The sequence below is a fragment of the Winogradskyella psychrotolerans RS-3 genome, assembly GCF_000427335.1.
In the GTDB taxonomy this organism is placed as follows: domain Bacteria; phylum Bacteroidota; class Bacteroidia; order Flavobacteriales; family Flavobacteriaceae; genus Winogradskyella; species Winogradskyella psychrotolerans.
The window spans coordinates 1-57,671 of the sequence record NZ_ATMR01000060.1; the positions used below are offsets into that span (position 1 = coordinate 1).

The following is a 57,671-nucleotide window of genomic DNA, read 5'->3' on the forward strand; positions in this document are numbered from 1 at the left end:
GGTGGTAGTTTTCGGGTGGTCTTTAGTGATCTACTTTCCAGTGTATTATTTACTTAGATTAAAGAGGTAGAATACCGAAGTAAATTAAAAGTTTAGAATTAACAATAATAAAAAAGCGTACTAAATAATATTAGACGCTTTTTTTATACTATAATTTGAAATTTAAAACCAAAGATTCCATGGAATCATATATAAGACACAAGCTAAAGCCAATGTGTAATAAATAGCCAATAGCTTAAATTTTGGCTTAGAAGTCAATTTCTTTTTGTGTTTAGAATAGCCTATTGTAACTAAAGCAACAGCAATAATCATGGCGAAAGGATGCTCTATAATTAATTTTCTCAATCCTGAATTTTTCATCACTTCTCCCATACCCCCAACTTGCTCAATCACTGAGAAATAATCCTTGGTGAAATACAATATAATACCAATGAGTAATTGAATATGCATTGTAATTAATGCGAATAATGAAATTCTAAAATCTTTTGCATCGAATTCCTTGTCTCCAAAAAACTTAATTAATGCGTTAAATGTAGCAAGTACTAATACTAAAAGTACTAGATAGGCCCATTTTGAATGTATAAACTGTACGGTTTCCATAATTAAAAATAATTTTAAGATTGTAAAAATACACATTAGAATTTTACATGGAGAATAATTTAATTATTTAGTAAAAAAAGAACAGGTTTAATTTTGAATTTTATAATGTGAATATCGTTTTAATGGAGGTTATCCGGAAATGTTACTTAATGGCAAGCTTATTATTTTTTCTGTTTTGTACTTAGTAGTCATTTTATAGTTTTAGAACTCAAGAGCACTTTAGATTTTAATATAATGTTTGCATTTTTCTGTTTATTCTAAGGATTCATAAAATTAAAAACCGGTCATAATACTACACTCTCTAATTTTACTTCGACTATGATATAATTACTTTATGAAATCTATTTCTAAACTTTTCTCAATTTTATACACGTTTTTTTATTTAACCCGTAAAATTTATGATAATAATAGCATCAAAAACAGATGACCTCATTAATATCTTGTGAACATTTGAATAAGTTTACAGTCGTTTTTTTTAAAATAACAAATTTAACGTTGTGTTAACTATACATGAACTATACATTGGGTGATTTTGCTGTTCTTTTTGCAATAAAACTATAATTATTGCACAATGTTATATATATATTTGAGCGTGTTAGACAGTTTCTAATTAACCTGTTAATCAATTTTTATGAACATACTAAACAAATTTTTGGGTCTTAAAGTAATTATAACTTTATGTGTTTTTCTTTTTCAAATGGAGTAAATGCACAATTAGGTTTCTGTTCAGGGAATTCTGGGGATCCTATTTTTTCCGAAGACTTTGGGACGGGTACAATTAATTCAGTCTTACCAGAAGGTACAACAACTTATTATTATACAGATGGATTTCCAGATGATGGGTTTTATACGCTAGGGAATGGTTCTTTTGGAAATGGGTTTGATTGGCATCAGGTAGAAGATCATACACCTAATGATACTGACGGGAAATTTTTAATGGTAAATGCTGGCTTCAGTGCCGGTGAATTTTATAGAACAACAATTTCAGGATTGTGTGAAGCTACGACTTATGAGTTTTCAGCATGGTTACTTAATTTAGTTAAAATACCAGGCTTCTGTCATGATTTAGGTATAGAGATTCCTTTTGATGTTCGTTTTCAAATTTGGGATAGTACAGATACTAATTTGTTAGCAAGTGGAGATACAGGTGATGTTTATGGTGCAGCGGATCCAACTTGGGAACAGTATGGTTTAGTATTTCAAACATTAGCCGGTCAAGATGAGGTAATTCTTAAAATGATTAATAATGGTGATGGTGGTTGTGGTAACGATTTAGCTATCGATGATATTGAGCTTAAAACGTGTGGAGATATCGTAGTTGTTACTGATGACGTAGATGATACGTCGGCAGACATTTGTAATAGTGACACACCTTTTTCATTAACCTTAACGGCTACACCAGACTATGCTGTATTTACTTCTCATTTTTATCAATGGCAAGAAAGTAACGATGGCATTACATGGATAGATATTGCAGGTGAAACAAATCAAACGCTTGTCGCTTTAGTAACAGCGTCCTCATTTTATAGAACGAAGATTGCTGAAATAGCAACGAATTTAGATAATGACCAATGTTTATTATTCTCTGATGCTTTTGAGATAACAGTCAATGCAAATCCAAATGCACCTATAGGTAATGGAGATATGCCATTTATTTGTAATATAAGCGAAACGCAATTATCTGTTACAGTGCCATCAAATATAGAAGTGAATTGGTATGACAACGCTGTTGGAGGTAACCTTTTACAAGCTAGTAGTCTTACTTATACAACAACAGCATTGGGTACATATTACGCTGAAGCTCTAGATACTATAACGGGTTGTGTCTCTACATCTAGAACAGCGGTAATTGCGATAAGTGCTGTACCTGAATCACCTATTAGTGATGGTGATGTAGATTTTAATTGTAATTTTAATGAAGCTACTCTATACGTTTCTGTTCCAGCAGGAGTGACTGTAAATTGGTATGATAATGCTGTAGGAGGAAACCTGTTATTAGGTAATAGTCTTAGTTATACTGCTGCTATAGAAGGCACCTATTATGCGGAAGCCGTAGATGATATTACGGGTTGTATTTCTAATGCCAGAACAGCAGTTAATACAAGTATATTTGCGCCAAATGAACCAATGAGCGATGGTGATGTTGATTACGATTGCGTAACTCAAGGAGCTGTATTGTCGGTTAGCGTACCATCAGGGATTACTGTAAATTGGTACGATTCAGAAGTAGGAGGAACTTTAGTACTTGCCAATAGCACAACATATTCGATGAGCGATCAAGAAATATATTATGCTGAAGCAGTTAATGATCTTACAGGATGTATTTCAGGTTTTAGAACTTCGGTAAGTATTTCTGTAGACTCAGGACCTCAAGATTGTTTTATACCTCAAGGGATATCTCCAGGTGTTTCTCCAGGTCAAAACGATAACTTTGACCTAAGTAATTTTGATGTTTCTAAAATAGAAATCTACAATAGGTATGGTACTTTAGTATATTCACAAAAGAACTACAGCGACGAATGGGAAGGTCAAAGTAATAAAGGAGATGAATTACCTGTAGGTACATATTTCTATACCATGGTTTATGATGGAGGCACAAAAACTCATAGCAGTTGGATCTATATTAACAGATAATGATATAACCTTCTTTGCTGGTACATATTTTATTCTGAAATTGTAATATGATGTTTTAGTTCATTTCCTAATTCATCTACAATGGTAATAACATGCTTACCAGGTTGAGGTAAAACAGCTAAATCATGTATATCTTTAGTGCTGCCAATATATTGGCTATCTATATACCAATGTATTTCTAGTTCTGGTTTAGAGTGTGCGACTTTTAATATTAATTCATTGGTTTTTCCATCAAAACCTTTAGGAAGATAAATAGTACTTTGTTGGTTGGGGTAAATGAATTCCATGTTAACCCCAGAAGATTCAGTACAATCTATTCTAAACGGTGGTAATGGTTTGTAAAATGGATTTTTATTCTTGTAATAATAAGCTTGAAGCGGAGGTAATACAAACCAAGATTTGTTAGTAATATTTGAAATGTCTTCGCAAGATGAATTTACCTGATAGTGTTCTGAAGCATTCAAGTGTACTAATTTATGAAACGGGCAAGGTTCTGTTTTCTTACCACTGGCTTGTATGTATTTCATTTCTGTAACATCACAAACTGAAGACGCTCTATAACCACTTTTTTTACAGATGCTAACCTCAAGCATCTCATCATAGGGTTTGGCAAACCAATCACTTTTAGGCAACAAATCAAAAACATCAAACATAATAGGTGCAGCCGTTTGTACACCAACCAAACCTGGCCGGCCTTCACCATCGGCATTACCAACCCAAACACCAACCACATAATCCTTTGTTGTACCAATTGCCCAAGCATCTCTAAATCCAAAACTTGTTCCTGTTTTCCATGCGATTTCTTGTGAAGAATCATAGTAATTCCAACTTTCATCGCTTTCTGGTCGGTTCACTTGTTTCATGCTTTCAAAGGTTAAAAAGATGGAAGCGGCATCAAAAACTCCTTTCTCGGATGTTAGCTTTCCGAAGTCAACAGTTTGATTAGAATTATAAATAGGTTGAGAAAACTCATTTGTAAAATACTGACTAGAGTTGCTGTTAAAATGATTTAATGTCGATGCCATTGCAGCATAACTTTTACACAAATCCCATAGGTTACTTTCTGCACCACCCAATATTAAAGATAACCCGTAATGATTGGCATTATATTTTAAGTCTTTAAGTTGAAGTGCTTTGAGATAATGATAAAATCGGTCGAGCCCAAACTCTTGAAGCATTCTTACCATAGGAACATTCAGCGACCGTGATAACGCCTCATTGGCTTTTACAGCTCCATCATAACTTTGATTGTAATTTTCGGGTTGGTAACTTCCAAATTGTGTAGGCACATCTGCCACCAAAGTGTTGGGTAATAAATCTCCAGCATCAAGCATGGCAGCATATAAAAAGGGTTTCAAGATACTACCTGTACTTCTGGGTTTATCAATAATATCTACACTGTTTTGATGCGTTTTGTCTGTTGGGGAATTTCCAATATAGGTGAGTACCTCTCTTGTTTTTACATCTAACACTAAAACGGAAAGATTATGAATTTCATTCTGCTTTAAGAGATTGTAATGTTGCTTTACAATCGCATTCGTTTGTTCTTGAAGTTCTATGTTAATCGTTGTTTTAATACGTTCTCCTCTGTTTTTCTTGGCTACTTTTTGAAGTAAATGTGGAGCGATTTGTGGTAGGGGATAAGGTTTTTGTGGTAAATTTTCTGCTATAGATAATTCATAGGTCAATTCATCTATGGTTCCATTTTCAAACAATTTTTTAATAATCGATTTCGTTTTTTAACAACCGTTTTTGATTCTTTCCGGGATAAATTAAGCTTGGAGCATTTGGTAATACAGCTAAAGTGGCACTTTCTGCCCAAGATAGGTTAGAGGCATTTCTGTTAAAATAACGCCAAGATGCAGCGTCGATGCCAACAACATTTCCACCAAATGGCGCATGACTGGCGTAGAGGTTTAAGATAGAGTCTTTAGACGATCTGAATTCTAATCGTGTTGCTAAAATAAGTTCTTTTAGTTTTTCAAAATAAGTCCGAGATTGTCCTTTTCTAGAAAGTCGAATGACTTGTTGTGTCAATGTGCTTCCTCCTCGTTTGACGCTACCAGAACTTAAATTGTCTTTTAAGGCTTTAACTATTGAAACCGGATTAAATCCAGGGTGTTGGTAAAAATATTCGTCTTCAAACTGAAGAATACACGTTTTAAATTTTTCTGGAACAGTATTATTTGCCGGAAATCTCCATTGCCCATCATCTGCAATTAAGGCTCCTAACAGTTCATTTGATTGACTTGTAATAATTGTTGCCGTAGGATCTTTGAATAATTTCTTTGGTAAACAGAAATAATATACAATTAGAAGCACAAAGAGCACTACCAACGTTATTTTATTTTTCTTAAAGTACTTATTTAAACTATACATGACCTATACATATCTGGTTTTTGGGCCTTTTTCGGCTAAAAGTCAAAATTAATATACAAACTTATCTATATATTTGAACGTGAGAAACAATTTATTAAATCTTAAAATAATCATAATTTTTTGTATTTCTTTTTTCTCAAAAGAAGTGCATGCGCAATTAGGATTTTGTCAAGGAAATTCTGGTGATCCAATATTTGTAGAAGATTTTGGAGCAGGAACCAGTTATATTCCACAATTGCCAGTTGGCACAACTACTTATACTTTTGTCGGATACCCAGGACCTCAAGATGGCCAATATACAATTGGACCAGAAACATTTCATTATGGTTGGAGTATGCCTAGTGACCATACAGGTGATGTTAATGGAAAAGCATTAATTGTAAACGCAAGTTTTACTACAGGAGAATTTTACACAGCACCTATAAATGGTTTATGTGAAAATACAACATACGAATTTTCATCATGGTTATTAAATATATTACCGCTTTCAGGATGTGGAGGAAATGGTATACCTGTAAATGTACAGTTCGAAATTTGGGATAATACTAATACTAATTTATTAGCTTCTGGTGATACAGGTAATATATATAGTGAAGTTACACCAACATGGGAACAGTATGGATTAGTTTTTCAGACCTTACCAAATCAGACTTCTGTAATACTTAAAATGATTAATAACGGAGCTGGTGGCTGTGGTAATGATTTAGCTATTGATGATATTGTGTTTAAAAGTTGTGGAGATTTAATCGCGGTAGAAGACAGTAGTACTAATAATTCGGCTTCTATTTGTAATTCGCAAGCACCATATTCAGATGTTATTACAGCAATACCCGATTTTACCGTATTTAGTAATCATTTTTACCAATGGCAGGTAAGTACTGATGGTGTTAATTGGACTGATGTTGCTGGTGAGACAAATGCCTCTATTTCTATCTCAGGAATTACAACGAGAACCTATTACAGAACTAAAGTTGCAGAATATGCTACCAATATAAATAATTTAGATTGTAATACATTTTCAGATATATATGAAGTATTTATTAATCCAAATCCTGTGGCTCCTACTAGTAATGGAGATATTGATTTCGACTGTATTAGTAACCAGGCAACGCTATCTGTAGCGGCTGTAAGTGGAATAATTATCAATTGGTATGATGCAGCTGTTGGTGGTACTTTAGTACAATCAAATTCTGAATCTTATACAGCAACAGCTCCAGGAATTTACTATGCGGAGTCTGTTGATGCCATTACAGGATGTGTGTCTATAACAAGAGCTTCTATTAATGCTTCTGGCGCTACTTTTCCAGAGACTCCAGTTAGTGATGGTGATGTTAATTTTAGTTGCATAACGAATGACGCAACGCTTTCAGTTACAGTTCCAAGTGGGATTGTTGTAAATTGGTATGATGCGCCAACGGGTGGTGCTTTATTACAATCAGATAGTATTTCGTATCTCACTGCAATGGAAGGAACATATTACGCCGAGGCTGTAAATACAGTAACAGGTTGTGTATCGTTAACAAGAGTTGGTGTGACGACATCTACTGTTTTACCAGATGCACCGATTAGTGATGGTGATGCTAATTCAGGTTGTAATTCAGATGAAGCTACATTATCTGTGACAGTCCCAAGTGGAATTATTGTAGATTGGTTTGATGCGGCAACTGCAGGAAACTTATTAGTATCTAACAGCACAACTTTGGTTGTGGATACATCAGGAACTTATTATGCACAAGCAACAGATCTAATTACAGGTTGTATTTCTGCAACGAGAACAGCTGTGAACGGAGATATTTTGACTCAAGATGTTGCTTCTTTTAATATTACGGCCACTTGTGATGGCGCTACAGTTATTATTAATGATACGTTAGGTGGAACTTTTAGTTTTAATCCTTCGCCTACAGATGGAGCAATCATAGATTCTAATACAGGAACAGTTACTAACGGAACATCAGGAGCGAGTTATACTATCGAATATGTAACATCTGGATTGTGTTCGGATACCAAAACGGAAACATTTAATGTATTAGTTGCGGATGATGCTTCATTTACAATCAATCCAACATGTGATGGTGGAGTATCAACAATAACAGGAGATACAGGGGGTAGTTTCTCCTTTAGTCCAATGCCAACGGATGGAGCTTCAATCGATACGAATACTGGACTTATTACTGGAGGTGCCTCAGATGCAACTTATACTCTAGAATATACAACAAGTGGTATTTGTCCTTCAACAAGTACACAATCAGTTACAGTGTATTCTGCTGTAACACCTATCGCGCCAACTCCACTAGAAGTTTGTGACGATGGTACGCCGGATGGACTTACAGTAATAGATTTAAGTTTAAAAAATGCAGAAATCACAGGAAGTAATCCTAACTATTCTATAAGTTATTACGAGACGTTAGCAGAAGCTGAAGCTGAAACAAATGTATTGCCAATGCTTTATACCAATACTAGCAACGGTCAAATTATCTTTGCGAAAGTTAAGGATGTCAATACAGGTTGCTATGCAATTACAACTTTAGAATTATTAGTGCAACAAGCACCAATTGCTAATACTCCACAAGCTTTAATATATTGTGATCCAGATAATGATGGTTATGGTTTGTTTACGCTTACGGATGTCAATGATGAAATAACGGGAGGTGTTACTTCAGGTCTCACGGTAACGTATCACGAGACACAAACCAATGCTGATATTGGTGTGGATGCTATAGACACTACGGTAAGCTATAATAATATTGTGCAAAATGCTCAAATCCTTTATGTAAGAGTAGAAAGTTCAACTATAGCTACAGACTGTGCGACTATAATTTTGTTAGAGTTAATCGTTGAGCCAACACCACAGCTCGTTGATCCCACACCATTACAGGAATGTGACGATATATCTGCTGACGGTTATGCTACTTTTGATTTAACGAGCAAAGCATCAGAATTATTGAATGGCCAAGATCCAGCACAATATATCGTTAGCTATTATGAAACAGAGGCCAATGCAGAAATAGCGAATAGTGCAATTACAAATCCATTAGCTTATGTGAATACAGACGATTTTAATCAAATTATCTGGATACGCGTTGAAGATAATACAACGGTAGAAGGCTGTTATAAAATAACAAGTTTAGAGTTAATCGCTAACGCATTGCCTGTATTAGTAACACTAGCACCATTAGAATTATGTGATGTTAATAATTCAGGTGATGAACAAGAAGGTTTTATTTTAGAGAATGTAAATGACGATATACTTAATGGTCAAACAGGTATAACACTAACGCATTATGAGACACAATTGGATGCAGACAATGCGACCAACCCAATTGTAAGTCCGTATGTTAACACAAGCAATCCACAAACCATTTTTGTAAGAGCACAAAATGATATTACAGGTTGTTACAATACCGTTACATTAACCCTTAGAGTTAACCCAATACCAACACCAGAGCCAAATCCAGATTCAATAGAAATATGTGATGTTGACAATGACGGTTTTGGTCAGTTTGATTTAGAAATCCGTACTGTAGAAATTACAAATGGTGAATCTGATGTTGTAATTACGTACCACGAAACACAGAATGATGCAGAGACGGGAAGTAATGCTATTGTGGGCTTGTATAATAATATTGTTGCTCATAATCAATTGATTTATGTGCGTTCAGAGAATACATTAACAGGTTGTTATAGTCTCACTCAGAATGCGCTAGAGCTTATTGTAAATCCAGCACCAGAAGTGCCCATAAATTTAGAAGCATATACAATCTGTGATAGCAATAATGATGGTTTAGCTCAATTTGATCTTACGACTAAAGATGAAGAAATCCTTAATGGTCAAGATCCGCTAAATGTGATTTTAACCTATCATATAAGTGCTGTCAATGCTGAAACGGGAACTAATCCAATCATCAATATTGTAAACTATACGAATACAGGTAATCCTCAAAATATTTACGTGCGTTTATACGACCCAATTACAGGGTGTTATGATACAGGGCAATTTGAATTGATTGTCGCATTACCACCAGAAGCGATACAGCCGACGCAATTAAGTGAATGTGATGACTTAGGTGAGGTGCCTGGTGATGAAATAACAGCGTTTGACCTTACGGTAAAAAACGTAGAAATTACAGGTGGGAATACCAGTTGGTCAGTGGCTTATTATGAAACCAATACAGATGCGCAAGCTCAAGAGAATGCGATACCAGACCCAACAAATTATAATAATACGTCTGTAAATGGACAAGTAGCAAATCCACAGACACTTTATGCAGTGGTTACCGATACTAATACGGGTTGTGTAGATTTTGTAACTTTAACAATAAGAGTATTACCTAATCCAACTCCTACAGAAAGCAGTTTGTTACCAAATATAGAATTGTGTGATGACATCAATACGGGAGATGGCGTAGAGGTATTTGATCTCACGGAAAACGAAATCCTAATCCGTAACGGAGAAGCTGGAGTTACTGTAACATATTATGAGAGTGCAGACGATGCTAATTCCGGAACAAATGAAATACCAGACCCAACACAGTACACAAATATAGAAGCTTCAGAGCAAGAAATTTATGTTAGGGTGACTAAGGATGCTACCGGTTGCTATGCCTTAGTAGATTTTACTATTGTAGTACATCCTCTACCAACAGTGGTTGCGGTAACAGATTTTATACAATGTGAATTAAATACCGATGGCTTTGATAATTTTGACTTAACGACTAAAGACGAAGACGTATTGAACGGTCAAGACCCAACGCAGTTTATAGTGAGTTATCATGAAAATCTAGCGGATGCCGAGGCAGGAATTAACGGAATTGCCGGTTCATATACCAATCTTAGTAATCCACAACAAATCTTTGTAACCATCACCAACACTATTACGGGTTGTTCAATTAGCACACAAAGTTTTAATATCGAAGTACAAGAAGCAGCTCAGGCCAATTCAAATATGGAACCTATTGTTTACGAAACATGTGATGACAATATGGAAACCGACGGTAATCCAGCTAATGATAGTGCTCAATTTAATTTAACCACAAGAGATGCTGAAGTCTTAGATGGCCAAGACCCACTGAATTATATCGTGACGTATTTCGCGACACAAGAAGAGGCGGATTTAAATGTAAACCCTTTACCAACATTGTATGAAAATAGCATTAATCCACAAGTGATTTATGCGAGGGTAGATAATGACACATTAGATACAACAGGAAATGACACATCAATCTGTTATGAAGTGGCCGCATTGACGTTACAGGTAAATCCATTACCAGAATTTAATTTAGAAGATAATTATACATTGTGTTTAAATACGAATGGAACAGAAATATTAGAACCATTAGTAATTGACACAGGTTTGTCTACAGCAGATTATACTTTTATATGGACTTATGAAGGTGCACTTATAAGCCACACAGGATCTAGTATTATGCCAACTGAAGGAGGAACTTATGCTGTATATATAACGAATATAGTCACAGGTTGTGAAAATGAAGATTCAACATTAGTGATAGAAAGTGAACCACCAAGTTTAACTATAGAACTAGTAACACAAGCTTTTGCCGATAATCATGTTTTAGAAGCTTTAGCTATAGGAATTGGTGTTTATGAATACAGTTTAGACGGAGGGCCTTGGCAAGATGAAGGAACATTTACGAACGTATCAGCTGGAGACCATGAAATCACAGCAAGAGACAAGAATGGCTGTGGCTTAACGGTTACATCAAAGTTTATTATCGATTACCCGCTGTATTTTACTCCAAATGGAGATGGTAATAATGAGACTTGGAATATTGAAGGAATTGGTAGTAATGCTATAATTTACATATTTGACCGTTACGGCAAGTTATTAAAGCAACTAAGTCCGGATGGAGAAGGTTGGAACGGAACATTCAACGGTAATGCGATGCCAACAAGCGACTATTGGTTTACAGTAGAATATGACGAGCCTAGTAGTGGTGTTCGTAAAGAGTTTAGAGCTCATTTTTCTTTAAAACGATAAATTGATTTTTTAATTAAACCTAACAGGTTTTTGAAACCTGTTAGGTTTTGTTATTTTTGGTTAACAGCCCTTAGGCATATCAAACTCAATAATTTTTTCAGTGATATTATCTTCAAAATCGGTCAAGATGATTTTAAGAAAAACACGATTTGTTGAAACTCCAATAGGATAGTCCTTCACGTTTTTTATCGTCTTAAAATAGTCTAACCAGTCTGCTCCACATTGGTCAATAACTTCAGTTTTTAAATCCTCTACAGAAGTGTCAATAAATTGTTTCCAATCATTTTCAGTATACGCTAACGTTTCAAAAGTGTTAGATCTCGTTTGTTTTAATGGCTTCCATTTCGAATCAAAATGTTTCCAGTCATTGGCATCACATTTCTTATCGACGCTCATAAACGAAATGCTGTTTTCGTAACGCTGAAAAATACTCACATGCTTATAGTCATTATCAACTAAAACAATTTGTTTTTTTTCAGGTGACTCTCCTAAATCGACATGGATTGTTGTAGAGTCGGTTTGTTTTAAGTTATAAAGTCTTTTAGAATCACTTGTCGCTAAATTCTTTATTTCAACATTCAATTGGTCTAAATCTAATCGAATGGTTTTAGAAATTTTTGTTGAAGATAAGTAGCCATTAAATACATAGCCAATATGGTTTCGAGTTTCAACTTTTACCCATTCTCCACTTACTTTTTTTCCGCCATCGAGCACGACTAATTTTTTATCTGTTTTTTCAAGGACTCCAATGGCCTCGCCATAGGCTAATTTGCTTAGCATTTTGCCGCTTACATCGGGCTGGTCTCTAAGGGATAATCCGCTTTCTGCTGCTACATAAGCATTTTGTTGTGCTGTTACTAATGCGACAGTGAAGAGCATTCCGATCGCTAAAATCTGCTTTAAATTTCTCATAATTTTGTGATTTAAGGTTAAACATTTTTAGCGGTTTTGTTTCTAGGATTCTTGCCTTCCGGACGGCGAGTATTTAGTTTATTTACTCATCCTGCAAGGTCTTTTTTTTGACCATGTAGGTATTAATTTTCTAGGTTAATTAGACCTACAAGGTTTTTGAAACCTTGCAGGTCTGGAATGAGATTCCTGCCTGCGCAGGAATTTGTTGTGCTACTTCTCAACAGTGATCCATTCTCCTTTGTTTCTTACCAAATAGTCATTATCATACATAGCTTCAGCTTGTGAGCCTGGTAAATAATAGGTGCCTAGGTAAGAGGCATTCAGCAACACGGTAAACGTTTTGGTACCATGTTTGCCTTTAGGATTCATATCGAAATAGAAATTTACTCTGTCATCTCTAATGTCTGTGTATCTCGCTTGACTTACTGTGGTATCTCCAAAGGCTGTAAATCTTGTATTGACAATATCCCAACCCGAAGGGAAAATTTGCGTTAAGGCCACATCATGTACATAGTCATTAGTTAAGTTGGAAATACTTACTGTGGCTACAAAATCTTGCCCTTGTAGTAGTGTTTTAACATCAATTTTGTTGCCTTGTAAATCTTTATAAATTGTTGAAATACTAAAGCCACGTTGTTCCGCTAATTCTTCGCCTAATTTTAATTTACCAGAGTTTAAAATGCGTACATAAACCAAATTGTCTTTGGCGTTGTTGATCGTAATTTGATTACTGCCATCAGTAATAGGAATACTGCGTTGTGCAATGGCATTTTTAGTGTCTATAGTTTCTGATTTGCCATTAATACTATAAGTCAGTTTTAAATCTTTACCTCCATTTTTAACGACCATTTTTCCCATGGCTAATAAGCTATAAGCCGTCGTTTGTGTGCTCATCCAATTATTGATTGATAAATCTTTAGCAATGGTTTTCGCTAAATCTCTCGCTTTGGGGTTGCCCGTAATAATCATCGTTTCTAAAGCCATGGCTCTATTTCGATCTACTGAACCATAGGTGTAATAATTAGATTTAGACGGTTGGAAATTGATATTTGCTGTTTTAGAAATCGCATCACTCGCTTCTTGTTGTCCTGCTAAAGCATAAGCTGCTGCTAATCTCCATTTGGCTTCGTTAGATAGTTCTTCAAACTCACGCAATCTATTCATGCTTGCTAAATCTGGACTACCAGCTAATGCTAAGGTGTATAAACGATAGGCTTGTGCCAAATCGGAATGATAAACACGATAACTAGGTCTCCAATTTCTAGAGGCTTGTTGTTGGTAAGCAATCCAGTTGCTCTTAAACGTTAATGGCAATACAAAGCCTTTTTTCTCAGCTTCAATCATAAAGTGACCAGCATAACTTGTACTCCAATCATTGGCTGTACTTTCTCCCATCCAATAACTCATGCCTCCATTGGCTTGTTGGAAATTACCCAAACGTTTAATACCACTTTCAATATTACTTTGCACTTCTTTTTTCTTCTGAGCCGTTAAATCAAATATATCAGCTAAAAATAGTTGCGGGAACACACCAGATGTGGTTTGTTCTAAACAACCGTGTGGATAGCGGATTAAATATTGTAATCTACCCGTAAAGTCCATTGGTGGTAAGGTTGAAAATTCTACCGTTGCTGAATTTGTTCCTACAACACCAAAGGTTGTGATATCTATTGTTTGTTTGGCATTCGCCTCTAATTCATTATCAATAACACGCGATGTAAACGGATTAGGATTCTCTACGTCAATTTCAACTTTGTAGGTTGATTTTTCTCCATTTCCTGTAGCGATGACTTCAATGGTATTGATGCCTTTTGCTTTGGTAACATCCAATTCAAAATAGACCATTTTTTCATCTGGTTTATTGAATTTTAGCGATTGTGAAGCGTCGCCTTTTACGACAATACCATCACTTAATTTTAAGATTAGATTGACATTTTTCACTTTGTCTTCCATGGCAAAAACTGTCACAGGAAGTGTTACTTTTTCGCCAGGACTCAATTTACGTGGTAAAGTCGCTAACACCATTAATGGTTTTTTAACCTGAACCGATTTCTCAGCACTTCCATAAGCTTCCGTCGCATTATTACCTGCTACAACCATGGCTCTAACCGCACCAATATAATTTGGCATTTTAAGTTGATGCGTTTTGGTTTGACCTTTATCTAAAAGGAAAGGGCCTAAATAGGTCACCACAGGTTTAAAACGGTTGGCTTTCTTGTTTTTTCCAGCAGCAGCACTGCCATCTCCACCAATAGCGAAGACTTGGTCAATACTTCCTGAATACGCTCCAATAACATCATCAAAAATATCCCAAGTTTTTACGCCTAAAGCTTCACGTGCATAGAAACTATCCCAAGCATTTGGTGTTTTAAAACGCGTTAAATCTAACAAGCCTTCTTCTACAACGGCAATGGTATAGGTCATAGATTTGTTATTCTTTTCAGATACTTTTATCTCGTAAGATTGCTCAGGTCTAATAACATCTGGCATCTTAATTTGAGGTTCTAATTTAGTTGCAGGATCTTCTACCATCATCGGAATGACTCCATATAGACGAATTGGTAAATCGTTAGACGTTATCGCATGCGGTTGCAATAATGAAATGTTGATAAAGACGTTTGGTGCCATTTCGGAAGTTACAGGAATATCAATGGTGGTTTCGCCTGGCTTGGTTTTTACCCATTGATGTTGTAGCACTTCTGAACCATTTTCTATACTTACTAAAGCCCGACCTTCAGATCCTGAAGGGAAGGTTAATTTTGCCGTATCGCCAACATTATAATTTTCTTTATCGGTTGAAAACACTAACATTTTAGCCGCTTCCTTATCGATTGAAGGATTTGATGACCACCAGTTTTTATAGAAATAAGCCGTTCTTCCTGTGGCATGACCACTTACAGGATCTACAACTCTAATTAAGTAGCGTCCGCGTTCGTCTTCTGGGATTTTTAGTTTGAAATTTGCTTTTCCATTGGCATCTGTATTCACAGAAAACGTCTGAACAGGTCTGTGGTAATCACTCGATACGTAACTCGATAAGTTATCGTAAGACGAATTCCACCACCAACGCCATTCCACTTTATAAACCTTGACTTCTAGTTTCTCTCTTTTAATAGGTTTGCCTTCAGCCGTTACGGTTGCGATATTGAACGTGTGGTTTTCATCTGTAAAGAATGAACCATAATTGTTGCCTTTTGGTGATTGTAACCCAACAAAACTTTCGTAAGGTGCATAGGGCATGGTAAAAGCATCTAGTGAAAAATCACCTCCGTTTTCAAACGCTCGCACTAAAAATTGAGCTGTTAACATACCAGGAGCATTTTTACCGATATTTAATTTCGCGTCAATTGTAGCATGGCCTTCTTCATCTAAATTACCTTCAAAAACATTGGTTTCTTCAGAATTGAATGTTCGTGTAGGATCGTTGAAAACGTAATCTTTATAGCCTTTAAAACTTGTATAAGTTGATGTGAATTTTGCTTTTATTTCCGCTTTTAAGTTCTTTGCTGGTGCGCCGTGTAACCAGGTCACATTTAAATCTCCTTGAAGTGGCTTGTCGTTGGTTAAAATATCATTTTCAAAATCGATTTTAATTTTTAATCGGTTTGGTTTTACCGTTTCAATTTTTAAACCTTTAGAAAAGGTTGCTCCTCCAACAGAAACCTTCGCATTATAATTTCCGGTTTTGTAATCGGTTGAGGTTGGTACAGTGAAATCATAGAAATTATTAAGGTTGTCTATAGAGATTTTTCTGTATACCAATTTTCCAACAGGATCTGTGATTTCTAATTTTACAGGATGACGCTTTGGTAGTTTATTCGCAACGTCATTCAACATAAACGTTAAAACAAACTGTCTCCGGGTCTCCAAACACCACGTTCTGCATAGATATAACCTTTAAGTCCACGTTGTAGTCGGTTACCAGACACATCAAATTTACTCAGCGATAAGGACATACCATCGTGTAATTTAATATAACTCACATTACTACCTTTAGTAGCAATCGCAAAAGCGGCTCTGTGTTTAGCATCGATTTTTATAATACCGTCTTTATTGGTAATTCCATTTGCTAATTCTTGTTGTTGGTAATTGTATAGTGTGACTTTTGCAGCACTTTCTGGACTAGTTGATAGAATATTCGTTATCGCAAATAAATAATTGTTATCCGCACCTTGTTTCGCAATAATTCCAAGATCTGAACTAATTAAATTCTGAGACACCACGCGATTGCCGTAATTGTAATAAGAGTCCGTACAAGGATTGTCTCTATCTCTCCAACGATAATTGGTGTTTCTGTAGCTATAGGTTAAATTGTCCCAGTAGCGTTCTTCGCGCAAGTTTTCTTCTTCTTCAGAAAGCTCCTCAGAAGCGTAGTAATCTTCCTCATAATAATCGTCGTAATAATCATCTTCGTCAATGGTTGTTGTTTCAGCGTTTGACGTACAATCGTAAAGCGAATACTCCTTTTTAAAGCTCAGTTCTACTCTGTAAATCGCACCAGGATCTGCTTTAAGGTATTTTGATAAATCAATACTGTAAGCTTTCCATTTTCCGGTATTTTGATTCTCTTCTTGAATTAAAGTGATGGTCTCCTTTGCAATACGTCGTCCTACTTTTTTAATAGCATATTGGTCGCCACTATTAAGGTCGTAATCTTGTAAAAATTGAAGGACGTTATCTTCAAATATTTTAATGATTCTGACATCGACTTTACTCAAATTAACTGCTTCAAAATTGAATTTTAATTCTTTTGAATTTGGAAGAATACTTCCGTTGCTAATAAGTCGGACTTCAGGTTTTAATTCTTCAAAAGTTAGCAGTTCTGAAAACGGTTTCTTTAATTTGAAACCATCGGTATTTTTAATGCCTTTAAAGACATCGACTTGAATATCTCCAACCAATTTAGTATCTGGATACACTCTTAGTACATTACCATCGACAATATATTTTGGGTTTTTAACGCCTTGAAGCGATACCAATCCAGCGAAATTTTGCTGCTTCACTAAAGGATCTGAAAAGTTTAGCGATAAGAATTGTTCCGGACTTTGAACAACTTCTGTATTAACAATGGTGAAATTATTTTTTCCAGGAATAGTGATAAAGTTCTCTCCTTTATTGTCCGCTTTTATGGCAGATCCATCCCATGTGACATCAATTTTACTGTCTTCAACTAAACGGTTAATACTATCTATTTTAAACTCGAAGAATTTTGAAGTTTCATTAGCTTCATTCCATACTAAATGTAAAGATTTTGAGTTCTGAGTAGCAGCGACTAATTTTTTAGCCTCATTAAGTGAAATCACATCAGCCGATCGTAATTGCGCAAACATATACTGCCATTCCTTACTATACGATTGTAGGTTTTGGGTGGTGATATTAAAGCTTGGTGTGATGGTTTTAAATTGAAACGTATAATCTTCAAAATCCTTTGGTATAGTGTTATAAATTTCACCCAATTTAACGTTTACGGTGTATTCTGTAGCAGGTTCTAGATTTTCGTCTGGTGTAAACAAAAGTGTATGATTGTTCATGGCTTTTAATTGTCCTTGAACGTGAGGTGTTAATTTAATAAGGTCAGCAGGTAATGTTTTATCTATTTCCCAACCACTAACAGTATCTGAAAGCGTAATTTTTATAGGATCTGCAACAGACACCAATCCTGAAGTAGTGTAACTGATATAGTCTCTAAATTTAAAAATGTTATCCGTTTCAACAGGCTTCTTTTTACAAGAACATACAAATGCTAGAATTAGGAGTAGGAGGAGGTGCTTTTTGATGTTCATGTTGCTGATGGATTTAATTGAATGTTTCGACTAAGAAGCAAAGGTAGGCGCTTTCTTGTTAAATAAGTACGCTTAGATTTTTAGTTTTAGACGTAGGTGAATTGTTAAATTGGTCTTAAAGTTAATAATTATACACAAATGAGTTAATGAAGTTGGGAAATATTGTTTATGCAAATTTGGTTTTATTTTGTCATTCCTGCGAAGGCAGGAATCCACCTGATTAGTTCATTCGTTATTATTTAGAGATGAAGTCAATCTTTAAATCAGTCATTCCAATTATTAATCTGAAGCGCTATGAGAATACCAATAACTACAAGCACAATCTCTCCAATGGCGTATTTAAAGTATTTGCCTGTTTTATTTTCCATAATTAGGTTTTGGCGGATTTTACGGAAGAATTTAATCATTTTATAATTCTATTTCTTCGTTTAGTATCACTACTATTTGTGATATTTTGTTTAACACTTCTTCTTGTATCGTATATCTAAGATGCTCAACGGCAACTCTATTCATTAAATAGCCAAAATAGGCGTCTTGTTTAAAAATAAAGTCAATGGCCATATTTTCTTTAGGACTTCTTAGGGTATCTAGACCAATTCGTTTTCGAGCCTTGGTTAATTCTAGATGCGCACTTACTGGAGCACTTATATTTTGCATATTATTTAGAAGATTCATACTGTTATCTTGATCCTCAAAACCTAACTTTACAATTGAGAAATACTCGGCAAGCATTTTTCTAAGCTGGTTATTACATAATAACTCGGCATTTCCAGTACTAATATAGGCATCGTAAGCTCCTGTTAAAAATTCGGCGCGATACCAGCTTTGAGCACCATAAACGATAAAATTTTTTATAGAATCGTTACTTGCACGAGGTATTTTACCTTCATACATTTTAATAAGTTCACTACTTTTTCTAATCACATTTTTTTGCATGTACATCGTTTGTTGTAAACGATTTTTAGATTCTAAAAAGTCGGATTTTAATGATACTAATAATTTCTGCTCTTGTATTTGTTGTTTTCTATTATCATTCCAATTGTTAATCTGTAATGCAATGAGAATCCCAATAACGACAAGGGTAATTTCACCTATTGCGTAGAGTAAATATTTCGAAAACTTATTTTCGGATAGAAGTCGTTGGCGTATGAGTCTTAAATAATGAATCATTTACTCTCGTTAGGATGAAAGTAAATTAGGTTAATGGTAGTCCTTGAGGTTGGTTAACTATATGTGTTTAAAGATATTAAATTGTTGCTAATAATGGCTTTACATTTAATTTTTATGTTAAAAAAAGAAATCCACTTTGTTTTAATTGGAGTAGTTCAGGCGTTCTAGGATATTAAATTTTGAAGTATTAAGTGTTCTCTTTTTTGACAAGCTTGCGATGAGAAAAGCTGATATTTTATTACTAACTTCGCATAAAATTTTAATAATTCATAAAAAATAAGCAAATATGGAAGCAGTAGCTACCGATTTCGGAATAAAAGAAGCCCTACAACAGTTGGGTGTAAAAGATATAAATGAAGGATCTTCTACAGGTTCTAATAATTTTTCTAATGGAGAAATTATAGAATCTTACTCTCCTGTAGATGGCAAATTAATAGGAAAAGTAAAAACAACAACAAGAGCAGATTACGATAAGGTAATGGATGCAGCAACTAGCGCATTTAAAACCTGGAGAGATGTACCTGCACCACAACGTGGCGAAATTGTACGTCAGTTTGGTAATAAATTAAGAGACTTAAAAGAACCTTTAGGGAAATTAGTGTCTTACGAAATGGGTAAATCGTTGCAAGAAGGTTACGGTGAGGTTCAAGAAATGATTGATATCTGTGATTTTGCTGTGGGTTTATCACGTCAATTAAACGGACAAACCATTCCTTCAGAACGTCCTGGTCACGTGATGAGAGAACAATGGCACCCAATTGGAGTCGTTGGTATTATTTCAGCATTTAACTTTCCAGTAGCAGTTTGGGCTTGGAATACAGCTTTAGCTTGGATTTGTGGTGATGTTTGTGTTTGGAAAGCCTCTGAAAAATCTTTGTTATGTTCAATAGCTTGTCAGAATATAATTGCTGGTATTTTAAAAGAAAATAACTTACCAGAAGGTATTTCTTGTATCATTAATGGAGACTACAAAGTTGGTGAAATGATGACTACAGACCATAGAATGCCTCTAGTATCTGCTACAGGTTCTACAAGAATGGGACGTATTGTTGGTAAAACAGTAGCAGAACGTTTCGGAAAATCATTATTAGAATTAGGTGGAAACAATGCCATTATAATTACACCAACTGCCGATTTAAAAGTGGTGGTTCCTGGTGCTGTATTTGGTGCTGTGGGTACTTGTGGACAACGTTGTACATCTACGCGTCGTTTAATTATTCACGAATCAGTTTACGATAAAGTAAGAGATGCCATTGTTGGTGCTTATGGACAAATTAAAATTGGTAACCCGTTAGATGAAAATAATCATGTTGGGCCTTTAATAGACAAGGATTCTGTGAATACCTATTTAGCGGCTATTGAAAAAGCAAAAGCTGAAGGTGGAAACGTTTTAGTTGAAGGTGGAGTTTTAGAAGGTGAAGGTTTTGAAAGTGGTTGTTACGTAAAACCAGCAATCATCGAAGCTGAAAATCATTTTGAAATTGTACAACACGAAACATTTGCTCCAATCTTATACTTAATGAAGTATTCTGGTGAGGTTGAAAATGCTATTGAGAAACAAAATGGTGTGGCTCAAGGTTTATCATCAGCCATCATGACTAACGAGATGAAAGAAGCAGAGAAGTTTTTATCTTATGCTGGTTCTGACTGTGGAATTGCTAACGTAAACATCGGAACTTCTGGTGCTGAAATTGGTGGTGCCTTTGGTGGTGAAAAAGAAACAGGCGGTGGACGTGAGTCTGGTTCTGATGCATGGAAAGTGTATATGAGAAGACAAACCAATACGGTTAACTATTCTGACGAATTGCCTTTAGCACAAGGGATTAAGTTTGATCTTTAAGCTAAGGTTAAGTTTTTAAATATTTTAAAGCCATATCGAAAGATGTGGCTTTATTTTTTTTAACATTGTAGTGACGCAACCTTTTCTTACAAATTGCATCTACTTTAAAACCGATCTACTTCATGTTATGAAATTACTATTTAAATTCTTCTTAATACCGTTTTTTTTAACGGCGGTTTTGAGTTGTGAGGTTCACCTAGAAGATAATACTAGGATTTTAGTTGAAGGCACAATTAAAGACCAAGACAATATGCCTGTTCCGGATGCTAAAGTAAGTGTCCATACTCGAAGAGGTAATTTTAGTGGAGGAGAAAATTCATATCTCTTAGGTGAAGGTTATAGTGCTACTGATGGTACGTTTTCTGTAATATCGTTTTATAATAAAGATGAGGATTTTGCTATCGAAGTTGCTTTTGGTGAGACTTACAGCACTTACGTTTATAAGTCCAATACTCTTAATTTCACTCCGGTAAATCTAACTTTTGATCTCGGAACGGTAAGTTTAAAAAAAATGGCAAGCTTTAATTATAATATTGTTAGAATAAGTGGAGAATCTACTAGCATTACCTATAGTTTTAGATATATTGAAGGCTTTTGTCTAGAGTCTTTTGAAGGAGAAACTCTCAGCGAATATCAAAGTGCTTGTTATCAAGAGCGATTTATAGCTCAAACTCTTAATGATAATAATCCGGATTATGAATGGCTATTACAAGTACCGCTTGGTGAGATTGTGGAGTTTACATATTCCATAAATGATGAGCCAGAAATAACAGAGTTTATAACTATAAATGAAGACAATTATGACTTTACGTTCTCTTATTAAAACCTTCTGGTTCACTTGCATTAGCTTATTTTGTTCTATTGGTTTTGCACAAGAGAACGTTTCTGAAAATGAGTCTGAAATCACATCTAAAAGCAGCTTTTTAGATTCAGAAGGGCGTCAACGATTTTTTGCAATTACGGCAGGAGGGCATAAACCTTTCACAAGTGGTGACAATTTTATGGGAGATGGCTTAGAAGGTAAATCTGGAATTGATTTTAAAGTGCAAATGTATATTTATAAGCACTTTTTTATTGGGCTTGCGACAGGTGCTAGCTATTTTGATGTTAAAAATCAAGAGCTTGTAGGGAGTTATAGAAAATCGAGAATTGCTGAAAATTATATATACTTAGGCTATGAGTTTTTGCCAACTGAAAAATTGCGGTTAGGGCTTAATATTTCTATTGATAGCGATTTAGATTATAAAAACACAGGGTTTAGTACTTCCGATATCGCTGAACAACATGATTCAGCCAAGTTAAATCGCTATGGATTATATCTTCATTATGAGTTGGCGAAGCATTTTATGATATATCTCGATTATAGTTATAATGTTAGTACAACAGACATTAATGTGCCATCTGAATTAAAGGATTTCTTCGGAAAAGGAAAATACAGCACCATAGGATTAGGTCTGGTTTTTACCATTGGAAGTCGTGATTTAATTTCACGGTTTATTAATTGATTTTTAGTTATATAACTTATTCAAAAATATTTAATTTTAAAAACCGTTTCTTAAGAGGCGGTTTTTTTATTTGAAAAGCCTTAGGTTAAACCATCCGTAAAATATTAAGTCTTATTACATATGACACAGCAAGAACTTCAACATTTGTATTGGCGAGCAGGATTTGGTATAAATCCCAACAAGCTGAACTCTTTTTTTAAAAATAAGCAGCAAGTCGTTGAAGCACTTTTTGATAATTCAAAATCAAACACACCTATTCAATTAGATTTATCTTTTATGGAAGGAGTGACGTCGAAACAACTAAAAGATAATCCTGAATTTTCTAAAGAAATAAGAGCCAAAAGCAGAAAAAAACTTATGGATCTTAATTATGCTTGGATAAATCAATTAGTAGAACCTAAAGAACTGTTAAGAGAGAAAATGACCATGTTTTGGGCGAATCATTTTGTATGCAAGGCTAATAGTGTAGTTTATGCTCAGCAATTCAATAATACATTAAGAGTGCATGCTCTAGGTGATTTTAAAGCGTTTGTGAAAGCCATTTCAAAACAGGCAGCAATGCTTAAATACTTAAATGGAAATCAAAATAGAAAAGCAAAACCTAATGAGAATTTTGCGCGCGAATTAATGGAGTTGTTCACCTTAGGTGAAGGTCAATATTCTGAAACAGATATTAAAGAAAGTGCTCGTGCGTTTACAGGATATAATCATGATTTTGATGGAAATTTTGTATTAGCCCAACCACGACATGATGAAGGCCTAAAAACCTTTTTAGGAAAAACAGGACATTTTTCAGGAGATGATATTGTCAATATTATTCTTGAGCATAAACAATGTGCTGCGTTTATTTCAGATAAAATCTACCGTTATTTTGTAAATCCAAAACCCAATCAAAAACATATAGAAGCTATGACAGGTGTGTTTTTTAAAGATTATAATATCGAAAATTTAATGCGTTTTGTGTTTCTGTCAGATTGGTTTTATGATGACGCAAACATCGGTTCAAAAATAAAATCTCCGATAGAGTATTTAGTAGGATTGACGACTACAGTGCCTGTGAAATTTGAAAAAGAAAAAGACCTCATTAAAATTCAAAAGTTACTTGGCCAGACCTTATTAAATCCACCGAATGTTGCAGGCTGGAAGGGCGATAAAGCTTGGATTGATGCCAATACCATTATGGTACGTTTAAAATTGCCTTCTGTGCTTTTGAATAGTGCCATAATTGCTTTGGATGAACATGATGAATTTAAAAAGAAATTTATGCAAAATCATAAAGGTAAATTGCCGTTTAAAACCATACCTAATTGGACTACTTTTTTAGAAAATTTTGAAACCGTCTCCACTGAAGATCTTCAAGATTATGTGCTTCAAGGGACTATTAATAAAGGGACTGCTGACTTTTTGAAAACATTGAGCAAAGTTTCTAAACAAGAATACTGCATTCAGCTCATGTCATTACCAGAATATCAAATGTGTTAATTATGGATAGACGAAAATTTCTTAAGAATTCCGCACTAGCGAGCAGCTTATTTTTTGTGCCTAATTTTGTAAAAGCATTCGAATCTGTAGCTTCAGAACGTTTAGGATATAAGCGTTTGGTTATTGTGCAATTGGCTGGTGGAAATGATGGATTAAATACCATAATTCCATACAACAATGATCTGTATTATAATGCAAGACCAAAATTAGCCATTACTAAAGATATTATAAAACTAAACGACGATTTAGGATTTCATCCAAGTTTAAGCCCATTGCGTGCGTTGTTTGATAATGGTGAATTATCTATCATCAATAACGTCGGTTATCCCAATCCTGTTAGATCACATTTTAGGTCTATGGATATTTGGCAAACAGCAAGTGGCTCAGATGAGTATTTGCAAAGTGGTTGGTTAGGCCGTTATTTAGATCAGCATGGAAAAAAGCCATACAATGCCATAGAAATTGATGAGCAGCTTAGTTTGGCAATGAAAGGTGAGCACTTTAACGGTATTGCAACGAATGATTTTAAAGTACTATATAATTCGGCAAAAGATCCTTACTTTCAAAATATATTAAGTCATTATAACGACACACATTTAAGCGAACATAACTTAGGCTATTTATACCAAACGATGATTGAAGCCAAGTCATCTGCCAGTTATATTTTTGAAAATACGGATGTAAAAACATCACAAGAAACCTATCCTCAAAACGCATTTGCAAAACAACTTAAAAATGTAGCTCAATTTATTAATTCGGGTTTAGATACTAAAGTGTTCTATACGTCACTTGGAGGATTTGATACCCATGCGAATCAAAATAATAAACAAACAAAATTATTATCACAATATGCAGAAAGTGTTTCGGCATTTGTAAGCGATTTAAAGCGAAACGACACTTTTAAAGACACATTGATTTTAACCTTTTCAGAATTTGGAAGGCGCGTCAAACAAAATGCAGCTAATGGTACTGATCATGGTGCTGCTAATAATGTTTTCGTCATTGGTAAGGATTTAAAGAAAGCAGGTTTTTATAATAATTTGGCGAGTTTAAATGACTTGGATAGTAATGGCGATATAAAATACAATGTAGATTTTAGATCCGTATATGCAACAATACTTTCGAAGTGGATGGATGTTTCTGTTGATGGTATAATTCCAAATGAACAAGAACAATTGAATTTTATTTAAGCACATAAAAAAACCTTGTTTCAATTTTCAGCTTTTGGCTTTAGAGAAACAAGGTTTGGTAATTGATTAATAGCATTACAAATATGGACAATATTTTAGTGGGTCAGTAAAGTTTTTGATGAATGGTCGAAAAAATTGTATAATCAGTAGTCTTTTTAAATCCATTTCGACAAGACGCAAAAATCAAGGATTAAAAACGCTTATTATCGATAAACTAACTGTATTTTACTTTCCTTAAAATCCGCATCGTTTCTTTGTACGAATAATAGAGTTCTAAATTGTAGCTTTTTAAATACGGTTTTATGTCTTCCAATTTTTGCAATGCCAAATCAAATCCGTTGAGATAACAAATTAAATAGCTGGCAGCTATATTCTTTAAATCTTTAGATTCACTTTGAGACAATGTCATGGCTTTTTAAGTTTTCTAAAATTGAATTATTAGAATTGTAAATATGGTGTAATACTTTTTTATCAAATTGAGGCGGCTCAAATACGAGATTAACTTCTATTGAATAATTAGCGTTATTTTCAAAGTGAATGATTTTTTCTTCGAGTTTGTGGTATTTATGAGACTGATACAAACCTAGTTTTACATATTCAATAATTTTAAAAGAGTCTTCTGTATATGAAATAGAAACTTCATCTAAAGCTGAATAAAATAAGCGCACCTGTTCATTAATTAATTCGATATCTACTCTAGAAAAGAACAGTTCATTTTTTACATACTTTTTGTAGCCAGACCAACACAACACAAAGTATTCTTTAAAGACTTTGTACTGCGGACTAAAATCTTGACGTTTATTCATAAAATCGAAAACACCGTCTAGCGTAAGTTCAATATTATTTTGTGCATTATTTTCAATCGCGGCAACGATTTTTGAATTCACATCCTTAATTTCAATATCAAAAACCTTGGGCATGCTGATGCTTCCGTCTCTAAAAAATACAGATCCACCATAATATTTCCAGATGTTTTTTTTAAGAGCTGTAATACTATCAATGGGTCTAATAGTAACTAAACCAACGACTTTATCGTCTGGTAAATGCGGAAACGGAATGTTCTCATATTGTACAATTGGTGGATTGTTGAGGTAGGCGTTAATAAGATTCTGAATTTTGCTATCATCAAAAAAATCGACACCAATAATTTCATTGTCGGTATCCTCTACGCCAATAACGATATAAGAATTGTTCTTTGAATTACTATTAGAAAGTGCACAAACATGTTTTAAAAACTTCGCTTTTCCTTCTTTTTGACTAATGTCAATTTTTCGCTTTTTATCATAAAAACTGTTCTCATCGTTGTGAGCAAGTAAGTGCTTTATGAGAAGGCGTTTGTTAATCATAGTTAAATTCCTGCGTAGGCAGGAATCTCATCATTTAAAGCATTTCAATTTCTAGAATTAAATTGCTTCTAGCTTGTGTTTCAAATTTTGTTTGGAATCTTTCTGTAAAATATAACGAATCTCTTTCGAGAAAGTGTTTTAGAACTTTTTTTCGTCCGGGTTTATATAAAATATCGGGATAGATTATATATTCTTTTCTAATATTTTGAGTGTACATATTGTAAGTTTCCCAATCTGTTCCTAATATAGACAAATCCAAATCCAAAAGATAAGCATTATCTAGATTTTTGGTTAAAATCAATTCGTGTTTTTTGGTCGAAATGATGAGGTTTTTAATACTTTCAAAATTAAACGAGTCGTGTTTTAGGTCTTTTAGTGCTTTTTCCGCAAAAAGAGCACTTTGCTCTTCGTTGTCTTTAGTTGTGGATTTGTAGATAATATCATGATACCAAATGGCCAACCTTAAGCTGTCTAAATCTTCAATTTCAGTTTTAAAATCTTCCAATTGAAGAAACATATTATAAATATGTGAAAGGTTGTGATAATGTCTGTTTTTGGACGTGTATTGCGATTCAATAGTTGTCCAAAGTGAATCAATTAAAGAAATATCAGCATAATCTGAAATTAAATCCTGCCAGTAATTCTTTAACCAATGTTTCATAATTCCTTTTTTACAATTGTCGAACTAGCCTGAGCCGTACAAAACATCAACACATCTGCAATATTTACATGAGCAGGTCTAGAGATGGCAAAATAAATGACTTCCGCTACATCTTCTGCTTGCAGAGCTTTATAACCTTTATAAACATTATCTGCGGCAGCATCTCCTTTAAACCGAACCTCAGAGAATTCAGTTTCTACTAAACCAGGATTTATAGCACCTACTTTAATTCCGAAGGGATTTAAATCAATGCGCATGCCTTCTGTAATTGCTAAAACCGCATGTTTACTGCCGCAATACACATTACCATTTGGATACACTTCTTTACCTGCAGAAGAGCCTATATTAATAATTTGTCCGGATTTACGCTCGGTCATTCCCGGAATAATAGCTTTACTAACATAGAGCAAGCCTTTTACGTTAATATCCATCATGGCATCCCAATCGTCTAAATTTCCAGTTTGGATGGGATCTAAGCCATGAGCGTTGCCTGCATTATTTATTAAAATATCAATGTGTTGAAACTCTTTTGGTAAGGACGCAATAGCTTCAAATGTTTTTTCTCTATCGCGAACATCAAAATTTAAAGTATGCACATCGGTTTCTTTAGAAAGTGTCTGTTGAACACTGTCTAAGCGCTCTTGTCTACGACCGCACAGTATTAGGTTAATGCCGTGTTTAGCAAATACATGAGCCGTTGCTCTTCCGATTCCACTTGTTGCACCTGTGATTAATGCTGTTTTTTTCATGTTTCTGTCATTCCTGCGAAAGCAGTAATCTTTTATTAGTTTGATATTTAAGTTTTAAAGGACAAGATTCCTACTTTCGTAGGAATTCACTAAGGTACTTCACACCCTTCCGCAGCCTGTAAAATTAAAAACCAATCTTCTAATTCTAATTCAATTTTAGCTGCTTCAACAGCAAGTTTCAATCGTTCTTTAGTTGTCGTTCCTATAACAGGATGAATTCCTGAAGGATGTTTTAAGATCCAAGCCAATAACAACTGATCTTCAGTTGCATTGTACTTATCCATTAATGCACCAAGTTGTTTATGGATACGTCTGGTTTGTTCATTATCGTCTTTAAAAACAGAGCCTAAAGGTGACCAAGCCATTGGTTTTATGCCGTTAGTCATCATAAAATCTAAAGTTCCGTTATGCATTGCAGAATGTTCGGTTAGAGAGAATTCAATTTGATTCACATCTATATCCATGCGTAAACCAATCATGTCCATTTGCGATGGTGTAAAGTTAGAGACACCAAAGTCTCTGATCTTTCCGTCTTTCTTTAAAATGGTAACCGCTTCAGCGATATCTTCAGCAACCATTAATGGACTAGGTCTGTGTAGAAGCAATAAATCTAAATAGTCGGTTTCAAGATGTTGAAGCGATTCTTCAACAGACCAAATGATATAATCTTTACTGTAATTATAATGTTTTACTATATTGTTTCGGCTATCACATTGGTATTGAATACCACATTTTGAAATTAGCTGAATGTCGTCACGTTTTAAGCCTGAGCCTTTAAATGCTTTGCCAAAGTCGGCTTCGGTAGTGTAAGCGCCGTAAATGTCAGCGTGATCGAAAGTGGTAATTTGATTAGAAAGACAGAAGTTTATTAAAGATTCCATCTCTTTATTTGAGAGCTGTTTTCCCCAGCTTCCCCAGGTCATAGTACCTGCAATTAATCGAGAATATTTCACTTTATTTTCAGTTTATATAGGTTTTTGTGCAATTCATGCATAAAAATACTCAAAACATACCGATTGAGGTATCATTGCTCTGTAATTATTCAATACCTCAAATCATGAAACATTTACAAGCCATTAAATTTTTAGTATTTACGTTTATTATTTTAACAAGCGCAACAAGCTGTTCTACGGATGATATAGATAATAGTGACCAATTAGCAGCAGTATCTGTTAGTCTAAAAAGCACAACCCAAGACCTTAATAAGGTTTATTTAGATATAGAAGATGTGCAAATACGGGTAACAGAAGAAAAAAGTGCTGCAAATGCTTGGGTTAGCTTAAATGCAATTAATACGGGTACACACAATGTTAGTGCGCTTATTAATGATGCGCAATTACAGTTGGTAAATTATTTCGAAATTGAATCGGCATATGTTTATGAAATCAGAATCGTTTTGGGTGACAATAATTTCATTGATATTGATCAAACATTATTCAGTTTAGATGTTGCAGATAAAGGAAATTCTACACCTTCTAACTTAGTAAATTCAGACTTTGAATCCAATCATATTTATGACATTGTAATAGATTTAAACCTTGATGAATCTATTAGTTTTAACGCGTCTGATAATATGATGGTATTAAACCCTAAATTATATACAGAAATAAGAGACATTCAATATTAATTATTCTAATCCATGATTAATAGAACTCGTTTAGGCGAGTTCTGAACTTTAAAAGAGCAATACTTCGGTGTTGCTCTTTTTTTTAACCAATTGTTAACAGCAACTAACAAATAATTTTAACACTTTGCATGCTCTAAAAAAACACGGAGCCATTTCTTATTAAAAAATTATTTTAAAATGAAATTGGTGTAAAACATAGTTTTGTTCTTAAACCCTTAAATAATGGAAGAAACGAGTACAGTTGATATTAAGTCAATTAACGAAAAGATAGAAAGAGAAAGTGCATTTGTAGATTTATTAACCTTTGAAATGAATAAGGTTATCGTTGGACAAAAGCATATGGTAGAGCGATTACTCATCGGTTTATTAGGTCAAGGTCATATTTTATTAGAAGGTGTGCCAGGTTTGGCAAAAACATTAGCTATTAATACGCTGTCAAAAGCGATTGACGCTTCATTTAGCAGAATTCAGTTTACACCAGATTTATTACCTGCAGATGTGGTTGGTACATTAATTTTTAATATGAAGGAGAATGATTTCACGATTAAAAAAGGACCAATCTTCGCCAATTTTGTTTTAGCAGATGAGATTAACAGAGCACCAGCCAAAGTACAATCGGCTTTGCTTGAAGCGATGCAAGAAAGACAAGTCACTATTGGTGATGAAACGTTTATTTTAGACAAGCCATTCTTAGTTATGGCAACGATGAACCCAGTTGAGCAAGAAGGAACTTATCCTTTGCCAGAAGCACAAGTGGATCGTTTTATGTTGAAAACGGTTATAGATTATCCAACGATAGATGACGAACAGCAAATTGTAAGAGCCAACTTAAGAGGTACTTACGAAAAAGTAAATCCTGTGGTGTCCATTGCTCAGATTCTAAGTGCACAAAATGCAGTTAGAGAAGTCTATATGGATGAAAAAATTGAGAAGTATATTCTCGATATTATTTTCGCAACGCGTTACCCTGAAAAATATAAACTAGGGGATTTAAAGCCTCTAATTTCTTTTGGAGCATCTCCTCGTGGTAGTATTAACTTAGCTACAGCAGCAAAATGTTATGCTTTTATTAAGCGAAGAGGTTACGTAATTCCAGAAGATGTTCGTGCTATTGTTCACGATGTTTTACGTCACAGAATAGGAATAACTTACGAAGCGGAAGCAGAAAATATCACTTCAGAAGATATTATCAATAAGATTGTAAATGTAATTGAAGTACCTTAAAAAGTACTCAGTGTTCAGTACTCAGTCCATGGTTGTTAACTTGTAACTGAAGACTGCAAACTGAAGACTGCAAACTGCTCACTGAATAATGGATACTAAAGAACTTCTAAAAAAAGTACGAAAAATAGAGATTAAGACACGTCGTTTGTCTGATCATATATTTGGAGGTGAATACCACTCAACCTTTAAAGGTCGTGGTATGACGTTTTCTGAAGTGCGCCAATACCAATTTGGAGATGATGTTAGAAATATAGATTGGAACGTTACGGCAAGAACCAATTTGCCACATATTAAAGTTTTTGAAGAAGAGCGAGAGCTTACCATGATGCTTATGGTAGATGTTTCAGGAAGTGAAATGTTTGGAACACAAAATCAATTTAAAAATGAAATAGTTACAGAAATGGCGGCTACGTTAGCGTTTTCTGCAACTCAAAATAACGATAAAATTGGTCTCATTTTATTTTCAGATCAGATTGAACTTTATATTCCACCTAAAAAAGGCCGTTCTCATGTGCTTAGAATAATCAGAGAATTAATAGAGTTTAAGCCTAAAAGTAAACAGACTAACGTTGCAGAAGCATTTAAGTTTTTGTCCAATGTAATGAAAAAAAGGCTATTGTTTTCGTACTATCCGATTTTATGGCCGATAATTACAAACAAAACCTTAAAATTGCAGCTGGTAGACATGATATCACGGGAATTAGAGTCTATGACAAACATGAGGAAGAAATTCCAAATCTCGGAATGGTTCAAATGCAAGATGAAGAAACAGGAGAATTAATTTTGGTCAATACATCATCCAAAAAAGTAAGGCAGAATTACAACCAATTTTATAATGACAAAGTCAACTACTTTAAAGACAGTTTTACAAAATCTGGAGCAGGTGTTATTGATTGCCGTGTGGATGAAAGCTATGTAAAGAAACTCTTAGGGTACTTTAAAAGAAGAGGGTAGGAAAGAAAATAAAGAGTATCGAGAAAAGACGAAAAGAATATGAATAAGAAAAATAACATTATAAGAAATACAAGCCCAATGGTCAGCCATCTTCGGTCAACCGTTTTAGGTCTATTTTCTATATTGTGTTATCTATCATCTCTTGTCTCTTCAGCACAAGTTACTTCCGGAATTGATACCACAAAGATTAGAATTGGTGAGCAAATCAATTATAAAATTAATGTAGAAGCAGATTCTTTAGCATTGGTTGTATTTCCAGAAGGACAAACATTTATGCCTTTAGAAAATGTGGAGGCTTTAAAAATAGATACCACTAAAAGAGAAGCAAAATTTTTATTATCGAGAGTCTATAAGCTTACACAGTTTGATTCTGGGGTATACACCATTCCGAGACAAAAAATCCTTATTGGTGAGCAACCATTTTTTACAGATTCTTTAAAAGTAGCGGTTAATACGATTGAAGTCGATACAACAAAACAGAAACTCTACGATATTAAACCTATTATCGAAGTTGAGGAAAGTGGAAGTGATTGGTGGAAATGGCTGTTAATTGCATTATTGATAATTGCGGTTGTTGCATTTTTATTGTATTGGTTCATTTGGAGAACAAAACCTTTGTCGGAAGAAGAGGAAATTGCTTTATTACCACCTTATGATCGTGCCAAATTAGCACTACAAAAACTAGATGAAAGTCAATTTTTAATCCGTTCAGAGGTTAAAGAATATTATTCGGAATTAACTTTTATCATCAGAAAGTATTTAGATGAAAAAGTGTATGATCGCGCATTAGAAAGTACAACGTCTGAGCTTATAAATAGATTGAATTTATTGAAAGATGGTAATCAAATTCCGCTTTCAAAAGAAACAATCTTACATATAGAATCTATCTTACAACGTGCCGATTTAGTTAAATTTGCGAAGTCTGCGCCAGATACTGCTCTTGCGGAAATGGATAAATCTACAATAGATAAAGCCATAGACCATGTTAAGGTGAGTTTGCCAGAACCATCCGAAGCAGAAAAGTTATTAGACCAGAAGTATAAAGAAGTCCAAGAGCGCAAAAAGAAGCGTGCAAAAATATGGATTACCGTTGGTATTTCACTATTTCTAATAATTGCAACCTTTGTTGGCTTTGGTATAAAATATGGTTTTAGTTACGTAAAAGATACTATAATTGGTCACGAAAGTAAAGAGCTTTTAGAAGGTAACTGGGTTAAAAGTGCTTATGGTTTTCCACCTGTTTGGATTGAGACACCAATAGTTTTAAAACGTGTTGATCCTCAAATTCCGGAGGAAGCCAAGGAGAAACTCAATATGACCACTTTTGCTTACGGTACCATGTTAGATGTTTTTAGTGTGGTTATAAACACAACGACTCTTAAGGTGCCCAAACAAGCACCACAAGCAGAAAAAGCAGAGAATCCTACCTTTGATTTGTTGAAGGTTTCAGAAGAAACTATTAAAGGTTTCGAAGCTAAAGGAGCTTCCGATATAACGATTAAGAGAGATAAGTTTATTACACCTAACAATGCAGAAGGCTTAAAAACATTTGGTACCTTAAACCTTAAGGTGCCTGGAAAAGATAATTTTGTAAATGCTGAGTATGTATTGTTGTGTTTTTCTAATGAAAATGTACTGCAGCAAATCGTTATCACATGGTCTAAGGACGATAATTATGCCGATGAAATGATTGAACGTATTATGGATTCTATTGAATTGAAATCAGAAGAGCCTGTAGAAGAGAAAGAATAATGTTAGAGAATATACAATTTTTAAATAAAGAATTTTTCTGGTTACTGTTGCTTTTGCCAATAGCAATAGTTTGGTATGTGCTTAAACACAGCAAACAAACGGCTGAGTTAAAAATATCGAGTGTTAAAGGTTTTAAAGGGACATCTTCATTTTGGACAAAATTTAGACACGTTCTTTTTGCATTGCGCTTACTTGCTTTAGCCTTTTTAATTACAGCTTTAGCAAGACCAAGAACAGTGGATGTGTCTACAAAGACTAAAACCACTAGTGGAATAGACATTGTTATGGCAATTGATGTTTCGGCAAGTATGTTGGCAAAAGATTTAAGTCCTAATCGATTAGACGCTTTAAAAGAAGTGGCAGCCGATTTTATTGATGGTCGTCCAAATGACCGCATTGGTTTAGTGGAATATGCTGGTGAAGCCTACACTAAAACGCCAATTACTAGCGATAAATCTATAGTAAAGCGATCGTTAAGAGATATTAATTACAATTCTATTATCGAAGGAGGAACGGCAATTGGTATGGGTTTAGGAACTTCTGTTAACCGATTAAAAGACAGCAGAGCTAAGAGTAAGGTTATTATTTTATTAACGGATGGTGTTAATACTTCTGGTGCCTTAGATCCAAAAACAGCTAGCGTTTTGGCTGTAGAATATGGTATTAAAGTTTATGCTATTGGTATTGGCACAAACGGTACCGCATTGTCTCCAATAGGTTTTAATCCTAATGGTACGTTTAGATATGGTCGTATGCAAGTAGAAATTGATGAAGCTTTATTGAAAGACATTGCAGCAGAAACGGGTGGAAAATATTTTAGAGCCACAAATAATGATAAGTTAGCTGAGATTTATGAAGAAATTAATAAGCTCGAAAAAACCGAAATTGAAGAAACAAAATACTACAATTACGAAGAAAAATACAGACCATTGGTGCTAATTGCAGGGCTGTTATTATTGATAGAATTAATATTAAGAAACACAATATTTAGAAGCTTTGTTTAGAATAGACGAAAAAATATGGTTTTGGACGTTACTGGTAATTCCGGTAATCATTCTGTTGTTCATACTACTCCAGTTATGGAGACGTTCTGTACAGAAGAAATTTGCAGATTCTGGCTTACTAAAACGTCTTAGCCCAAATCAATCTTTATTTAAAAGTGTTTTAAAAGTGTTAGTGCTTTCAGGTGCTTTTGCTTGTTTGTCTTTAGCATTAGTGAATCCTAAAATAGGTACTAAATTAGAAACGGTTAGAAGTGAAGGTGTAGATATTGTTTTTGCAGTAGATGTTTCAAAGAGTATGTTGGCCGAAGATATTGCGCCAAACCGCTTAGAAAAATCCAAGCAGTTGGTTACACAAATAGTGAACAGTTTAGTGAGCGACCGTATTGGTATTATTGCGTATGCTGGTACGGCATTTCCGCAATTACCAATAACAACAGATTATGCTTCGGCAAAAATGTTTTTACAAAACATGAATACTGATATGTTGTCCTCACAAGGCACAGCAATTAGCGAAGCTATTGAACTTTCTAAGACTTATTTTGATAATGAAGATCAAGCCAATCGTGTGTTGATTATCATTTCAGATGGAGAAGATCATGATGGAGAAGCTTTAAGTGTTGCAGAAGAAGCTGCAGAGCAAGGCATCAGAATACTAACCATAGGAGTTGGTAATGTTAAAGGTGGTCCTATTCCTATAAAGCGTAACGGTGTTATTCTGAATTATAAAAAAGATAATAACAATGAAACTGTTATTACAAGATTAGACGAATCTACATTAAAAGAAATTGCAGCAGAAGCCAATGGAGTTTACATTAACGGAAGCAATACTGCTAAAGTTGTAGAAACTATTAAGGAAGAACTAGATAAAATGGATAAGCAAGAATTTGAGTCGAAGCAAATCGCAGATTTTAAAGATCAATTTCAATGGTTTTTGGCTTTCGGAATTTTATTATTGTTCATTGATATCTTCTTCTTAGAGCGAAAAACAGCTTGGTTAAAGAAGTTGAATTTATTTAATGAAACATATATCTAAAAGGATTAATTGGAAGGCTGCTCATAAAATAAGTTCAATGAGAATTTTTTAAGCAATAGAAGCGAACGAATTAAAATTTTTAGATTTTTTTTAACGCTAAATCAGCTAGAGCTTTAGTAATTTAGAGGTCGTTTTCATAATTAAAAAAAATATGAGCCGAGCATATGTTACAGACAATAGCGCTAAAAGAAATGACAAATAGCGGCCGCATGTGACCTTAATAAATCAATAGAAAAACACATGAAACTATATATACTACTTTTTACCATTTTTATTGGAAATTTCGGGATTTCCCAAGACCTCAATAAGGAACAATTAAAAGCCGACAAAAACGCAACGAATTTTGTGTATAAAGCCAATGAGTTGGTCGGAGAAGATAACTATGTAGAGGCCGAAATGGAATACAGAAAAGCCATTTCAGAAGCACCAAGTAAAGCTGCAGGTGCTTATAATTTAGCACATTCGTATTACACAAAAGGGAGTTTTGATGAAGCCTTATTTAGAAGCCAAGAAGCAGCAAATAATGCAACTACCAAAGATGAAAAGCATAGGGCGTTTCATAATATTGGTAATATTTTAATGCAAAATAAGCAATGTAAAGAAGCAGTTGAAGCTTATAAAAATGCCTTGAGAAACAATCCACTTGATGAAGAATCGCGTTATAATTTTGCCTTAGCAAAGGAATGTGCCGATCAACAAAAAGATGATGGTGGAGGCGAAGATGATAAGAAGGACGAGAACAAAGAAGACGAGCAGAACAAGGAAGACGAGCAAAAGAAAGAGGACGATAAAGAGAAGAAGGACGATCAGGATAAAAAAGACGAAGGAGACCAAGATAAAAAAGACGGCGACAAGGATAAGGATGAAGACGGCAAGCCAAAAGACGATAAAAAGGATGATGGTAAAGGAAATGAAGATAATAAGGATAACAATCAAAAGCCAAAACCGCAGCAAGGCCAAATGTCTCCTCAGCAGATAAAGAATATTTTAGATGCGATGCAAAATCAAGAACAAAAAGTTCAAGAGAAAATGAATGCTGAGAAACAAAAAGGAGCTAAAGTTAAGACTGAAAAGGATTGGTAATGATCAGTCGTAGTATGCAGTCTCTTACTGGGATAGATTAGCTTGTTTTTTTAATTAAACAGTTTGTAGGTTCTCATAAAACTTTGAATTTTTGTCACACTGAGCGCAGTCGCAGTGCATTAATAAATTAAATGAAATCAATTAAAAACATAGTAATAGTATTTCTAGTACTTGTAACAAGTATGGCTTCTGCACAGGTTAAATTTGAAGCAAAAGTTAGCAAGAAAAAATTAGGGATTAATGAGCGCTTACGTATCGATTTTGAAATGAACGAAGATGGAGATAATTTTGTGCCTCCTAGTTTTGCAGATTTTGATGTTGTTGGAGGGCCAAATACATCAGTGAGTAACTATTCTAGAAACGGAAAACGCTCCTATTCTAAAACATATAGTTATTTTTTAGCACCAAAATCACGAGGAAACTTCACTATTAAACAAGCAACTATTGAAATTGATGGTGAAACTTATAAAACATTTCCAATAACGGTTAATGTTACGGCTGCGGTCAATGCTCCTAATGGAAATGCAACCGCTTCAGATGTTGCTTCAGAGAATATTCATTTAGTTGCTGAGGTATCTAAAGCGAGCCCTTATTTAAATGAAGCTATTACTGTAGTTTATAAACTATATGTTTCAAAAGATACAGGTGTAAGCAGTTGGAGAGAAAAAGACACGCCTAGATTTAATGATTTTTGGAGTCAGAATATAGATGTTAAAGGTTTTCCGGTTCATACAGGTGAATATGATGGTGAAGAATACCGTTACGTTATTCTTAGAAAAACGGTGCTTTATCCTCAAAAAACAGGACCATTAAAATTAGAGCCTCTAGTAATGGAGGTCACTGTAGAAGTGCCATCAAACAGAAGAGATATTTTTGGTAGGGCTTTATTAACCAGAGTGCCACAAATGGTTACTGCAGGTAGTAGAACTATTAATGTAAAAGCATTACCAGAGGAAGGAAAACCTTCAGATTTCAAAGGTGCTGTCGGTAATTTTGATTTCAAAGTTTCAACCTCTAAAACACAGTTGAATGCTACGGAATCGCTTCAAGCCAAAATAGAGGTTTCAGGATCAGGAAATTTAAAACTTTTTGAATTACCGAAGCTTACCGTTCCAAGTTCTTTAGAGGTTTATGAACCAGAACACCAAGAAAATGTTCGGACTAACCTAAGTGGTATGCAAGGAAATATTTCTGACACATATACAATTGTACCACAATACAGAGGAAAATATCCTGTTCCAACGATTTCATTTTCATATTTCGATTTAAAAACAGAAAGTTATAAACGTATTTCATCAGCCGACATTGTTATAGATGTCCTAGAAGGTCCTATGGCAGCTAGTGCGACTACGGAAAACGCAGCAGATACAACTAAGCAGACGGTTAATACAAGTACAAATACATTTGCCTTTATAAAAACCAATTCAAATTGGACGCCTATAAAATCTGAACCGTTCTTTAAGTCTACCGGGTTTTGGTCATTGCTATTGGTGCCATTTTTAGCCATTCCATTAGCAATTATTGTTAGACGTAAAAAGGATAAACGCGATGCAGATGTGCAAGGTAATCGTATTAGAAAAGCAGATCGTTTAGCTAAAAAGTATTTAAGTGAAGCTAAAAAAGCACTAGGACAAAAAGAATCGTTTTATTTAGCCTTAGAAAAAGCACTTCATAATTATTTAAAATCAAAATTAAATATTGAAACCAGCGATTTTAACAAAGAAAAAATTGAAAGCCTATTGAAAGAGAGGCAAGTTTCAACGGAGGTTGTTTCAGAATTTATTTCAATATTAGAAAATTGTGAACTGGCGCGTTATACACCAATTACACAGGTTACTATGCAGAATGATTATGATAAAGCAGCGTATACAATTTCATTAATAGATAAGCAACTAAGATAATATGAGAACAATTACCGTCTTACTTATATGTTGTTTTAGCCTTATTGGCTTTTCGCAAAATGACCAAAATTTTAGTGATGCAAATGCCTTATATAACGATGGTAAATTTGCAGAAGCGATTGATAAATATGAATCGATTTTAGATTCAAAAGAACATTCTGCAGAGTTATATTTTAACCTAGGGAATGCCAATTATAAGCTTAATAACATTGCGCCTAGTATTTATTATTTTGAAAAGGCACTACAATTAGAGCCTAATGATAAGGACATACAAAATAATTTAGCTTTTGCACAAAACATGACGATTGATGCTATAGATACAGTTCCGGTTGTTGGGTTTTCAAGAATTATAAATAATATAGTCAATACGTTTAATACAGACGTTTGGGCAAAAATCGCAATCGGTGGTGTGCTTTTGTTTGTAATTATATTTTTAGCCTATCACTTTTCTTATACGAGTTCAAAAAAACGAATTGCTTTTGTAACTAGTATTGTTAGTTTATGCGTTGCTTGTTTTGCGGTAGCTATGGCGTTTCAAAAAGAAGATTTAAATAAAAAAGATAATCCTGCAATTATATTTGCACAAGAAAGTAGAGTAAAAACGGACCCTAATCTTACTAGTGAAGAAGTATTTAGGTTACATGAAGGTACTAAGGTGCAAGTCATTGAAACGTATGATGATTGGAACAAAATTCAATTATCTGATAATTCTACAGGTTGGATTCCTTCTAAAGAGATTAAATTATTGAAGGTTTTTTAGAACTAATTTAACAGTCTGTTAAAATCGAACATATTATATTTGCTGCTTATGCAAAAAAGCTCCAAATACAGAATAGCTGTTTTTTTAACCATAGTATTTATGGCGCTTATTTCTGCACCCACAATTATCATGTCTATTGATGACTCAATTGACGTCGCGTGTTTTTTTAGTATAACTGAAGAAGAAGAGAACGCACATGCTAAGCTTCTCTTTGATAAAGACCACCAAGATTCAGAATTTTTAATTGAAGATCAAGAAACTACACATCTTGAAGGCTATAGGTTTAAAAACTACCCTAAACCGCATCTTAATTTAATTTCTCCACCACCCGATTTTATTTAATATTTTTTCGCTTGACATTTTTTGTCCCCAAAAAAAGTATTAAAATAACTATTGAAATCTATTCAATAGACAAAATCATTATATAAAATGTTTAAAACATTAAAAAACGACTTGCCTGCAAGTGTCGTTGTATTTTTCGTTGCACTACCCTTATGTTTAGGTATTGCATTAGCTAGTGGAGCACCACTTTTCTCAGGAGTAATTGCTGGTGTAATTGGTGGAATTGTAGTAGGATCCTTAAGTGGTTCTAAATTAGGAGTTAGTGGGCCTGCAGCTGGTTTAGCAGCCATCGTATTAACAGCCATCGGGACTTTAGGTGGTTATGAAAACTTTTTAGTAGCCGTTGTATTAGGTGGAATTATTCAATTACTATTTGGAGTATTAAAGGCCGGAATTATTGGCTATTATTTTCCGTCTTCTGTAATTAAAGGTATGCTTACAGGTATCGGAATCATCATTATTTTAAAACAAATCCCTAACTTTTTTGGCTATGATGAAGAATCTGCTTGGGATTTAGAATTTTTTGAAATTGATGGTGGTAATACGTTTTCAGAGTTAATTACTATGTTTAGTAATATACACCCTGGAGCTGCCTTAGTAGGAATTATAAGTTTATTACTATTAATACTTTGGGATAAAGTATTGACTAAGAAATCTAAAGTATTTGAAATTATTCAAGGGCCTTTCGTTGTCGTAGTTTTAGGGATAATATTCTTTACATTAACACAAAATCACGACGTACTTTCTATAGGAGGAAAACATATGGTAAGTGTTCCAATTCCTGATGATTTAGATTCTTTTATTGGTCAATTTAGCTTTCCTAATTTTGCTGTAATTACAAATTATGAAGTTTGGATTGTAGCTTTTACCATTGCATTAGTGGCAAGTTTAGAAACCTTATTAAGCGTTGAAGCATCAGATAAACTTGATCCAGATAAAAACGTAACACCTACTAATAGAGAATTATTAGCACAAGGAACAGGTAATATTCTTTCAGGATTAATAGGAGGTCTTCCTGTAACTCAGGTAATTGTTCGAAGTTCTGCCAATATACAATCTGGTGGAAAAAGTAAAATGTCAACTATTATTCATGGATTCTTATTATTGATTTCTGTAATATTAATACCAACGTTACTTAATAAGATTCCTTTATCAGTGTTAGCTGCAATTTTACTGATTGTGGGTTATAAATTGGCAAAACCATCATTATTCAAAAAGATGTATAATTTAGGATGGAAACAATCAGTTCCATTTTTCGCGACTGTAGTAGGAATCGTTTTTACAGATTTATTAGTCGGTATTGGTCTAGGATTAGCTGTCGGTATCGTTGTTATACTATTAAAAAGCTACCAAAACTCGCACTTCCTACATATTGAAGATAATAGTAACGGAAAACATAAAATTAAGATGGCACTTGCTGAAGAAGTAACCTTCTTTAATAAAGGTGCAATTCTAAAAGAACTAGATAGTTTACCAAGAGATACTTATTTAGAATTTGATGTTACAAAGACGAGATATCTAGATTATGATATTATTGAGATTCTTGAGGATTTTGCCTTTAAAGCAAAAGAGAGAAATATAGATATCAAATTAATTTCAAAACGTGGAGTTGTAGAAAATCCACCGAGTTTTATTGAGTTCTTTCAATTAAGACCTAAGTCTAATATAAGTTTAAGCTAGAAATTATGAAAAATAGTAAATATAAAATACTGGTACTTTCTGATTTAAACAAAACGACAAGTACCACCATAAAAAGTAGTGTGAGTTTAGCACAAATGATTGATGCAGACATTGAATTATTTCATGTTAAAAAACACATTGATATTGTAAATAGAGATAACCAACTCTCTGCAATTAGAACTTTAAATGATGAACAGATTACGACAAAAAAGAAAATTGAAGCATTAATTAATCCTATTTCAAAAGCGTATAATGTAACCATCAGTTATAGTTATGCTTTTGGAAAAATTAAAGAAGAAATCCGTAATCAGATCGCACTTTCTAAGCCCGATATTATTGTTTTAGGACAGCGAGATTCTAATCCGCTTCAGCTCATTGGAGATAGTATTACACGTTTTATCTTGAAAAATTTTAAAGGTGTTATTATGATTTCATCTAATGAAAATGCATTAATACCAAATGAAAAAATGTCTTTAGGAGTTTTTAATGATTCTAATAAAATCTTTAATACTGAATTTTCAAAAGATTTAATACTGCATGCAAAAGCACCGTTAAAATCTTTCAAAATTATAAATAGCCAAAAAGAAACAGTAAAAATAGCAGGCGAAAAAGATGAGAAAATTATAGCGTATGTATTTGAGCAAAATGCAGATGCTATGGATACGCTTTCTTCCTATTTGTTGAAAAACAATATTAATTTATTGTGTGTGGATAGAGATGAAGATAAATCGAAAAATACAGGTGAAGCCTCATTAAGAGAAGTGGTGAGTAAGTTGAATGTTTCATTATTAGTTTCGGAAGCATAAATAAATAACAATTAAAATTAAACGAAAAAAACATTATGAAAGCACATACAAAAGAATCACAAGCAACAATGACACCTCAAAAGTCATTAGAATATTTAAAAGAAGGTAATTTAAGATTTCAAAATAATTTAAAAGCTAATCGTAACCTTTTAGAGCAAGTAAATGACACAAGTGACGGGCAATTTCCATTTGCAACGATTTTGAGCTGTATTGATTCTAGAGTTTCAGCGGAGTTGGTTTTTGACCAAGGATTAGGAGATATTTTTAGCGTTCGTATAGCTGGTAACATTGTTAATGAAGACATTTTGGGTAGTATGGAATTTGCATGTAAGTTAGCAGGGACAGAACTTATTGTCGTTTTAGGACATACAAGTTGCGGTGCTGTAAAAGGAGCTTGTGATCATGCTGAAATGGGTAATTTAACCAAGTTAGTTCAAAAAATAACACCAGCAGTAAATGCAGTTACAGAGCCTAAGGACGAAAGTTTAAGAACGTCTAAAAACTTAGATTTTGTAGATGATGTATCACATGTGAATGTACAATTAATGATTGATAGAATTCATGCCGAAAGCCCAATTCTTACTGAAATGGAGAAAAACGGTGAGATTAAAATTATTGGAGCTATGTATGATGTAAATACAGGTGAAGTAAAGTTTGATGAATAAAAACTAAAAGTATAAAAATGATAAAAAGAATAAATATGGTAGCTCTAACGCTTTTGTTGGTGCTACCATTTTTTACGTTTGCCCAAGATAGTAATTTTGGGAATTGGCTTATTTATATTGGAAATAAGAAGCTAAATACAAAATGGAATATCCATAATGAAGTACAATACAGAAGCTACAATATTATTGATGATTTAGAACAATTACTGATAAGAACTGGTGTTGGATATAATTTAACAGAAAATAATAACAATATTTTGCTCGGTTATGGTTATATTCTATCTCAAAATTATAGTGATGAATCAGATGATAAAATTTCGATAAATGAGCATCGTATTTTTCAACAATTTACAACCAAACAAACTGTTGGTAGTTTAGGTTTAAGTCATCGCTATCGTTTTGAAGAACGGTTTATTGAAGACGATTTTAAAATGCGTTTTCGTTATTTTTTAGGAATTAATGTGCCGTTAACGAAAAAAGAAAGCAATAGCTATTATCTTTCCGTATATAATGAGATTTTTTTAAATACGGAATCATCAGTTTTTGATAGAAATAGGGTGTATGGAGGCTTAGGTTACAAGGTTAACAAGTCGCTAAGAATAGAAGCTGGTTATATGAATCAATTTTTTGAAACTAATAATAGAGATCAATTTAATATTATTACGTATCTTAATTTCTAAAAAAATCACGATTTGTATCCATAGAATTTAATAGAATATAGAATTTATGAAAAAGTTTTTTTCTCATCTTAAAGGTGATGCTTTTGGAGGTATTACAGCAGGTATTGTTGCATTACCATTGGCATTAGCGTTTGGAGTGTCATCTGGTCTTGGTCCTAGTGCAGGACTTTATGGTGCTATCTTTTTAGCTTTTTTTGCAGCACTTTTTGGCGGTACCAATACCCAAATTTCTGGGCCAACAGCACCTATGACAGCTGTAAGTATGGTTCTTATTGCGGGATTATTAGCTATCCATGAAGGAGATGTTAGTAAATCGCTTCCTATAATTCTAGCCGTATTTATCCTAGCAGGATTAATGCAAGTTGGTTTGGGCATTTTTGGCTTCGGAAAATACATAAAGTATATTCCATATCCTGTGGTTTCAGGGTTTATGACAGCCATTGGACTCATTATAATTATTACACAAATTTTGCCAGCAGTTGGTTATTATGCAGGAGAAGACACCGCATTAATTGAAAAACATATGCCTCATGCAGAAGAAATGCTTTTAAATGATATCTTAAAAGAAGAAGCAGGTGAAGGCATATTAGTCCTTGAAAATTTTAAAGAAACTGTAGATCGAGCAAGTAGAATTACACCCGAAGAAATGGAAAGTGAGGCTTCTATATTAGCTGGGAATTCTGCTTCTGGTGCATTAGGGGCGTTAAAAGCAATACCTAGAGCATTACAAAATATAAATTGGTTAGAATTGCTACTAGCGCTTGGAACCATAATTATTATATACGGATTTAAACGTATAACTACTGCGATACCAAGTACTCTAGTGGCTTTAGTAATTGTTTCAGGAATTGCTTTTGGCTTTGGTTTAGACTACCGACCAATCGAACAAATACCGAGTGGCTTTCCGGTACCAAATATGGCCATTTTTACAGAATTTGATTTTGGGAATTTAATGCCATATTTTTTTACCGCCTTTACCTTAGCGTTATTAGGATCTATTGATTCCTTATTAACGAGTGTTGTTGCAGATAATGTTACTAAAACAAAACATAAGCCAAACAAAGAGCTTATCGGCCAGGGTATTGGAAATACTATTGGTGCTTTATTTGGTGGTTTACCAGGAGCAGGAGCAACTATTAGAACGGTTGTAAATATTAACGCAGGTGGTAAAACTAGATTATCAGGAATGATTGCTGGTGTCTTTTTATTATTGATTCTTTTAGCTTTAGGAGATATTGCGTCACAAATTCCAGCAGCTGTTTTAGCAGGTATTTTAATTACCGTTGGTTTTGGAGTTATGGATTATAAAGGCTTAAAAGCGATTCCTGCGCTACCAAAAGATATTAAAATTGGACCGATTAAATTGAGCTCTGAAGTTTTAATTATGATTGTAGTTTTACTATTGTCTACGTTTTGGAACTTGGTTTATGCTGTAGGTATCGGATTAATAATAGCGTCACTTATGTTTATGAAAAAAATAGGTGATTTAACAGCATTGCGATCCGATGTTAAATCTTTAAAGAAAGAAAAGGCTTGGGCAGATGAAGCTGATTTTCCTGAAAAACTAAAAGAAGAAGTTTTTATTAAACATTTAAAAGGACCATTGTTTTTTGGATCTACTAGTGAATTTCAGGCGTTAGCAGATCAGATTCCTATTACAGCTAAAACAGTAGTAATTCGTTTAGGACGTATGCAATATATGGATCAATCCGGACTCTACGCCATGGAAGATGTGCTTCAAGATTTATCAAAAAGAAATATTTTGGTATTGTTTGTAGGGCTACTAAAGCAACCAAGATATATGATGGAGCGTATTGATATAATTCCAAATTTAATTCTTAAAGAGCATATATTTAAGGACTTTGATAGTTGTTTAAACTGGATAAAAAGTAATGTAAAGGACGAATTCTAATTGATATAAATATGGACTTAAATAATGTATTTAAAAATAACGAAAAGTGGATTAAAGACAGGTTAGACAATGATGCTGAATATTTCGAGAAATTAGGCCAAGGACAAAATCCAGAGTTATTATTTATAGGCTGTTCCGATAGTCGTGTTACCGCTGAAGAGTTAATGGGTTTAGGTCCAGGTGATGTCTTTGTGCATAGAAATATAGCGAATATGGTTGTTGGCACAGATGCAAATGGCATGTCTGTGGTTAATTATGCGGTTACACATTTAAAGGTGAATCACGTTGTAGTTTGTGGACATTATGCTTGTGGCGGAGTAAAAGCAGCAATGCAATCGGCCGATTTGGGTGTTTTAAACGGTTGGTTAAGAAACATTAGAGATGTTTATAGAATGCATCATAATGAGCTTAATTCTATTAAGGACGAAGAAAAAAATACGATCGTTTAGTTGAACTCAATGTGCAAGAACAGTGTGTTAATCTAATTAAAACAGCAGCCGTACAAAAAGCTTATAGAGATAGAGGTTTAAAAGTACACGGTTGGGTGTTTGATGTACACACAGGAAAACTAATAGATTTAAAAATAGATTTTGAAGGGTATCTCAAAGATATTATGGAAATCTATCACTTAGATTAGTGAAAAAACACCATTCGGAAGAATGGTTTTTTTATGCTTTTTCTTTAGTGTTTTCTTCCTCAGCATCTTCTTCTTCTGATTCGCTTTTAATTATTGATGGAAAAATCATAGGGGCTAATGATTTTACAGGTTTGTAAAGCATACTTTTTTCTAAATCTTCTTTTTCCATAAAGGGCAATGTATTATTCATTTTATGAAAAACACTCAAAAGCACACTAAGAATTAATCCAATTTTAAGCGCTCCAAAGACAGCACCTGCGAGTTTATTGATGATTCCTAAAGCGGCGAAATCGGCTAGTTTGGTTAATGCTTTTCCTGCTAAGCTAATGACTAAAACAATCACCACAAAAGTGATGGCAAAAGCAACGATATTGATGGTTTTTTCACTCCAATCAACCTTAGGTTCTAAAAATCCTGCAGCAAAATCACTAAAATGAATTGCACCATAAACACCCAAAACTAAGGCCAATAGAGAGGCGACTTCTACAAAAAGACCTTTAAATAAGCCACGTACAAATCCGAATAATAATAGGGCGGCTAAAATAATATCAATAATACTCATACAACTAGCGGTTTAAACAAAAGTACATGAATTTTTTAAGTTCAAATTTTAGTGAATCAATTTATTTAAACTTAGGGCTAATAAGGTAAACTATACTTTTTTTCTGATTTATAAATAATAACGCATTTCAACCTACTTTAGTTTATTAACTTTGAAGTCTTATAAGAAGTTAAGCTTGAAGGAGACTTCTTCATCTTAAAACTTTTAATTATTAATTAAAGAGATTCCTGTTTTACGGGAAATGGACATGGCAAGAGACGAACAATTAAAAGAACGATGGGAGTTGGTGGTAGAGAAACTCTCAAACCAATTTGCTGATGGAGATCGATTAGATCTCGATTCTATAATATACCTTATTGGTGTGCAAGAGCTTGGTCAAATTCATCGTGAATATAAAAAAGATCATAAACTCGATTTAATGCATATAGCAATTTGCAAGGTTTTAACACCTTATGGATTTTATGAATTTGATTATGTAGATGAAGAAGGTTGGCCACATTACAAAGTATTAGCGCAATTACCACATCTAAAAGCTGGTGAGCAAAGTGTGTTAATGAAAGAGGCTATTGTAAACTATTTTTTGGAAACAGAATATATCAATTAGCTAAGACGTCATACAGCTACCATAACTCGCAAAAAAAACTTAAATTTGCACTCGTTTTTGAATAGAAATCATGATAGACAAGATAAAAGAACTCATAGCAGAAGCAGAAGCTTTTAAAGCACAGTCAAAAGAAGAGGTTGAAGCCTTTAGAATTAAATATTTAGGTTCCAAAGGGTATTTAAAAGCATTTTATGGCGAATTGAAAAATGTAGCGAACGATCAGAAACGTGAATTCGGACAAATAATTAACGAGCTTAAAGTTACAGCTGAAGCTAAAGTAAATGAATTAAAAGAAGCTTTAGAAAGTAAAGAAGAAGATAAAGGGATTTTTGGTGATTTATCGCGACCTGGTGAGCCAATTGCTATTGGTGCACGTCATCCTATTTCTATAGTTAAAAATGAGATTATCGATATCTTTTCACGGATTGGTTTTAACGTTAGTGAAGGGCCAGAAATTGAAGATGATTGGCATAATTTTACAGCATTGAACTTACCAGAATACCATCCGGCGAGAGATATGCAGGATACGTTTTTTATTCAAACCGATCCAGATATTTTGTTGCGTACGCATACAAGTTCTGTACAAGTACGCTATATGGAAAATAACCAACCACCAATTCGTACTATTTCTCCGGGTCGTGTGTATAGAAATGAAGCGATTTCTGCACGTTCACATTGTTTCTTTCACCAAGTGGAAGGGTTATATATTGATAAAGATGTGAGTTTTGCAGATTTAAAACAAACACTTCAATACTTTACTACTGAGATGTTTGGGAAGTCTAAAATTAGATTACGTCCTTCATACTTTCCGTTTACTGAGCCAAGTGCAGAGGTAGATGTATATTGGGGATTAGAAACCGAAACAGATTATAAAATTACTAAAGGTACAGGTTGGTTAGAAATTATGGGCTGCGGAATGGTAGATCCTAATGTTTTAGAAAATTGTGGTATTGATTCTAAAGTATATTCTGGATTTGCTTTCGGAATGGGAATCGATCGTATTGCCATGCTATTAAACCAAATTAGCGATATTAGATTGTTGAGTGAGAATGATGTGCGGTTTTTAGAACAGTTTAAATCAGCCTTATAAACCTTGAAAAAAGACATAAAAATTCCAGAAGTAAAAGATGTTCATGTTGCGGTAGTGCAAGAAGAACATTTAGAATACAAAACTCAAGACTGGAATGCCTATATCATTAATAATAGCGATAAAGACTTAGATACTGTTCTTATTGTTACTAGAGGTTATAACGACACCAAAGTAACGCCTATAATGCGCCATACTATTGCAAAACTACCAGCAAGAAGTTATGCTAAGATTGAATATCTACAAGAAAAGGTTTTAGAGCTAAATAACGAGTTTAAAATCACGTTTTTTGAAGGCAATCAAATGTTTGATAAAACATATATATTCAGAAAAAACACAATCAACGAAAAAGCTTTACAAGCTATTCCGTTGATGCAGTTGCGTGGTGTTTTGGTAAAGTAGGTATTAGCCATTGACCTTTAGCTAATAAGCAAACGGCTAATAGCCAAAAGCACAACTAATCCAACTTATCAGTCAATTTCTGAAACACTTTTTTAGCGTCTTTCCCTTCGTATAAAATATCATAAACGGCATTTATAATAGGTAGCTGTGTTTTCTTTTTGTTCTTTTTATTTAATTCAAATGCACTTTTTGTGGCGTAGTAACCTTCTGCAACCATATTCATTTCCATTTGTGCAGATTTTACAGTGTACCCTTTACCAATCATATTTCCGAACATGCGGTTTCTAGAAAATACAGAATAACCCGTTACTAATAAATCACCTAAGTATGCCGAGTTATTAATATTGCGTTTCATCTTGTGCATCTTTTTGATGAAACGTTTCATTTCGCGAATAGAGTTACTCATCAATACACTCTGAAAATTGTCGCCATAACCCAAACCATGAGCCATTCCGGCAGCAATAGCATAAATATTTTTCAGCATTACAGCGTATTCTATACCAATAACATCATCGCTCGTTTTTGTCTTAATGTAATCGCTCGATAAATTATCTGCAATGGCTTGTGCTTTCTTAGCATCGTCACATGCAATTGTTAAATAAGATAAACGCTCTAGTGCCACTTCTTCTGCGTGGCAAGGACCCGCGATAACAGCAATGTTTTCAAAGGGAATATTATATTCATCATGAAATTGCTCACCAACTAATTTGCCTGTTTCTGGCATAATACCTTTTACAGCAGATACTATGGTTTTCTTGCTAATGTCTGTGGTAAGTTTCTCTAATTCACCATGGATAAAAGCAGAAGGAATTACAAAAATTAGCACATCTGCCCAATCTGCTATTTCGTTAATATCATTACTCAGTTTTAGTTGTTCGGTTTTAAACTCCACCGAACTCAAATAACTTGGGTTATGTTGTTCTTTTAAGATGTGTTCTTTAGCATAAACGCTTCGCATATACCAACCAACTTCGTCTAAGTTTTCGCAAAGCATTTTTACAATGGCTGTAGCCCAGCTTCCTGCACCAAAAACAGCATATTTTGTAGTATTACTCATAGTGTTTTAATCAAATTTGTAAATCAAAGTTACGGAAAATTTATAGAATCCTTCGAGCTAAAACCATGTTAACGCTTCGGTATTTATAGACTTTATACATATGAAAATAATCAGGATAAATAGACTTTTTGTATTGTTTCAGATAACTTCTAAATATTTTTTGGCACGTCTTTTGAAAAGCTATAATCAACCACCTTTAAAACGCTAGATTATGAAAACGACAAAACTACTATTAGGATTTGCATTTATTGCAACAGTATTTACCTCGTGTTATGTTGAAGAAACAAATTATATAGAAGAACCATCAATTTCATTAAATCAGTTATTAAATTCTTACGATTTATGGTATGTAGACGTTAATGCCACACAAGGTTATGGGGAAACACCATTTTTACAAATTGCTTTTACCGTATCGTTTAATAATGGTCGTATGTATGCTAATAATAATTTAGTTGGCTTTGGAAGTCAGGGTAGCGGCTATGGTGTACAAATTGGAAATTATGATGCTTATGATATGATTTTAGATGTAGACCATGTCATTGATGGCTTTGATAGCTTCGATGTGTACCAAGTAGATAATAATACGATTGAATTATACAATCCTTATAATGACACATCTTATTTTTTAGAGGGTTACCAAAAATCTAATTTCGATTATGATTTTATCTTTTACGATAACATTCATTATTTCTTACAAGAATATGAAGCTTGGGAAAAAACATATACCAGTAATTATGGAGCGCTAAATGATTTTGATAACGAGAACTATTTGCAGTTTTTATCTGGTGGAAACGATGCTACATTTAGAAGTTCGCAAGATCAAAACGTCTATAATACAAATAATATCTTTTGGGATTTTGTAGGTGATTATGGAGTAGGAGATGTCTCTGGGAATAGCTACTTAAAAACATTAACATTAGATTATGATTTCTTCAACAATGAATACTTCGAATTGAGCGTTATTAATGATAGTACGGTAGAGTTGTACCATGCAAGCTCTGGGACGGTTTATGAATTTAGAGGAAGTGGCTATATACAATATTACAGAAGCACAGATGCAGAAGGGAAGTCAACTGCAGAAGTTGATAGGTTTAAAAAACGTAAGCAAAAAACAAAGAAAATAGAAAATATTAGAACAAATACACGAAACACCGTAGAGTCAATTTCAATTATATGATGGAATTCAAATGGTGTTCTATGTGGACTTAAAAAAAACAATACGAACATACATATGAAACTAAATTTGGTTGGTTATTTAGTTTCAAAACGCTCAGTTAAAACACTTGTTTTTACTGGGCGTTTTTCTTTTTAATACGTTGAGTTATCATCCGAATTGTTTTTCCATTTTATCAGTCGAGATAACACGCTGTCATCAGTCCCATATCTTCTAAAAGAACCGGTTCGGTCATCGACGAATGCATTTAGTATTCTATCGCTAATTTTATCAATAAATAAGAAGTTTAATGCGTCTTTAACAATAGTAAATGGTGTTAATAGAAAACCTTTTCCAGACCACCATCCGGTAAAAAATGTAATTGCGATAGCGTTTAATTTTGCTGTTTTTCCACAGCTTGCACAAAGTATTTGTTCATCCCTAGACGAACTAGTTCCAATTAAAAATGACTTTACCGTATGGGTTTCAAAACCTAATAATTTGGTTTTTTCGAAACATTTTGGACAGTGTTGATATTGAATTTTTTGAATAAGATTTTTACGTTCTAGGCCCTCAAATGATTTGGTTTTCGCATCAACCCAACTAATAAGACTTAGGTTTAACTGTCGTCTCGTAATTTCGTCCTTTAAAACGGTGAGGACTTCTTTTCTTAATCCTTTAGATTCATTTCTTGCTATGTTTTCAATTTTCGTATCAGGAAAACGTTTGTAGTTAGCTCTTATGTCTTCAATACTAAACATAAAGCGTTTATAATTCCTTCAATAAAGCCTCTAATTCCTCAAAACCATAGGGTTTCGCTGTAATAAATTTAGAGCCATCCAATATAAAATACATTGGTGTAGCAGAAATGCCATAGGTTTTTACAATTGGGTTGTCCCATTTTTCTAATCCAATTTGATGAATAAAATCGGGGTAGTTTTTAATTTCTTTATTCCAATTTTTGTTATCCTCTTCTAATCCAAAAGCAACGACTTTTAGATTGGGTTTGTTTGCAACCATTTCTCTCACCTGTGGTAATTCGCTTAAACAATGACTACAGCCACTACTCCAAAAAATAAGCAAATATTTTTTTGCACCTTCTAATTGGTGTAAGCTTGTTTTTTTGCCATCTAAGGTAATTTCAAAATTGGGCGCTTTAGATCCTATTGAGGTGTTCTTAAAAGAAATGACCATATCTTCTAAAACTTTATTGTTTGTATTTTTTGCTAATTCTAGCAAATAATTATCTGTTATATAATTTGCAATAGTATTATTTTTTAAGGCTACAAAACGGTGCCAAAGCATTTCTAGCATACTTGTTTTAATACTTAAATCGTCATTAGTAATCGCAGCTGCAACATCATCAATATGTTGTTTATAAGTGGCTTCACTTGGGTCTGCAACCATATTAAAAACATAAGCAGTAACGCGATCTATTAAGTAAGAAGAACTCTGTAATAGATAATCGCTAAAATCTACTTCACTTAAATAATACTGCTTAAGATTTTGTGAATAAGTACTAATGTCTTCATATTGTGTAGGAATATAAGGTCTGTTGGCTTTAATAAACTTAAAAACCAATTTGTCCTGAGCTAACTCTTCATAAGCCGTTTGTGTATCCTTTAAAGTTTTGAAAATAGCATTAAAACCTTTTTTATCATTATTCTCTTTAGAGTAATAATTGCTAATGGTTTGGTTGACCATTTCTATACTTTTTAAGTATGAATTCCAAAGTTTGTTTTCTTCAGAAACTTTAAATTCAACACCTTTTTCATGACTAAAATTAAAGGCAACAGTCTCTTTGCCATCATAGATGAAATCGAAATTATTTTCTTCTGGTGGAATAGCATATACAATTTTGTAAATACCTGGCGTTAAAGTCGAATCTAATTGAATCTCAAAATTACCGTCGCTATCTAATTCTCCTCTGTTAACATAATTCGCACTTTCTGGTGTGGCGTGGTATAAAAAAGCATAACTAAAATCTTCGGCTGGTGAAAAAGAGCCCTTTACACTTTGAGCTTGTAATAGTAAGGGTAAAACCAAAAGTAGGATTAATAATTTTTTCATGGTATTGTATATTTTATAAAACTGTTCGCTAATTGTTATTTTATTTTTCGGCCTTTTATTCCGGTTGCGCAACCGTAAAAATAATTGATATATTCGACTTCAAAATTATCTCTTTTAAAAATTTGAAAAGCATTTTTGGAATCGCCGAATGCTTCTGTATAAATACCTAACATTTTATAAGTTTCTGGACTTCCTAAAAAGAGCTTTCCTAATAGCGGAACGATATTATTTAAGTAAAACATATAAAAAGGCTTTAAAATATTATTTTTTGGAACAGATACATCAATTAAGGAAAACGTTCCAGTTGGTTTTAATAGTCTATCAATTTCATTTGCTAAAGCGTTTATTTGTTCTGCATTAAAGGTCTTTAATCCAAATCCAGAAATAATATAATCCGCAGATTCATCTTCTATTGAATTATGAAACACATCCTCCTTTAAAACTGTAATTTTAGAATGTGGAAATTTCAATTTGTTTTTCTCTGCTTGTTTAATCATTTCAGATGAAAAATCTACAGCGATGAGTTGTGAATTTATAGTGTTCTTATTAAGCACATGCTTCCAGCATTCTCCCATGCCTGTCATTAAATCTACTACCACTTTTCCGTCTTCAATATGTAGTGCTTTTACACATTGTTTTCTCCAACGTTCACTAAATCCGAACGATGTAAGATAATTCATATAAGCATACGAACTAGACATTTTATCAAATAGCTTTTCAACGAATTTTGGTTCGTAAATTTCTTTCATGCTTAAGACTTATTTACAACTAATGCTCACCATTGAAGACCTTCAATAATTAAGCCATTATAATTCTATTTTACCTTTTTAGATCTTATACTTTCAATAATTACTGTTACCAATATTAAACTACCGCCAATAAATGTATTAGACGATGGTAATTCATTCAAAAAAAGAAGGCAATTATAATTCCAAATATAGGTTGTGTGCTACCAATAATACTCGCTGTACTTGCTTTAAAGTATTTTAAACTATTAACAAACATGGTATGTCCAATAACCGTAGTTACTATAGCCAATAGCAAAACATAAGGATATTGTGTAGTAATATTAGAGGTATCCATAAAATATAAAACAGGAGCTAATACAACCGTTAATACTACAACTTGATAAAACATAAGCATGGTACCATTATACGTGGCTATATGTCCTTTTAGCATAAGAATTCTTAAGGCATAACAGATCGCTGAAAGTACACCAAATAGAATGCCTTGTAACTGACTGCTTTCTAAATCGAAATCTGGAGCTAAAATATAGATACCAAGAAGTACCATAAGGCCTAAAACGATATGAATAGGGTCTAATTTTACTTTTGAAAATAAAGGTTCTAAAAGAGCTATAATCACTGGGAAGGTAAATAGTGAAATCATTCCAATAGCTACGTTAGATCGCTTTAAGGCATAGAAGTAGAAAAGCCAATGGCCACCCATTAATAAAGCAGCAATAAAAAAGTAAAACGATCCTTTTTATTGTTGACCTTTAAGTTAATGCCTCTAAAAACACAGAAAAAGAAGAGTATAATTAAGGCTAAAATAGAACGCCACCATATAATTACAGGCGTTGGCATATCTATAAATTTACCTAAAGGACCAGAAGTGCTAAGACATACTGTGGCAACAATGAGCAATAAAAGGTGATTTGAATGACTTTTTTCATTCATTATATATCCTTTAAGGCCATTAATGCTTGTTTGGTGTTTTTACTTTTTCGAATGTAAGTATTAAGCGTAATCCTTTTCGGGTTTGTTTTTCTTTCATTTTACATTTACCCGCATTCATCTGTACAAATTGTAAAACTTTAGTAAAAGCGTCGCTCTGATAAAAACCACTTTGCTGATCTTGAACAAAATAGCCAATCATTTTACCTTGTTTCATAATCAGTTTTTCAATACCCATTTTTGTAGCGATCCATTTTAAACGAACACTATCTAATAAGTCAGAAACTTGTGTAGGCAATTCTCCAAAACGGTCTATAATTTCAGTTTCAAATTTAGCGAGTTCTTCTTCTGTTTTTATGGCGTTAAGTTTGGTATAAAGATTTAAACGTTCGGTAATGTTGTTGATATAATCGTCTGGAAATAACAATTCGAAATCGGTATCAATGGTAATGTCTTTGACATATTGTTTAGGTTTACCATCGTCTTTATATAAATCTGAAAACTCAGTTTCTTTTAATTCGTCTATGGCTTCGTTTAAGATTTTCTGATAGGTATCAAATCCAATATCATTAATAAATCCACTTTGTTCTCCTCCTAGTAAATCTCCTGCGCCACGAATTTCTAAATCCTTCATGGCAATATTAAATCCGCTACCAAGCTCTGTAAATTGCTCTAAGGCTGAAATACGTTTTCTAGCATCTGCTGTCATTGCAGAATATTCTGGAGTAATAAAATAACAGAATGCTTTTTTATTACTACGACCTACACGACCTCGCATTTGGTGTAAGTCACTCAATCCAAAATTATTCGCATTATTGATGAAAATAGTATTCGCATTTGGCACATCTAAACCACTTTCTACAATAGTGGTGGCTACTAAAACATCAAATTCACCATTCATAAAAGCGAGCATTAGATTTTCTAGTTTTTTACCATCGAGTTGCCCATGTCCAATGCCGATTTTTGCATCAGGCACTAAACGTTGAATCATACCCGCAACCTCCTTAATATTCTCTATTCTATTATGAATAAAATAAATCTGACCTCCACGTTGAATTTCATAACTCACCGCATCTCTAATCGTTTCTTCTCCAAAACGAATCACATGACTCTCTATAGGATATCTATTTGGTGGAGCCGTATTAATGACTGATAAATCTCGAGCAGCCATTAAACTAAATTGAAGTGTTCTTGGAATTGGTGTCGCTGTTAACGTCAGTACATCAACGTTTTCTTTTATGGTCTTTAATTTTTCTTTTACAGCAACACCAAACTTTTGTTCTTCATCAACAATTAGTAAGCCTAAATCTTTAAATTTACGTTTTTGCTCGCCAATTGATGTGTTCCTATAATAATATCAACACTTCCTTTTTCGAGTCCTTCTAAAGTTTCGCGTTTTTCTTTGGCTGTTCTAAAACGATTCACATAATCTACAGTCACCGGAAAATCCTTCAAACGTTCCTTAAATGTTCGTGAGTGTTGATATGCTAAAATGGTTGTTGGTACTAAAACAGCAACTTGTTTGCCGTTATCTACAGCTTTAAAAGCCGCTCTAATCGCTACTTCAGTTTTACCAAATCCAACGTCACCACAAATCAATCGATCCATTGGTCGTTCACTTTCCATATCAGCTTTTATATCTGCTGTAGATGTAATTTGATCTGGAGTATCTTCATAAATAAAAGAAGCTTCCAATTCCAATTGCATATGGCTATCTGGAGCGTACTGAAATCCTTTCTTTAATTTTCGTTTAGCATAAAGCTTTATAAGGTTGAAGGCAATTTCCTTAACCCTTGACTTTGTTTTTGTTTTAAAGTAGCCCAAGCTTTACTTCCTAACTTATAAATTGTTGGAGGCTTGCCATCCTTTCCGTTAAACTTGGTGATTTTATGTAAGGAGTGAATGCTAAGGTATAAAATATCGCGTTCGCCATACACTAACTTTATAGCTTCTTGTTTTTTGCCTTCAACATCTATTTTTTGAAGACCTCCAAACTTACCAATACCATGATCGATATGCGTAACGTAATCTCCAATTTCAAGGTTCGTCAATTCCTTTAAAGTGATGGCTTGTTTTTTAGCGTAACCATTTTTAAGATGGAATTTATGATAACGATCAAAAATCTGATGATCTGTATAAATGGCAAGCTTATGTTCGGTATCTATAAAACCTTGGTAAAGTGAAAGCACCACCGTTTTATAATGAACGGTTTGTTCCGCATCATCAAAAATATCGTGAAAACGTTTGGCTTGTTGTTCGCTTACACAAGCAATATAATTGGTTATGCCGTTAGCGTGATTTTCGTTTAAATTTTCAATTAACAGATTAAACTGTTTGTTGAAAGCTGGTTGTGGCTTGGTGTAAAAGGCTATAAGTTGCTGCGCGAAAAAAGCTTCTGTTCCAAATTCTACTAAAGGGTATTCTAAAAATTGACGTTTTAATAAGTCAGAATTACAGAATAATTCTTCAGGAGAGGCATGTTTTACGTCACTTGATAAATTATTAAAAGCCTCTTCCGCTTTACCATAAAAATCATCAATTCTTGAAAATGTAAGTGATGCATTTTTAGAAAAAATAACGGTTTTATTCGAAATGTACTTCAGAAAACTTTCGCGTTGTTCAGCAATCATTTTATTGGCTACATTCGGAATAATGCTCACTTTCTTAATACGCTCCGTAGAGAGTTGTGTTTCTACATCAAAAGTTCTAATACTATCAACTTCATCTCCAAAAAATTCTATTCGGTAAGGCTCG

General features: G+C 33.8%; 39 protein-coding genes and 7 pseudogenes (1 of these 46 running past the window's edge). 27 read left to right on the plus strand and 19 right to left on the minus strand.

Annotated elements, in window-relative coordinates:
• Positions 1 to 162 precede the first annotated feature (162 nt).
• Positions 163 to 603 (minus strand): hypothetical protein, encoded by a 441-nt coding sequence (locus ADIWIN_RS04485; RefSeq protein ID WP_040756565.1) that lies wholly within the window; start codon positions 601 to 603, stop codon positions 163 to 165.
• 675 nt (positions 604 to 1,278) lie between these two features.
• Here ADIWIN_RS04485 and ADIWIN_RS04490 point away from each other — a divergent pair.
• The gene (locus ADIWIN_RS04490) at positions 1,279 to 3,234 is read left to right on the plus strand and encodes a T9SS type B sorting domain-containing protein (RefSeq protein WP_020895588.1); all 1,956 of its coding nucleotides are present in this window, start codon (positions 1,279 to 1,281) and stop codon (positions 3,232 to 3,234) included.
• A gap of 29 nt (positions 3,235 to 3,263) precedes the next feature.
• Here ADIWIN_RS04490 and ADIWIN_RS04495 read toward each other — a convergent pair whose 3' ends face one another.
• Positions 3,264 to 4,949 carry a penicillin-binding protein 1C gene (locus ADIWIN_RS04495; protein WP_020895589.1) on the minus strand — a complete coding sequence of 562 codons (1,686 nt, stop codon included), beginning with the start codon at positions 4,947 to 4,949 and terminating at the stop codon, positions 3,264 to 3,266.
• Between the two features lie 4 nt (positions 4,950 to 4,953).
• On the minus strand, positions 4,954 to 5,565 hold the full coding sequence (locus ADIWIN_RS22320) for a transglycosylase domain-containing protein (RefSeq protein WP_438874653.1): 612 nt from the start codon (positions 5,563 to 5,565) through the stop codon (positions 4,954 to 4,956).
• Positions 5,566 to 5,758: 193 nt separating this feature from the next.
• Between ADIWIN_RS22320 and ADIWIN_RS04500 the strand changes: the two genes are divergently transcribed.
• Complete coding sequence (locus ADIWIN_RS04500; protein WP_020895591.1) at positions 5,759 to 11,608, plus strand: T9SS type B sorting domain-containing protein; 5,850 nt, start codon at positions 5,759 to 5,761, stop codon at positions 11,606 to 11,608.
• A gap of 60 nt (positions 11,609 to 11,668) precedes the next feature.
• On the opposite strand, the gene ADIWIN_RS04505 is transcribed toward ADIWIN_RS04500, so the two are convergent.
• The 4 genes and pseudogenes from ADIWIN_RS04505 to ADIWIN_RS19425 form a co-directional block, all read right to left on the minus strand.
• The gene (locus tag ADIWIN_RS04505; RefSeq protein WP_020895592.1) at positions 11,669 to 12,520 is read right to left on the minus strand and encodes an SH3 domain-containing protein; all 852 of its coding nucleotides are present in this window, start codon (positions 12,518 to 12,520) and stop codon (positions 11,669 to 11,671) included.
• A 210-nt stretch (positions 12,521 to 12,730) separates the two neighbouring features.
• Positions 12,731 to 18,303, minus strand: a pseudogene (locus tag ADIWIN_RS04510) (alpha-2-macroglobulin family protein).
• Between the two features lie 266 nt (positions 18,304 to 18,569).
• Positions 18,570 to 18,710, minus strand: a pseudogene (locus ADIWIN_RS21180) (DUF6090 family protein); the annotation flags it as partial.
• Between the two features lies 1 nt (position 18,711).
• Entirely contained in the window at positions 18,712 to 19,473 is a 762-nt protein-coding gene (locus tag ADIWIN_RS19425; RefSeq protein WP_020895596.1) for a DUF6090 family protein, read from the minus strand.
• A 286-nt stretch (positions 19,474 to 19,759) separates the two neighbouring features.
• Here ADIWIN_RS19425 and amaB point away from each other — a divergent pair, with 286 nt between their 5' ends.
• From amaB to ADIWIN_RS04540, 5 genes are all read left to right on the plus strand, one after another.
• The gene (gene amaB, locus ADIWIN_RS04520) at positions 19,760 to 21,313 is read left to right on the plus strand and encodes an L-piperidine-6-carboxylate dehydrogenase (protein ID WP_020895597.1); all 1,554 of its coding nucleotides are present in this window, start codon (positions 19,760 to 19,762) and stop codon (positions 21,311 to 21,313) included.
• A gap of 127 nt (positions 21,314 to 21,440) precedes the next feature.
• Positions 21,441 to 22,136 carry a hypothetical protein gene (locus ADIWIN_RS04525; protein WP_040756555.1) on the plus strand — a complete coding sequence of 232 codons (696 nt, stop codon included), beginning with the start codon at positions 21,441 to 21,443 and terminating at the stop codon, positions 22,134 to 22,136.
• Complete coding sequence (locus tag ADIWIN_RS04530; protein WP_020895599.1) at positions 22,114 to 22,818, plus strand: putative outer membrane beta-barrel protein; 705 nt, start codon at positions 22,114 to 22,116, stop codon at positions 22,816 to 22,818. Before ADIWIN_RS04525 ends, ADIWIN_RS04530 begins: the two co-directional genes overlap by 23 nt.
• 120 nt (positions 22,819 to 22,938) lie before the next feature.
• Entirely contained in the window at positions 22,939 to 24,300 is a 1,362-nt protein-coding gene (locus tag ADIWIN_RS04535; RefSeq protein WP_020895600.1) for a DUF1800 domain-containing protein, read from the plus strand.
• A 2-nt stretch (positions 24,301 to 24,302) separates the two neighbouring features.
• Positions 24,303 to 25,490, plus strand: coding sequence for a DUF1501 domain-containing protein (locus tag ADIWIN_RS04540; RefSeq protein ID WP_020895601.1), 1,188 nt, complete (start codon positions 24,303 to 24,305; stop codon positions 25,488 to 25,490).
• Between the two features lie 214 nt (positions 25,491 to 25,704).
• Here the strand turns inward: ADIWIN_RS04540 and ADIWIN_RS04545 are convergent.
• From ADIWIN_RS04545 to ADIWIN_RS04560, 4 genes and pseudogenes are all read right to left on the minus strand, one after another.
• Positions 25,705 to 26,836: pseudogene (locus ADIWIN_RS04545) on the minus strand (ATP-binding protein).
• 34 nt (positions 26,837 to 26,870) lie between these two features.
• Complete coding sequence (locus ADIWIN_RS04550; RefSeq protein WP_020895604.1) at positions 26,871 to 27,497, minus strand: HD domain-containing protein; 627 nt, start codon at positions 27,495 to 27,497, stop codon at positions 26,871 to 26,873.
• Positions 27,494 to 28,246, minus strand: a complete 753-nt coding sequence (locus tag ADIWIN_RS04555; RefSeq protein WP_020895605.1) for an SDR family NAD(P)-dependent oxidoreductase — start codon at positions 28,244 to 28,246, stop codon at positions 27,494 to 27,496. Before ADIWIN_RS04555 ends, ADIWIN_RS04550 begins: the two co-directional genes overlap by 4 nt.
• 89 nt (positions 28,247 to 28,335) lie before the next feature.
• Positions 28,336 to 29,199, minus strand: coding sequence for an aldo/keto reductase (locus ADIWIN_RS04560; protein WP_020895606.1), 864 nt, complete (start codon positions 29,197 to 29,199; stop codon positions 28,336 to 28,338).
• 104 nt (positions 29,200 to 29,303) lie between these two features.
• Here ADIWIN_RS04560 and ADIWIN_RS04565 point away from each other — a divergent pair, with 104 nt between their 5' ends.
• The 16 genes and pseudogenes from ADIWIN_RS04565 to ADIWIN_RS04640 all read left to right on the plus strand — a co-directional run bounded on the left by ADIWIN_RS04565 (position 29,304) and on the right by ADIWIN_RS04640 (position 46,306).
• Entirely contained in the window at positions 29,304 to 29,873 is a 570-nt protein-coding gene (locus tag ADIWIN_RS04565) for a DUF4382 domain-containing protein (protein WP_020895607.1), read from the plus strand.
• A gap of 222 nt (positions 29,874 to 30,095) precedes the next feature.
• Positions 30,096 to 31,097 carry an AAA family ATPase gene (locus ADIWIN_RS04570; RefSeq protein ID WP_020895608.1) on the plus strand — a complete coding sequence of 334 codons (1,002 nt, stop codon included), beginning with the start codon at positions 30,096 to 30,098 and terminating at the stop codon, positions 31,095 to 31,097.
• 88 nt (positions 31,098 to 31,185) lie between these two features.
• Positions 31,186 to 32,051 (plus strand): annotated as a pseudogene (locus tag ADIWIN_RS04575) (DUF58 domain-containing protein).
• Positions 32,052 to 32,129: 78 nt separating this feature from the next.
• Entirely contained in the window at positions 32,130 to 33,803 is a 1,674-nt protein-coding gene (locus ADIWIN_RS04580) for a hypothetical protein (protein ID WP_040756567.1), read from the plus strand.
• Positions 33,803 to 34,807: a vWA domain-containing protein gene (locus ADIWIN_RS04585; protein WP_020895612.1), complete on the plus strand. Its 1,005-nt coding sequence runs from the start codon at positions 33,803 to 33,805 to the stop codon at positions 34,805 to 34,807. Before ADIWIN_RS04580 ends, ADIWIN_RS04585 begins: the two co-directional genes overlap by 1 nt.
• Positions 34,800 to 35,840, plus strand: coding sequence for a VWA domain-containing protein (locus ADIWIN_RS04590; RefSeq protein WP_020895613.1), 1,041 nt, complete (start codon positions 34,800 to 34,802; stop codon positions 35,838 to 35,840). The genes ADIWIN_RS04585 and ADIWIN_RS04590 overlap by 8 nt, the downstream gene beginning before the upstream one ends.
• A gap of 240 nt (positions 35,841 to 36,080) precedes the next feature.
• The gene (locus tag ADIWIN_RS04595; RefSeq protein ID WP_020895614.1) at positions 36,081 to 36,923 is read left to right on the plus strand and encodes a hypothetical protein; all 843 of its coding nucleotides are present in this window, start codon (positions 36,081 to 36,083) and stop codon (positions 36,921 to 36,923) included.
• 131 nt (positions 36,924 to 37,054) lie between these two features.
• Positions 37,055 to 38,824 carry a BatD family protein gene (locus tag ADIWIN_RS04600; protein WP_040756556.1) on the plus strand — a complete coding sequence of 590 codons (1,770 nt, stop codon included), beginning with the start codon at positions 37,055 to 37,057 and terminating at the stop codon, positions 38,822 to 38,824.
• 1 nt (position 38,825) lies between these two features.
• Positions 38,826 to 39,584 carry a tetratricopeptide repeat protein gene (locus ADIWIN_RS04605; RefSeq protein WP_020895616.1) on the plus strand — a complete coding sequence of 253 codons (759 nt, stop codon included), beginning with the start codon at positions 38,826 to 38,828 and terminating at the stop codon, positions 39,582 to 39,584.
• A 48-nt stretch (positions 39,585 to 39,632) separates the two neighbouring features.
• Complete coding sequence (locus tag ADIWIN_RS04610; RefSeq protein ID WP_235047020.1) at positions 39,633 to 39,926, plus strand: hypothetical protein; 294 nt, start codon at positions 39,633 to 39,635, stop codon at positions 39,924 to 39,926.
• Positions 39,927 to 40,013: 87 nt separating this feature from the next.
• Entirely contained in the window at positions 40,014 to 41,606 is a 1,593-nt protein-coding gene (locus tag ADIWIN_RS04615) for a SulP family inorganic anion transporter (RefSeq protein WP_020895618.1), read from the plus strand.
• A 5-nt stretch (positions 41,607 to 41,611) separates the two neighbouring features.
• On the plus strand, positions 41,612 to 42,412 hold the full coding sequence (locus tag ADIWIN_RS04620) for a universal stress protein (RefSeq protein WP_020895619.1): 801 nt from the start codon (positions 41,612 to 41,614) through the stop codon (positions 42,410 to 42,412).
• A gap of 29 nt (positions 42,413 to 42,441) precedes the next feature.
• Positions 42,442 to 43,077, plus strand: a pseudogene (locus tag ADIWIN_RS04625) (carbonic anhydrase family protein); the annotation flags it as partial.
• 17 nt (positions 43,078 to 43,094) lie between these two features.
• Positions 43,095 to 43,757, plus strand: a complete 663-nt coding sequence (locus ADIWIN_RS04630; RefSeq protein WP_438874654.1) for a DUF2490 domain-containing protein — start codon at positions 43,095 to 43,097, stop codon at positions 43,755 to 43,757.
• Between the two features lie 46 nt (positions 43,758 to 43,803).
• Positions 43,804 to 45,669, plus strand: coding sequence for a SulP family inorganic anion transporter (locus tag ADIWIN_RS04635; RefSeq protein WP_020895622.1), 1,866 nt, complete (start codon positions 43,804 to 43,806; stop codon positions 45,667 to 45,669).
• Positions 45,670 to 45,680: 11 nt separating this feature from the next.
• Positions 45,681 to 46,306, plus strand: a pseudogene (locus ADIWIN_RS04640) (carbonic anhydrase).
• Between the two features lie 31 nt (positions 46,307 to 46,337).
• Here the strand turns inward: ADIWIN_RS04640 and ADIWIN_RS04645 are convergent.
• Entirely contained in the window at positions 46,338 to 46,868 is a 531-nt protein-coding gene (locus ADIWIN_RS04645) for a CvpA family protein (RefSeq protein WP_020895625.1), read from the minus strand.
• Between the two features lie 247 nt (positions 46,869 to 47,115).
• Between ADIWIN_RS04645 and ADIWIN_RS04650 the strand changes: the two genes are divergently transcribed.
• From ADIWIN_RS04650 to ADIWIN_RS04660, 3 genes are all read left to right on the plus strand, one after another.
• Positions 47,116 to 47,472 (plus strand): hypothetical protein, encoded by a 357-nt coding sequence (locus ADIWIN_RS04650; RefSeq protein WP_020895626.1) that lies wholly within the window; start codon positions 47,116 to 47,118, stop codon positions 47,470 to 47,472.
• A gap of 70 nt (positions 47,473 to 47,542) precedes the next feature.
• Complete coding sequence (gene pheS, locus ADIWIN_RS04655) at positions 47,543 to 48,562, plus strand: phenylalanine--tRNA ligase subunit alpha (RefSeq protein ID WP_020895627.1); 1,020 nt, start codon at positions 47,543 to 47,545, stop codon at positions 48,560 to 48,562.
• A gap of 3 nt (positions 48,563 to 48,565) precedes the next feature.
• On the plus strand, positions 48,566 to 48,961 hold the full coding sequence (locus ADIWIN_RS04660) for a hypothetical protein (protein WP_020895628.1): 396 nt from the start codon (positions 48,566 to 48,568) through the stop codon (positions 48,959 to 48,961).
• A 55-nt stretch (positions 48,962 to 49,016) separates the two neighbouring features.
• Here the strand turns inward: ADIWIN_RS04660 and ADIWIN_RS04665 are convergent, their stop codons facing one another.
• Positions 49,017 to 50,018 (minus strand): NAD(P)H-dependent glycerol-3-phosphate dehydrogenase, encoded by a 1,002-nt coding sequence (locus tag ADIWIN_RS04665; protein WP_020895629.1) that lies wholly within the window; start codon positions 50,016 to 50,018, stop codon positions 49,017 to 49,019.
• A 211-nt stretch (positions 50,019 to 50,229) separates the two neighbouring features.
• On the opposite strand from ADIWIN_RS04665, the gene ADIWIN_RS04670 reads away from it, so the two are divergent.
• Positions 50,230 to 51,195 (plus strand): hypothetical protein, encoded by a 966-nt coding sequence (locus ADIWIN_RS04670; RefSeq protein ID WP_020895630.1) that lies wholly within the window; start codon positions 50,230 to 50,232, stop codon positions 51,193 to 51,195.
• 131 nt (positions 51,196 to 51,326) lie between these two features.
• On the opposite strand, the gene ADIWIN_RS04675 is transcribed toward ADIWIN_RS04670, so the two are convergent.
• The 6 genes and pseudogenes from ADIWIN_RS04675 to mfd form a co-directional block, all read right to left on the minus strand.
• On the minus strand, positions 51,327 to 51,932 hold the full coding sequence (locus ADIWIN_RS04675) for a hypothetical protein (RefSeq protein WP_020895631.1): 606 nt from the start codon (positions 51,930 to 51,932) through the stop codon (positions 51,327 to 51,329).
• A 7-nt stretch (positions 51,933 to 51,939) separates the two neighbouring features.
• Positions 51,940 to 53,241 carry a TlpA family protein disulfide reductase gene (locus tag ADIWIN_RS04680; protein ID WP_020895632.1) on the minus strand — a complete coding sequence of 434 codons (1,302 nt, stop codon included), beginning with the start codon at positions 53,239 to 53,241 and terminating at the stop codon, positions 51,940 to 51,942.
• A 35-nt stretch (positions 53,242 to 53,276) separates the two neighbouring features.
• On the minus strand, positions 53,277 to 53,990 hold the full coding sequence (locus ADIWIN_RS04685) for a class I SAM-dependent methyltransferase (protein ID WP_020895633.1): 714 nt from the start codon (positions 53,988 to 53,990) through the stop codon (positions 53,277 to 53,279).
• 157 nt (positions 53,991 to 54,147) lie between these two features.
• On the minus strand, positions 54,148 to 54,690 hold the full coding sequence (locus ADIWIN_RS21770; RefSeq protein ID WP_020895634.1) for a DMT family transporter: 543 nt from the start codon (positions 54,688 to 54,690) through the stop codon (positions 54,148 to 54,150).
• Complete coding sequence (locus ADIWIN_RS21775) at positions 54,690 to 54,920, minus strand: DMT family transporter (RefSeq protein WP_316929630.1); 231 nt, start codon at positions 54,918 to 54,920, stop codon at positions 54,690 to 54,692. Before ADIWIN_RS21775 ends, ADIWIN_RS21770 begins: the two co-directional genes overlap by 1 nt.
• A gap of 19 nt (positions 54,921 to 54,939) precedes the next feature.
• Positions 54,940 to 57,671 (minus strand): annotated as a pseudogene (mfd, locus tag ADIWIN_RS04695) (transcription-repair coupling factor) (it continues 575 nt past the right edge of the window).

Excerpts from the sequence above, each read along its gene's own strand:
- pheS (WP_020895627.1), top strand. The coding sequence starts at position 47,543 with ATGATAGACAAGATAAAAGAACTCATAGCAGAAGCAGAAGCTTTTAAA.
- ADIWIN_RS04580 (WP_040756567.1), top strand. The coding sequence starts at position 32,130 with ATGGTCAGCCATCTTCGGTCAACCGTTTTAGGTCTATTTTCTATATTG.
- ADIWIN_RS04600 (WP_040756556.1), top strand. The coding sequence starts at position 37,055 with ATGAAATCAATTAAAAACATAGTAATAGTATTTCTAGTACTTGTAACA.
- ADIWIN_RS04610 (WP_235047020.1), top strand. The coding sequence starts at position 39,633 with ATGCAAAAAAGCTCCAAATACAGAATAGCTGTTTTTTTAACCATAGTA.
- ADIWIN_RS04680 (WP_020895632.1), bottom strand. The coding sequence starts at position 53,241 with ATGAAAAAATTATTAATCCTACTTTTGGTTTTACCCTTACTATTACAA.
- ADIWIN_RS04555 (WP_020895605.1), bottom strand. The coding sequence starts at position 28,246 with ATGAAAAAAACAGCATTAATCACAGGTGCAACAAGTGGAATCGGAAGA.
- ADIWIN_RS04565 (WP_020895607.1), top strand. The coding sequence starts at position 29,304 with ATGAAACATTTACAAGCCATTAAATTTTTAGTATTTACGTTTATTATT.
- ADIWIN_RS04595 (WP_020895614.1), top strand. The coding sequence starts at position 36,081 with ATGAAACTATATATACTACTTTTTACCATTTTTATTGGAAATTTCGGG.
- ADIWIN_RS04620 (WP_020895619.1), top strand. The coding sequence starts at position 41,612 with ATGAAAAATAGTAAATATAAAATACTGGTACTTTCTGATTTAAACAAA.
- ADIWIN_RS04685 (WP_020895633.1), bottom strand. The coding sequence starts at position 53,990 with ATGAAAGAAATTTACGAACCAAAATTCGTTGAAAAGCTATTTGATAAA.
- ADIWIN_RS04490 (WP_020895588.1), top strand. The coding sequence starts at position 1,279 with ATGTGTTTTTCTTTTTCAAATGGAGTAAATGCACAATTAGGTTTCTGT.
- ADIWIN_RS04525 (WP_040756555.1), top strand. The coding sequence starts at position 21,441 with ATGAAATTACTATTTAAATTCTTCTTAATACCGTTTTTTTTAACGGCG.
- ADIWIN_RS04505 (WP_020895592.1), bottom strand. The coding sequence starts at position 12,520 with ATGAGAAATTTAAAGCAGATTTTAGCGATCGGAATGCTCTTCACTGTC.
- ADIWIN_RS04630 (WP_438874654.1), top strand. The coding sequence starts at position 43,095 with ATGATAAAAAGAATAAATATGGTAGCTCTAACGCTTTTGTTGGTGCTA.
- ADIWIN_RS04605 (WP_020895616.1), top strand. The coding sequence starts at position 38,826 with ATGAGAACAATTACCGTCTTACTTATATGTTGTTTTAGCCTTATTGGC.
- ADIWIN_RS04645 (WP_020895625.1), bottom strand. The coding sequence starts at position 46,868 with ATGAGTATTATTGATATTATTTTAGCCGCCCTATTATTATTCGGATTT.
- ADIWIN_RS04550 (WP_020895604.1), bottom strand. The coding sequence starts at position 27,497 with ATGAAACATTGGTTAAAGAATTACTGGCAGGATTTAATTTCAGATTAT.
- ADIWIN_RS04585 (WP_020895612.1), top strand. The coding sequence starts at position 33,803 with ATGTTAGAGAATATACAATTTTTAAATAAAGAATTTTTCTGGTTACTG.
- ADIWIN_RS04665 (WP_020895629.1), bottom strand. The coding sequence starts at position 50,018 with ATGAGTAATACTACAAAATATGCTGTTTTTGGTGCAGGAAGCTGGGCT.
- ADIWIN_RS04635 (WP_020895622.1), top strand. The coding sequence starts at position 43,804 with ATGAAAAAGTTTTTTTCTCATCTTAAAGGTGATGCTTTTGGAGGTATT.
- ADIWIN_RS04535 (WP_020895600.1), top strand. The coding sequence starts at position 22,939 with ATGACACAGCAAGAACTTCAACATTTGTATTGGCGAGCAGGATTTGGT.
- ADIWIN_RS04540 (WP_020895601.1), top strand. The coding sequence starts at position 24,303 with ATGGATAGACGAAAATTTCTTAAGAATTCCGCACTAGCGAGCAGCTTA.
- ADIWIN_RS04530 (WP_020895599.1), top strand. The coding sequence starts at position 22,114 with ATGACTTTACGTTCTCTTATTAAAACCTTCTGGTTCACTTGCATTAGC.
- ADIWIN_RS04570 (WP_020895608.1), top strand. The coding sequence starts at position 30,096 with ATGGAAGAAACGAGTACAGTTGATATTAAGTCAATTAACGAAAAGATA.
- ADIWIN_RS21775 (WP_316929630.1), bottom strand. The coding sequence starts at position 54,920 with ATGAATGAAAAAAGTCATTCAAATCACCTTTTATTGCTCATTGTTGCC.
- ADIWIN_RS04650 (WP_020895626.1), top strand. The coding sequence starts at position 47,116 with ATGGCAAGAGACGAACAATTAAAAGAACGATGGGAGTTGGTGGTAGAG.
- ADIWIN_RS21770 (WP_020895634.1), bottom strand. The coding sequence starts at position 54,690 with ATGGGTGGCCATTGGCTTTTCTACTTCTATGCCTTAAAGCGATCTAAC.
- ADIWIN_RS04670 (WP_020895630.1), top strand. The coding sequence starts at position 50,230 with ATGAAAACGACAAAACTACTATTAGGATTTGCATTTATTGCAACAGTA.
- ADIWIN_RS19425 (WP_020895596.1), bottom strand. The coding sequence starts at position 19,473 with ATGATTCATTATTTAAGACTCATACGCCAACGACTTCTATCCGAAAAT.
- ADIWIN_RS04615 (WP_020895618.1), top strand. The coding sequence starts at position 40,014 with ATGTTTAAAACATTAAAAAACGACTTGCCTGCAAGTGTCGTTGTATTT.
- ADIWIN_RS04675 (WP_020895631.1), bottom strand. The coding sequence starts at position 51,932 with ATGTTTAGTATTGAAGACATAAGAGCTAACTACAAACGTTTTCCTGAT.
- amaB (WP_020895597.1), top strand. The coding sequence starts at position 19,760 with ATGGAAGCAGTAGCTACCGATTTCGGAATAAAAGAAGCCCTACAACAG.